Here is a 57671-nt window from a genome sequence, read left to right as displayed (position 1 = left end):
GTAAGGATCCTAAAATCGTTATTGAAGAAAAAGGATTAATTCAAAATAGCAATGAAGATGAAATTCTTAAAGTAGTAAAGAACATATTAGACAATAATGAGAAATCCATAGAAGATTATAAAAATGGAAGAAAAAGAGTTCTTGGATTTATTGTAGGGCTTGTTATGAAAGAAACCAAGGGAAAGGCAAATCCTCAGATTGTAAATAAGCTTGTTAATGAAGAAATAAAAAACTATTAAAATTTAATCATTAAATAATAATATATACAATAATGCTATTCATTTTAAACAGATGTTGACTAAATTTTATTTATTAAATGAATAATTTTAATTGCAGCTAATATATTATATTAATTAGGCTGAATAAAAAATAATTGTAATAACTAAATACAGAAGAACACTGATAATCCATTATATATCTTGGAGTTATTGGTGTTCTTTTGCTTTCTTATGATTAATAATATAAATGCTCTGTCCATACATTAAATATTGTTTATAACAGGCAACAAATGTTAATAATGATTAATAGCAGGGTATTTTCAAAGAAATAATTTATAAGTAGTAGTACAGTTTTTATTCTAATGTATCTATATAATTAGGATATTAAATAGAATTGAAAGCTTCTAATAAAGAGTTTTTACTGCTTAAACTTGATTAAAAGTATGTTTTAGTAAAGGTATGTGTGTATGAAAATTTTAAAGAGATATTTAAGTATAATTTTAATTATTATTTGCGTAATTCTAATTTTTTCTGGATGCGTAGAAAAAAAAGACGATATAAGTACAATTAGTCAAAAGAATAGATATCTAATGTATGATATAGGAAATTTACCAGATGATTTAAGTAAAACTGATGTGAATTCCTCTAGAGTAAGAGAACTGGAAAGAATATTATTTCAGGGGCTGGTTTATGACAAAGAAGATAATAATGGTAATAGCAGTGTGGGCTATGCATTGGCTCAAAATTGCGACATTTCAAAGGATGGATTAGTATATACTTTTACATTAAAGGATAATATAAAATGGAGTGATGGAAGTGATATTACAGCTCAGGACTTCGTAGATTTTTTTAGGGGTATATTATCTCAAGATTATAATAGTGTGTATAGATATGAATTAAAATGTATTTACGGTGTATCTGACTTTGTATCTGGTAATAAAGATTTTTCAACTGTGGCTATTACAGCGCCTAAACAAAATGTGGTTCAGATAAGATTAAATTATCCCAGTCCATATTTTTTAGAACTATTAGCTCAACCAATGTATGGTCTTAGAAAAATTGATAGTAATATTGCCAATTGGAAAAAGGATTATGAAAATATAAATTATTCAGGTGCATTTTCCATTAAAGAGGTAGATAGTAGTGGAAATATACTTTTAAGCAAAAACAAAAACTATGTGTTTAAAGATTCAGTTAAAAGTAATGAAATTATGTTAGCTACAAATAAAAATGGAAGTGCTTATTCTTTAGCTGATTTTGAAACCTATAACAATGTTGATATTTTTTTAAATCCACCTTCAACGGAGATAGATAGATTAAAAAGTAAAGGTGAGGCTAGTATTTTTCCTGATCTTTCAGTTAAAGGGCTATTCTTTAATTTTAATAGTAAAAATATGGCCTCAAATTATAATTTCAGAGAAGGTGTAAGCTTAGCCATTGATAGGAATGAGCTAAAGAATAATGTGGTTGGTGATTGTGGAGAAGCTATATCTTCATATTTCCCAAAAGGAATGAATTTATCACAAGTAAAGAATAAAGGTATTATCAGTAATTCACAGAATGAAGCTTTAAAATATCTTAATAACAGTAATTATAATAAAGAAGATATAATAAAATTTATATATGTAGATAATGAAGATAATAAAAAAATCTGTGAAGATATTGTTAAAATGATAAATAATACTCTTGCAAAAAATAATAATTCCAATAACAAAGCAGCCGTAGTTAATAATATAAAATTTGATCTTCAGGGATACAGCAGTGAAGAAATTGGTAAAGTTATTAAAAGCAATAATTATGATATGTATTTGGGTGAATACAATATAAATTATAATAGCCCCATGTCATTTTTAGAAATTTGGAGATCTAATTCTCCTTACAATAAATACGGTTTTAAAGATCTTACCTATGATGATCTTATGTATACTGGAGATGTTACTAAAGATCAAAATAAAAAGAATGATATATACAATAAATGTATTGATGAATTAATAAAGAATATACCTGTAATCCCTTTGTATTCAAAGAATACTGTAGTGTGCTCAAAGAGTTCTATAGAAGGATTAAAACTAAATAAATTTGGAAATTTATTAATAGAAAATTTACAGGAGAAATAATATAAATCCAGTGAGATACTCTCAACTAATAGAAGTGAGAGTTTCCTGGATTTACAATTGTATCTAAAATAATAATTATTATATAAGGTTAATTAATATAAATGATATCCAACCATTTGTACTAATATGCATAATGTGACATATACTTCTGAGCTAAGAATTATAATCGTTAGTATTATGTGCTTTTTTATCAGTATCTTTGTGCCTTTTATGCTTATCACTCTTGTTATTTTTAGAGTTATTATTCTTAACGACGTTGGAATTATTTTTGGTAACATTATTGTATTTTTGGTAATCGCAATCTTCAAATACTAATTGGGAGTTATCTTTATAGGATTTTCCTTTTTCTAATCTATTTAAAGCCATTTTGTAATCAGGTTTAAATAGATATATGAACAAAAAAAATAAAAACATATTTTGACTGCTGTAAAAGCTATTTTTTGATTTAATAAAGCTATTTTTCTTTTTATTATAGGTTACAGATTTTAAGAATACAGGGGCTGTTTTTGAGGCTTCGGGAGTTGGCATAGAAGGCATTTTAAAATTTTGTTCATCTAGCAGGTCATCAGAATGGAGAGAAAAATTTTTATACCTTTCTGGATTTCCGAGGCTTGGAACCTCAGGCCAACTGTTAATAATTCCTGATTCAATAATTTGATGCTTAAATATGTTAGAAATCATTGATGCATCTTCATCCTCTTCAGGAGATAATAAAGTGCTTACAACATACAATAATATTTCTTCAGAACTATAGTCTATTTCTTTTTTATCAGTATCCTTTACGAACATTTGATTTTCAGGATTATATGTTTTTTTTATTTTGTCTAAAATTTTCATTGAATCCTCTTTATAATTTAAAAGTCCTGTATGCTTATATATAAGGGCTGAATTTATGAATAATAAACATTGAAGGCTTATATCAATAGCTTTTATATCCTCAGGGTTAGGTTCTAAATTTTCTGACAGATAGTCATACAAATCTAAAAGAAGAGAAAGTGACTTCTTATCTTTAGAATGATCATAGAATACATTTAAAGCTAAACAAACCTTTGAAATTTCATCTGAGGATAGATCGTATATGCTTTCCTTGTAGTCTTTAAGCATTTTCAATATGTCAAAGGAGAAGTTCTTAAATTGAAGAGCATCTTTGACATTACAAAGCTGAGAACAACTATAAAAAGCAGCCATAAGTAATGCTTGATCAGAAAATTTAAAATTGCTAGATTTTTCTTCAAATCTCACTTCTGGTTCTGAAGAGTCAGATATATCTTTTTTGTCTATAAAAACACCTTCGAAGTTTCGGAGATTAGCAGCATAGAACTCAAGCTGTTTTTTTGCAAGGTCATTGTAAACGTAGCTTAAATTTGATTTATCGGAATGAATAGTTTCTAAAATTTTGTAATATCTAGATAATTCTAGTAGTGATAATGTCATAAAAGCATTACTTGATATTGGTATTTCTTTCTTAAATTTTTCTTCTGCCCATTTGAATTTATTATCTGAATTTTCAAGTTCACAATCTCCTTTTTTGTATATGCATAAAAGTGGAGAAAATGAATTAAATGTGCTAATATCATTATTAGGAATAATTTTGTGTCTGAAATCTTTAGTATAGGCTGAAACACCAAATTTGGAATACAATACAATGATTTTTTCACTTTCTTTTGCAAGGTGAAATAATTGATTTTTTATATTTTCTTTATTTAAACAATTGATCTTTAAAAAAGGTCCTATATATCTCAAAATAAACACCGCCTAAAAGTAATCCTATATAGCATAATATGAAATAATAGCTATAATTGTGTATATAATTACTTTAGAAAGGAAGATTTTTATGAAGGTTGGTAAACTTGATTCTTATGAATTACAGAAAATAATTGATAGTAACAGAGGAATAAAAAGGGAGGATGTAAGAATTAGGGGAGGGATTGGAGAAGATTGCAGTGTTATAGAATTCGGTGACTTTGAATGTGTAGTGTCTACAGATCCTATAACGGGTTCGGAAAATGGAATAGGAAAACTTGCAGTGCATATTAATTGTAATGATATTGCATCCTGTGGAGTTGAACCTTTGGGGATACTTGTAACTATAATGGCTCCTGAAACTTCAACACTTACAGACATAAAGATGGTTATGGAGGAGATAAGTGAAGAATGTAAAAAGTTAAATCTGGAGATATTGGGTGGACATACAGAGGTAACCAGCGCAGTAAATAGAATGATAGTCTCCTGTACTGCCATCGGAAAGGGTAAAAAAAATTCTGCAGTATCAACAGCCAATGCACAGCCCGGAGACTATATAATAGTTACTAAAAAGCTTGGAATGGAGGGCACTTTCATTGCAATAAATGACAAATTTGAAAGAGTCAATAAATTACTTACAGAAGAAGAGATAGAAGAAGCTAAGGGATATATAGAAAATATAAGTGTGGTAAAGGAAGGTAGAATTTGCGGCCAGGCCGGAGTCAACAGTATGCATGATATAACAGAAGGAGGAGTTCTAGGTGCATTGTGGGAAGTATCTAGTGCCAGTAGATGCGGTTTTAAGGTGAACTATGATTCCATGCCAATAAGTAAGGTTACCAGAAAGATATGCGATGAATTTGGTGTGGATCCACTAAGATTCATATCCTCAGGCAGTATGCTTATAACTTGCAGTAATGGACAGAAATTAGTAGATTTGTTAAATAAAAGCAATATAGAAGCTGTGATAATAGGAAGTATTACTAAAGAGAAAACTATTATTATAAGAAATGGCAGAGAAGAAGATGTGACACCACCGGATAGTGATGAATTATTTAAAATTATAAATTAGAAAATCACAATCAATAATGATAGAAATGTAAATTAGCTATTAATTTTTTGGAGGATTTTATGCGTTTTGACGGAAGAAAATTTGATCAGATGAGGTCTGTTAATGTAATAAGAAACTATACTAAATACGCTGAAGGTTCGGTTTATATTGAGGTTGGTGACACCAGAGTTATATGCAATGTATCTATTGAGGATAAAGTACCAATATTTATAAGAGGCAAAGGAGAAGGATGGATTACCTGTGAATATAATATGCTGCCTAGAGCAACTCAAACTCGTAAAATTAGAGATATAACAAGGGGAAAAATAGATGGAAGAACTATGGAGATACAGAGACTCATAGGAAGAGTGCTAAGGTCAGTAGTCGATCTCAAGGCCCTTGGAGAAAAGACACTTTGGGTTGATTGCGATGTAATTCAGGCAGATGGTGGGACACGTACTACTGCTATTACTGGCGCATTTATAGCTATAGTAGATGCTGTAAACAAATTACATAGGAAAAAGAATTTTAAGGTATATCCAATTAGAAAATATTTAAGTGCCATAAGTGTAGGTATAGTAAATAATGAAAAACTTTTAGATCTGTGTTATGCAGAAGATTCTAATGCACAGGTGGATATGAATATTGTAATGACAGATGATGGAGAATTTGTAGAGATACAAGGTACTGGAGAGGAAAAGCCCTTTTCAAGAAAAGATTTAAATCAACTAATGGATTTGGGGCAAAATGGTATAAAGAAGATGATTGAAATTGAAAAACGTAGTCTTAAAATGGATGCACTTTGGATTGGAACAGGAGATAGGAAATGAATAAGCTTATAGTGGCAAGTAATAATCAAGGAAAGATTAGGGAAATAAAAGAAATTCTCAAAGACTTTCAACTACATGTATTCTCTTTAAGAGAATTAAATATTGATATAGATGTATTAGAAGATGGAAATACCTTCATGGATAACGCTTATAAGAAAGCCAAAGAGGTATATGATGTTACAGAAGGTTATATGGTGTTAGCGGACGATTCAGGGCTTATGGTTGATGCTTTGAATGGAGCACCAGGAGTTCTTTCAGCAAGATTTTCAGGAGAGCACGGAAATGATGAAAAAAATAATAAAAAATTGCTTAATATGCTAAAAGAAAAAAATAAAAACCAAAGGGAAGCTAAATTTGTCTGTGCTTTAGTGCTTATCATAGATAATCACAGAGAAATTAGAGTACAGGAAGAAATAAAAGGCTTTATAACTGAACAGAAGAGGGGAAAAGATGGATTTGGATACGATCCTCTGTTTTATGTACCACAATTGGAAAAGACCTTTGCAGAAATGACTAATAAGGAAAAAAATAGTATAAGCCATAGGGGAAAGGCATTAAATAATCTGAAAAAGAAATTGAAGGAAGAGTTAGGCATGTGAAAATAAATAGTAAGTCAAAGATGGGACGAATATTTTGAATCCAACAAGGAAGCGGTGACCAAGATAGCTTTGGCTATCTGAGGGTTCTGCTGACGCAGTAGGATTCAAAATAGGCTAGCATACTGACTAGTTATTTATTTGAATATGCCTTATAGGGAGGAAAACTTATATGCTAATAGGAGTACTAAGTGATACACATAAATTAAAGGGATATATAAAAAATGCCTGTGAACATGTAAAAGAATGTGATTTAATAATACATTTAGGAGATAATGTAGAGGATATAGAAGAAATAAAACAATATTATAATGGACATATTATAAATGTGAGCGGCAATTGTGACTATACGAAAAATATACCTAGTGAAAGATTAGAAATACTAGATGGCAAGAAATTTTTTATAACTCATGGACATAATTACAATGTAAAAAGCAGCCTTATAAATCTTAAATATAAAGCAATGGAAACAGGGGCAGATGTGGTATTATTTGGTCATACACATATAGCAGCAGTAATAAAAGAGGATGGAATATTATTTATTAATCCAGGTAGTGTTTCTATGCCGCGAAATGGAAAAAATAGCATAGCTATCATAGAAATTATTAATGGAAATATAGAGGCTAATATAAAAACTATATAAAAATATAATAAAAAAATCCAAAAAACTATTGACGAACAAAGGAACTTAGTGTAGAATAATTTTTGTCGTCAAACGGTGGCGGCAAGCAAAACGAAAATGAATTAAATTATCGGGGTGTGGCGCAGATGGGAGCGCGCGTGGTTTGGGACCATGAGGTCGCAGGTTCAATCCCTGTCACCCCGACCACCAAGCGGGTGTAACTCAATGGTAGAGTGCCAGCCTTCCAAGCTGGTTACGAGGGTTCGATTCCCTTCACCCGCTCCAATAAAATGCGTCTTTAGCTCAGCTGGATAGAGCAACGCCCTTCTAAGGCGTGGGCCGGGGGTTCGAATCCCTTAAGACGCACCATTAAAAACAAAATGCGCTTTTAGCTCAGTTGGTAGAGCACCTGACTCTTAATCAGGGTGCCCAGGGTTCGAGTCCCTGAAGGCGCACCATTATGGTGAATATAGTTCAGTTGGTAGAGCGCCAGTTTGTGGTACTGGTTGTCAAGGGTTCGAGTCCCTTTATTCACCCCACTATTTTGGGATGTCGTCAAGCGGTAAGACACAGCACTTTGACTGCTGCATTCGTAGGTTCGAATCCTGCCATCCCAGCCAAATTACATATGGTTTACTAGCTCAGTTGGTAGAGCACATGACTTTTAATCATGTTGTCCGGGGTTCGATTCCCCGGTAAGCCACCAATGATGCAGGTGTGGCGGAATTGGCAGACGCACTAGACTTAGGATCTAGCGCCTACGGCATGGGGGTTCGACTCCCTTCACCTGCACCAATACTTTTGTTGACATTTTCTTATTGATTTATATGTATAAATAAAAAATATCTTAACTACATAATTTTTAGCAGTAAAAATATATAATTTTAATTTTTTATTTGAAAGTTTAGATTGTTAATGAATTTTTAAGCGGGAGTGGCTCAGTGGTAGAGCGTCACCTTGCCAAGGTGAACGTCGCGAGTTCGAATCTCGTCTTCCGCTCCAATATATGCGGGTGTAACTCAATGGTAGAGTGCCAGCCTTCCAAGCTGGTTACGAGGGTTCGATTCCCTTCACCCGCTCCAATAAAATGCGTCTTTAGCTCAGCTGGATAGAGCAACGCCCTTCTAAGGCGTGGGCCAGGGGTTCGAATCCCTTAAGACGCACCATTATGGTGAATATAGTTCAGTTGGTAGAGCGCCAGTTTGTGGTACTGGTTGTCAAGGGTTCGAGTCCCTTTATTCACCCCACTATTTTGGGATGTCGTCAAGCGGTAAGACACAGCACTTTGACTGCTGCATTCGTAGGTTCGAATCCTGCCATCCCAGCCAAATTACATATGGTTTACTAGCTCAGTTGGTAGAGCACATGACTTTTAATCATGTTGTCCGGGGTTCGATTCCCCGGTAAGCCACCAATGATGCAGGTGTGGCGGAATTGGCAGACGCACTAGACTTAGGATCTAGCGCCTATGGCATGGGGGTTCGACTCCCTTCACCTGCACCAATATTAAAATTGATATTATTGTGGATGTCTTTATATAAATTAGCATTGAAGCTTAAGCGGGAGTGGCTCAGTGGTAGAGCGTCACCTTGCCAAGGTGAACGTCGCGAGTTCGAATCTCGTCTTCCGCTCCATAAAATATTAGTTATTCAAATATGTAAGTGGGTTGTAATTAAGATTATAGATTTAGTATCATTAAAGAATATGCGTTTTTAGCTCAGTTGGTAGAGCACCTGACTCTTAATCAGGGTGCCCAGGGTTCGAGTCCCTGAAGACGCACCATTTTATATCGGGGTGTGGCGCAGATGGGAGCGCGCGTGGTTTGGGACCATGAGGTCGCAGGTTCAATCCCTGTCACCCCGACCACACTAAGCGGGTGTAACTCAATGGTAGAGTGTCAGCCTTCCAAGCTGATTACGAGGGTTCGATTCCCTTCACCCGCTCCAATAAATAATTAATAAGTATAGATTACAAGCTCTGACTTTTAACTTTGGCTTTTAAGTTTGAGTTTATTTTTATTTATGTTTATGCATCCATAGCTCAGTTGGATAGAGTTGCAGACTTCGAATCTGAAGGTCGAGGGTTCGACTCCCCCTGGGTGCACCAAAGTCTTGATACAAGTCGGTTTACGAATGATGTAAACTGGCTTGTATTTTTATTTTTCCATAAAAGTTATAGAAACATTTAGTTTCTTTTAGAAGAGTGGTTTATAAATTTAGTAAGATCAATAGTTATAGCGAATTTTAGAAATATATAATTTAATAGTAAAATTTTTATTGTTATAATTTAACAATCAATTAATTATGTGGTATTATCTTATATATAATTAAGACAGACTAATAATATAGTCCGTCTTAACTGTTATTCTTTTATAACTTCTTTATTAACCGAGAGATATGTGTAATATTTCATAAATTGTACCTAAATCATGAAGTTGGTAAGGTGTTTCTTTAAAAAAATATATTTTACTAAAGCCCCATTTGTCTGGATTATAGATACAAGTTTCTCCAAGAATTTCATAGTTAGTTTCTAAATCTAATTGTTGTTCCTTAAAAGTAGTTAAACTAGCACTTTCAGGTATTGTGCCTGTTATTTCAAGAGCGTGTGTACTATCAGCGAAATTTGACTTTGTTTTCGTGTATAATGGAATCCCAATATTAATCTGCTGCCAACCAAAAGAATTAAGAATGTTATCATAATACCCGTCAAAGAGAAACTTATTCATGCCAACATTAGTATTCCAAATATAAAAAGGAGAATATGAATTATATAAATTTTTATTCTTATCTTTTTCAGTAATTAGATAAGCTTTAAATTGTAAATCTAGAAATCCATCTGTCTTAAAACCATTATCTCTTACCCTTTTTCTAATGATGTTCATATCGTAATCGCTAGGTAGTGTAACTTTATATTGCATACCAATCATAATTATCCCTCATTTCTATTTTATAAGTTTAATTTACTCCTAAGTTAGAGTTAAGTAAAATAATTATTAGTATGTGTGTTGTAAATTTTTTTATAGTATTATTTTTTAGTATATTGGCATACTATTTTTGAGGTGAATAATATTGTTTCAACCTAAAAGAGTTATATTTGAAAAAGTAGCATTAGAATATAAAACAGGAAGAGATATGTTAGAGTATTTTAAAGATAAAGATATACAATTAATATATTCTAAAAGTGGAAGAGTGACACAAATACCAGGAGATACGGCTTCTAAGATGTATTTTGAGGGTAAGAATACTTTGGTAGTAGGGGTAAGAAAATCTTATAAATTTCAATCATGTAAACCATCAGCCCATTATCAATTGCCATTAGTAAGTGGATGCATGGGGATGTGTGAGTACTGTTATCTCAATACGCAAATGGGCAAAAAGCCATATATTAAAGTCTATGTAAATATAGATGAAATATTGAATAATGCAGATAAATATATTGAAGATAGATTACCAGACACTACAATATTTGAAGGAGCAGCGACTTCTGATCCAATTCCTGTTGAACCTTATACCGGAAATCTGGGAAAATCTATATCTCATTTTGGGAAAAGTAATAATGGATATTTCAGATTTGTAACTAAATTTACAGATGTAGATGATATTCTTAATTTAAATCATAATGGGAGAACAACCATAAGATTTAGTGTAAATACAAATAAAATTATAAAACAATTTGAGCATGGGACTCCTAAAGTTGAGGATAGAATTAAAGCAGCAATGAAAGTTTTAAATGCTGGATATAATTTAGGATTTATAATTGCACCTGTGTTTTTGTATCCTAATTGGGAAGATGAATATAAAGTTATCATAGATAAAATTGGAAATAGCTTTATTAATTCAAATATCTCTTTTGAAATAATATCCCATAGGTTTACTAAAAGGGCAAAGGAGAATATTTTAACGGTATATCCCAAAACAATATTGCCTATGGAAGAGGAAATAAGAAAATTTAAATATGGTCAATTTGGATATGGAAAATATCTGTATAAAGATGAAGAAATAAATTATATGAAAAGATTTTTTAAAGAAAATATAGAGAAATATTTCCATGAGTCAAGTATAAATTATATTATATAAGAGCCTTACCACTGGAAAATTAAGTGGAAGAACAATAACCAGTGGTACTATTTCAGGAAGCATTATAACAAGTACAAATTCAATTTCTAGTTTAACAATAAGTGGTGCTTCTATAATAGGAAAAGTTAATAGTGTACAAGGGCTAGTTACAGGCGATCATTCAATAGGATTTCAAGACTATGCTAATACTAGAGCAGCAGCGGCAGGAATGTTTTTATCTTATGGAAGTGATGTAACTAAAGTTAGCATAACACATTTATGCATGGATACTGCAAGGGGTGCTTTTGCTTGAATCACACAAACTTCACATATAAATATGTACAAGCATTAAAAAGGTACACTTATAGATACTGTGTACCTTTTTAGTTTGCTAATCTTAAAAAGCTATATAAAGAGATTTAGTGATAATTATATTCTTCACAGATATTTTTAATTTATGCAATATTGAAGAAATAGTTTTACCAGAATTACGCCCAAATTTATCTACGTGGGTTAGCGAAACTTGGTTCTGTAGGATTAGGTGCATCAAAATATTTACCTGGTGTTGATAGGTCAAAATATAATTTAGAGTCTTCTGTTACACCAAAATCCTTATTTGATCCTGTATCTTTAACCTTGTTTAAGGCTTCTCTAAATAGTGCATTATGCGCTTCTTCACGATTTAATAGAAAATCTATGGTATTTCTTACTTCTTTATCATTTATCTGACGATATAAATATTCATATACAACTTTGGCTCTTTGCTCTGAAGCTATATTTGAAAGTATGTCTGCTACAAGATCACCAGTAACTGTTACATAATCAGCAGTCCATGGAGCTCCTGAAGAATTGATTAAAACTGGAGATAATCCAGTAAGTGTATGAGTTTCAATTTCTCCGCTCCCTACAGCTTCATGATTAACCTCATGTCCATTTAATAAATTTATAGTTTCTGCAACTATTTCCATGTGGCTAAGTTCTTCTGTACCTATATCAAGAAACAAGTCTTTTATTGTTGGATCTTTTATTCTAAAACTTTGAGAAATATATTGCATTGCGGCTTTTAGTTCACCATTTCCACCACCCAGCTGTTCCTGCATAAGTACAGCGTATTGAGGATTAGGGCTTGCAACTTTTACCTGTAAATTATTTAGTAATTGCTTTTCATGTCTGAACAAATATAACACCTCCATAATTAAATACGAATTTATTATTTACATAAATCTTAAATTTATTCTTTAAATTTAACTAAGAATAATATATAAACAGTGATGATATTCAATGATTTTTCATTGCAGTTAGATTGTTGACAGATATTTGGAATATATTAGACAATAAAAAAGCAGGTGCAAAGATATTTTATAGTTACAATATCCGTAGCAGTAACTTGGTTTTTTATAATACTTATAAATTCAACAAATATAGTTTATTTCACATCAATTTTATTTTCTGATGCATTTAAAGATACAATGATTATAAATTATGGATAGATTTCATGTTAAAGTTTATTAACCTATACTTAAAGCAATGGACATATTATTGAAAAGTAACTGTAACAAAAGCTATGTACTATATAAATATAAGAATTACTCCTTTTAAACTTATATAATATATGGAAAAGCACTGGTAGAAATACTGGTGCTTTTGTTGTGTTCAATAAGATATGGATAGAATACTAGATTAAATTTTATTTAGTTAATAAGCAAAGCTGCTAAGTTCAGCATATATTATTAATATAGCTTGTACAAAATTATATTGAGGAGGAATGATTATTTTGGTAATGAAAGGGATAGACATTTATAGCGGCACTATAATTACGGATTGGAGTGCTGTTAAGGATAGTGGGGTTGAAGCCGTTTATATAAAGGCTACTGAAGGTTTGACTTATGTAAATCCTTTAATGGACATCCAGTACAAAAATGCTAAAGATCAAGGCTTAAAGATTGGATTTTATCATTTTGCAGCTAAAAATAATCCAGTAGGTGAGTATAGACATTTTATGGATACTATAGGTAAGTATGATCAGGATTTAAAACCAGTACTGGATTATGAAGTTTCTAATCCAGACATGAGCTTTTTATCGCAATTCATGGCTCAAAATTCTGCTTTATTGTTATATGCTGCTCACAACGTGGCTGATAAGTCTGGTCTTCCTAAAAATAAGATATGGATAGCAGAACCCAATACTAGACCTACAGATACTAATGGCTATGCTGGTATTCAATATAGTTGGACTGGAAAGATAAATGGAATACAGGGTAATGTGGATATGGATATCTTTAGCACAGATATGCTATTTGATATTGGCAGTGCAGGTTCAACAATAAATCCAAAACAACCGCAGGAAACAGGAGATCCAACGATAAGGATAATTCAATTACAACTTAATACACTGCTTAAAAAAGGATTAGCAGTAGATGGCATAAAAGGTTCACTAACAACAGCAGCTATAAAAGAATTTCAAAGAATTATGGGACTTTCACAAGATGGAATTTGGGGACCTAAGACAGTAGCGGCAGTGGAAGAAATTTATTCGAGACCTGTGGATGGAGTGATATATCCCCATTATGAATATGCAACTAGATATATTCAAATGCGTGTAGGTGCTAAGGGAGATGGCATATTTGGAAATGAAACAAAAGTGCAAGTGCAAAATTGGCAGGCAAAACATGGTTTAGTGGCAGATGGAATCGTTGGATTAATAACCTGGAGTAAATTTCTTGATGAAAATGTATAGCATAAATAGTCGTTTTACTAAATAAATAGTATAGTGAGAAGTTTATTTTTTAGAATTATAAAAATATATTTGGGGGAATGAAAATTGAAGGAAATAATATTAAGTCAAATTTTAATACCAATTCTAGGTGCAATTATAAGTACATTTATAGGTATAATAACTTATTACGCTAAGCAGCTCTATAATAATCATAAAGACTTTTTACAATTACAGAAACAGCAATTGATACAGAAGATAGGTATAGATAAATATAATTCTGATGTAGCAATGATTAAAAATGCAGTTAAAGCAGTAGAACAGTTGGGCAAAGAAAATGACTGGTCGGGTACTTTTAAGCATAGTAAGGTATTAGAGCTTATTGGAGACAAGACTGGACTTACAGATGAGGAGATTTACAATATAATTAAAGGTACTGTTTTGGAAGTCAATAGCTTAAAAAATTCTTCAGGAGCTATTTCAACAGAAAAATAACTTACCTCCCTTAGGGGAGGATTTTTGGTAGAAGTATTGAAGTAAGTTCTTAATTCAGGTGGGGATTCTTTTATCCCATCTGAATTTTAGAACTGCGAATGTATGGCTTATTTGGCGTTGAACTCCCACTTGAAGAAAAGCAGAGAACCAAAATCTTGGATTTTGTGTGAATCGCTTTCGCTGTGTGCAAGCAGAGAACCAAAATCTTGGATTTTGTGTGAATCATTTTCACAGAATGCAAGTAGAGAACCTAAATTTTAATTTGGTGTGGATCACTTTCACAGAGTGCGTGGGAGACTTACGCCAAGTTAGTCAGGGTAAAATTTAAATCACAGAAATTTAATGCAGAAATAAATTAAAAAATTATCAAAAAATCTATTGAAAAATATAAATTATGTATTATAATAGAATTATAGAAAATAAATATTAAATAATAATTAATATTTATTAGCAATTAAAATTAATTCTTTTGATATATAATTTATTTTTAGGAGGTAGGTATTATGGATAATAAAAATGTTAATAAGGATGTTGAATTAAATAAGAATCTTTTGGATGATGAAAAGATTTATGCAGTTGAAGATGAGGAAATTGTAATGAATTGTGAAGGTCAGCCATGTAATTTTACTTACTTTAAAGAATAAAGATCACAAAATTAGTTAATATATATTTACAAAAATATATTGTAAGAGTAACATTAAAGGGTACCATAGCATATTTGGTACCCCTTTTTAGACGGCACTGGTAGAAATACTGGTGCTTTTATTAATAAAAAATTTATATTCAAGATACTGATCATCTATAATATCATAATGAGAAATTAACATTAAAATGAGATTATATTATGGTAAGGATCCCATTTAAATATAAAATTGATTTAGCACCAGTAGAAATACTGGTGTCCTTTTAATATCAATGAATCTTATTTATTGGGGATTTGTACTCCAACTAAATTTAGATAAATTATCAAGGAATATGTTAATGTTATGAGATAAATAATTTTATTTAACTAAATCATTACATAGAATAAAAGCAATCTTAATATTCAGCTTATATAATAAAAATTGTTAGGTTTTCTTCCAACTATATAATTTTTGTTAAGCACTAGTGAAATTATAACTAGTGTATTTTTTTGTTTTTTGAGATAAGTTAATAATATTTTACAGCAATTAAAATAAGTCTTAACAATAAGATGATATTATAAATTTGTGGAAATGAACTCCCTTTCTTAAACAATAAACTTATTCCTGTTGGCACCAGTACTCTCACTGGTGTTTTTTTATATCTGAAATTAGGGTTATATAAAGTGATATATTTATTGATTTATAGAAATATATCACTTTATATATAATAATTTATAGAAAAGAATAGTAAAAATAAAAGAGAATATATTTATTAAATTTGAGGGGATTTTATGAGGAGAAATAAATTTTATCAATTTAGCTTCAACAGATTTAGGATTAATAAATTTAAGATAATAGCATTAATGCTGGGGGTTATTATAATGGCAAGTATAATTATGTTTTTTCCACATTTTTTTAGAAATACCTATATAGTAACTATTTCCAGTAAGCAGGTAAAAAGAAAAGATAATAAAAATGTGTATTTAATTTACACGCAAACGGAAAATGGAGATGCAAGGGTATTTGAGGATACTGATAGTTTACTGGAATTTAAATTTAATTCCGAAGATATATATGGCGCATTGAGAATTAATAGAAGCTATGAGGTTAAAGCTTATGGTTTTAGGATACCATTAACATCAGCTTATGAAAATATTGTAAAAGTTAAAGGAATAAGATAAGCTATTGCTTATAAGAAAAGTCCTCTACATTATCAATTAGACATATTTATAATGTAGAGGATATTTATTATATTATCTATACTTATTACAATAATATTAAGTAATGAATTTTTTCTTTAAATTATTATCTAAATATTAAAATCTTCTAGAATACCTAATTTTTGAAGAAGTCTAAGATTAGTTTCACAACTCAATTGAATAGCTATTTCAACAGCTTTATCTAATTGCCCTTCTAAAACATATGAATTTTCTAAGAGAACTTCATTAGTAGTTTCATGAATTAGTTTAGCTATCGCAGCTTTATCCACAATATCACCTCCTTGACTTTATTAAAATAATTCTACAAAATAGTATAAAAAACCTTTGTAAAATCATGTAAAAGTTATGAATAAATCTGAAATACATAAAATAAAAATAGTTTGTAAATTATCAAAAAGCAGTAATAATTTAAGAAATGAAGGATATTAGCTTTTCCTGTAGAAATATTAAGAAAGAAGGAAGGTAATATTTTGGAATTTGATGATTTAATAAAAAATATATATGACAAAGATGACTCTAAATTTGAAAAATGGTATGAGCACAGGAAAATCATAAGGGATACCATTGATAAAAGAGTAACAGAGTTAAATTTAGATAATAATAAAAGTGTTGCAATATGGGGAGCAGGGAAGTGTTATGACATTGACTTAACTTATTTAAGTGATAAGTTTAATAAAGTCATACTTTTGGATATAAATGAGGATTGCATGAAAGATGCTTTGAAGCTTCACAATGTCAGTAACAGAAAAAATATTGAAATTAAAAAAGTTGATTTTATGGGTAATACAGATAAAATATACAGGGAATTTTTTGAACTCGTTGAAAAAAGGCACAGTTTAGAGGAACTGAGAACATATTTGGAAAATTTGAAAGATAGCATCATAAAAAATAATAATATAAATTTAGATTTAGGTAAATTTAATATTACTCTCTGCTTAGGTGTTCATAGTCAAATATTAGTAGCTATAAACATAATATTAATATACGCACAAAATTTTTATGATAAAAATGATATTGAAGATTTAATCAATATATTTAAAATATGCAAAAAAGAAGCTGAAAAAAATTTTAACCAATCTATAATTAATCACTCTACTGATTTGTTATTTATAGGATTTGATTTGATGGAATTGTCGTTAAAAAACGGTACTGAAAAATTCTACGGAGAAATTGAAGATGCACTATTAAGAAATGATATTGAAGGGGTAATCAAAATAGCAATGCAATGTCCGGTATCAGGAGCTGCACAGGCAGCGGAGGATATGTGGAATCGTATAATAAATAAAAAATTAAAATTTGATGGAATTGATTGCTGGTTTTGGAATTATGATATTACAAAAAGTTATGTTTTTATTTTGGAAACACTGGTAAAGAAGTGATATAATAATTACACTATATATAATATAATAGAAGTATGTTCTTGAAGTATTAAAGGTTTAGGAGTTGATACTTTGTCAGAAAAAACCATTGTTAGAGAGGAAAATAAAACAAAGATAAAGAAACCTAAGTTGTATAAGGTCATTATGCACAATGATGATTATACAACTATGGAATTCGTAATTAGGGTACTTACTGAGGTGTTTAAAAAAGGGGTTATTGAGGCTACAAAGATCATGTATGATGTGCATAAAAAAGGTATTGGGGTTGCTGGCATATATACTTATGATATAGCAAAAACTAAGCTTAATCAGGCAATGGATATGGCTGAAAAAAGTGGTTTCCCCTTTAAATTAAGTATGGAAGAGGAATAGTGTATGAGAATAGATGATTTGTTAAATGAAATTATTACGGCTGCTTATAATGAAGCTAGAGATAAAAAACATGAATATTTAACTCCAGAACATATTCTTTATGCTTCGTTATTTTTTGATGAGGGAAAAAAATTAATAAAAAGCTGTGGTGGAGATATAGAATTACTTAAAGATGATTTAAATACGTACTTTAATGACAATATACCAGTGGTAGAAAATAGTCAACCTATACAAACAGAGGGAATGCAAAATGTACTGAATACAGCAGCCCAGCATATATTATCTTCAGGAAAAGACAATATAAAACTTGAACATGTTATTGTAGCTATATATGATGAAGAAGAAGGTTTTGGAAGCTATTTTTTAAAGAAACAAGGGATAAAAAGATTAGATATTTTAAATTATATTACACATGGTATTTCTAAGGTAGAAGATGAGGAGGATTATGAACTTATCAGTGAAGGCGAGAAAAAAGATGGATACGATGAAAATGGTGAAGTGGACGGAGCAGATAAAAAAGAGAATTTTATAAGTAAGTTTACTATTGACTTAACTGAAAAAGCCAGAATGGGTAACATTGATCCTCTTATAGGAAGAGAAGATATTTTAGAAAAAAGTATCCAGATTTTATGCAGAAGGTTTAAAAATAATCCTGTACATGTTGGTGAGCCTGGTGTGGGTAAAACAGCCATAACAGAAGGATTAGCAAATTTAATTGCTGAAAATAAAGTGCCAAAGGCACTGAGAGGAAGCAGCATATATTATCTTGATATGGGAAGTTTACTGGCAGGAACAAGGTATAGAGGAGATTTTGAAGAGAGAATAAAAAAGGTTTTAAATAAGCTTAAAAAGCAGGGGAATACCATTGTCTATATTGATGAAATACATACTGTAATAGGCGCTGGGTCTGTTTCTGGTGGATCCATGGATGCTTCAAATATATTAAAGCCTTTTTTATTAGATGGAAAAATTAAATTTATAGGGGCAACCACTTATGATGAGTATAAGAAGGTTTTTGAAAAAGACAGAGCATTGTCCAGGCGTTTTCAAAAGATAGAGGTGTTAGAACCTTCAGTGGAGGAAACCTATAATATTTTACTTGGGCTTAAAGAAAACTATGAAAATTTTCATGAAGTTAAATATACAGATAAAGCGTTAAGAGCAGCAGCAGAATTATCTGCAAAATATATTAACGATAGATTTCTTCCAGATAAAGCTATTGATGTAATTGATGAAACAGGAGCCTATGTTAAAATACATAAGGCTGATGAAGATAATATCAGTACAATTGATGAAGAAGATATTCAAAAAATTGTTGCCTCAATGGCAAAGATTCCAGAACAAAATGTTTCAACCAGTGAAATTGATAAATTGAAGAAGCTTGAAGCAAATTTAAAGAAAGAAATATATTCTCAGGATAAGGCTGTAGAAACAGTTGTAAGAGCCATAAAACGTTCAAGAGCAGGTTTCAATGAAGATAATAAAACTGTTGCGAATCTTCTCTTCGTAGGGCCCACTGGAGTTGGAAAAACAGAAATTTCAAAGAAATTAGCTGAAATATTAGATATTCCACTTATAAGATTTGATATGAGTGAATATCAGGAAAAGCATTCAGTAGCTAAACTTATAGGAGCACCACCGGGATATGTGGGTTATGAAGAAGGTGGCCTTTTAACAGATACAGTTAGGAAAACTCCACATTGTGTACTGCTGCTGGATGAGATAGAAAAAGTTCATCCGGATATTTTAAATGTACTTCTTCAGCTAATGGATTATGCAACACTTACAGATAATACAGGCAAGAAAGCAGATTTCAGAAATGTTATTTTAATAATGACCTCCAATGCAGGAGCATCAAAAGTTGGAAAATCTATAATTGGATTTGGTGAGAGAAAGCTTCAGGGAGAGGAAATTAAAAAGGAAGTTGAAAGAGTATTCTCTCCAGAGTTTAGAAATAGACTTGACGATATTGTTGTATTCAATAATATAGATAAGGATATGGCACTGCTTATTGCAAAGAAAGCCTTAAAAGAATTCCAAGAAAAACTTTTAGAAAAAAATATAAGCTTACAGGTTACAGAAAATTGTTACCAGTGGGTTGCGGAAAAGGGATATTCTTCAGTGTATGGTGCTAGAGAAATTCTCAGAGTAGTGCAGCATGAAATTAAACCATATTTTGTAGATGCAGTTCTCTTTGGTGATTTGGCTAAAGGAGGGACTACAATAATTGATGTTAAAGATGGAGAAATAATAATTAACAGTGATTTTTCTAAAGAGCATTAAGCTGGTATCGAGCTACATTTATCAATGAATCTTACTCAGTGGGAGTTTGTATTCCCACTGAGTTTAGATGAATTATCCAGGGACGTGCCAGTGTTATCTCCACCTTTAGAAGGGGAGTGTTACAGTGGCTAGTCATCGGATAAAAACAAATTTTTACGCAGTGACATCTATTATCAATAGGAACTTAATGAATAGATTTGTAGTTATATTAATAAAATATTAAAATTTAAGTTAAGAAATGATAACAAAATGGAAAAGAAAATTTAATATTGATTTGATATTATAAAAATATGAAAATTATCCCTTACAAACTTAGTATGTAGTATTGATTTAGGTACCTGAAAATAAATAAACTAGCATACTGACTGGTTATTTATTTTCCACGCCTGAGCACTGATAGAAATGTCAGTGCTCTTTTTTTAGTCTATTATTCTTAAATCTACATTAATGATATTTTAAGTTAAATTTCACTTCGATAAACATAATAATTTCCAAATAAAATCTGAAGTTTAAATTATATAAAGGAGTAAAATAATTTTCTTTAATAAATTTTAAGGTGATAGGTATAAATATAGGACTAACTTGTAAATAATGTAAAATAAGTGGACAATTTATTTTTGGGATTAGCTGTTGTAAAAGCTAGTATAGAACAGCGTCAATTTTCTTTTCACATAACTAGTTATCAATGAATCTTACTCAGTGGGAGTTTGTATTCCCACTGAGTTTAGATGAATTATCCAGGGACGTGCCGGTGTTATCTCCACCTTTAGAAAAGCAGAGAACCAAAATCTTAGATTTTGTGTGAATCGCTTTCGCTGTGTGCGGTGGAGTGTTACAGCGGCTAGTCATCGGATAAATAAAACTGTCCATTAAATAACATTAATTACAAGGAGAGATTGAATGATGGAAATGCCAATACTGATAAAAAACTCTAAAGTAGATTATAAAGAGGCAAATATGGATGATCTAATAAGGAACGTGCGTAAACATTGTAATAATCTTGACAAATTGTCAAAAGAAGAATTTACATTAAATGAGCAAGTATTATCTTCACAGACGTTATATTTAATCCAAGATTGTATACAGATATTAAAATATTTAAAAGATAATGAATACAATATAGATATAGATTTTCAAGTTCACAATTATGAACTTAAGGACTATAAAAAAGCAGGCAAGATAGCTTTAAGTTGGATTGAAGATGGGGAAGCTTAAAAGATAGAATAAGAATTAAATTGGGTATGCATTTAGGCATATTCATATATCTTTGGAAAAGATGGCATTATAGTGGCTTAATATAATATAAAGATAATCTAAGTTTGGGAATTATCTTGAAAATAGCACCTAGGCTTAGATTATAAATTGTTAAGTACTTTTTCTAATTACTAAATCAGGGCGAATCATTATACTTGAGGACACATTTTTATTTTCCATAACATCATTAAGTAATTTAACGCTTAGTGAACTGGTGATTTCTACTTTGTTATCTACAGATGTTAATTCTGGATAGCAGCATTCAGTAAAGATAGAATTGTTAAAACCTGTTACAGCAACATCTTTAGGCACATCAAGGCCCAATTCTCTAAGCTTTTTAATAGCACCTACGGCAGTGATATCTTCGCCAAATATTATAGCGGAAAATTTTTTGTTGACTTTCATAAATTTTTCCACTGCTTCATAACCGCCTTCTAGTCCCTTTTCTACCGTCATTATAGAATTATCATCTATAGTTAAGCCGTGTTTATTCATTCCAATTATAAAGCCATCTTTTTTTTGATTTGCACTATAAGTGTCTAAATCTTTTACATATACAATATCTGAATGGCCTCTTTCAACTAGATGGTCCACACAAAGGGTTATGCCAAAAGAATCATCTACTAATATTGAATAGGTATTTTCTATATTTAAGAAAGCATTTATGGATACTATAGGAATATTTTTAGCATAGGTAGATATTGCAGATTTTATATCATCATCATTAAATACTGATCCCATTAGGATAATACCGTCAATATTTCTTTCTGACAGCATTTTAATGTAGTTTATGCTTTCTGTAGTTTTACCACTTGTATTGCAAAGAATAACACTATAGCCTAATTTATTAAATTCTCTTTCAATTATATAAGCAGTATTAGCATGGTGAACATCTGTAATATCTATAGTCAATACCCCTATAGATTTCATAGATTTTGAAACTAAACCTCTAGCTATGGCATTAGGGGTATAATTATATTTCTTTAATATATATTCAACTTTATCTTTAGTTTTTTTACTGATATTTTCTTTATTATTTAAGACTCTGGATACAGTAGTTATGGAAACACCAGCTTCTTTGGCAATATCATAAATATTCATAGTTGTTCCTCCGTAGAAATAGATATATAAACAAAATTGTTCATTTATGTTATATTTATTGAAAGCGCTTATAATTTTTACACATTAGTAGTAAATAATAATTGTAATTAACAAAAATAGGTAGCTGATTATAGCTATCAAGAGTAATCGTTTAATGCAATAAATTTAATTTCTAAAATTTTTTATTAATAAGATAAGCTTATTATATTTATTAATTTATATAATGTCAAATTTAACAGTAAACAGCGTGAACTATTGATAGCAATAAGATAAGAAAGATTATTTAATGCAGAATATTTACGTGAAATTCTTTTAAAAAATATTTTTATATAAAGGATTTTAAATATTGTAAAAAAATATATTAAAATAACTATTGAAATCTTTTACAAAGTATAATATAATGAAATTGTTGAAAATGAAAGCCCTTTCATAAGAACTTATAAATATCTATGTAGGGGGTACATACAACAAATATTTTCAATTATATAAATAAAAATTTTGGGGGTGCAAATTATGATATTTGGTGACATAAATAATCTTAATGATATGGAGAGGATTCTTCCTAAGCCTATAGTGAAAACGATTAATTATTTAAAAAGTAATGATTTCATTAATATGAAAGCAGGAGTTTATGAAATTGATGGAAAAGATATATATGCTCAAGTGATAGATGCTGCAACAAAGGAAAAAAGTAATGCAAGGCCTGAAGTGCACAAAAAATATATTGATGTGCAATTTTCAGTAGAAGGTAAAGAAAAAATAGGTTTTGCTAGAGATACTGGTAAAAATAAAGTATCAGAAGATTTATTAGAAGAAAAAGATATTAAGTTTTATGAAAATGCTGAAAATGAAGTGGATTTAATAATGAAGCCGGGAAATTTTGCTGTACTTTTTCCAAATGATGTTCATAGACCTGCTTGCTCTGTTGGAGAACCATGTAATATAAGAAAAGTAATTGTAAAGGTAAACTCAGAAATACTTTAAAAGGAGAATTCTTTTAATGAAAACTATACGTTGGGGAATGATTGGCTGTGGTGATGTAGCAGAAGTTAAAAGTGGACCTGGCTTTTATAAATGTGAAAATTCAACTTTACAAGGGGTAACCAGTAGAAGAATAGAAAGAGCTAAAAATTATGCTAAAAGACATAATGTACCCAAGGTATATAATCAAGTAGATGAATTAATAAATGATCCTGATATAGATGCTGTATATATTGCTACACCTCCAAGTTCTCATAAAGAATATGCTTTAAAATGTGCTAGGGCAGGTAAAATAGTTTATATTGAAAAACCTATGGCTGAAACTTATAAGGATTGCCTTGAAATAATAGAAGAATGTAAAAAAACGAATACACTTACATTTATTGCATATTATAGAAGAGCCATGGAAAGGTTTAAAAATATCAAGAAAATTGTAGAGGATAAAGTTATTGGAGATGTGAGGCTTGTAAATGTAACTTTATATAAAAAAGCTGCTAAGGAAGATTATGACAAAAACAATTTGCCTTGGAGATTAATACCTGAAATTGCTGGTGGCGGCAAGTTTTTGGATATGGGAGTTCATGAGATTGATATTTTGGATTTTATATTTGGGCCTTTCTTAGAAATTGAAGGAAAAGCATCAAATCAAGCAGGATTGTATGAAGTTGAAGATATAGTTACAGCTAATTGGAAGTTTCAAAATGATATACATGGCACTGGAATTTGGTGTTTTACAAGTTTCGAAAACTATGATAAAGTTGAAATAATTGGTGATAAAGGAAAAATATATTTTCAGTTCTTTAGTCAAAATCCTATATACGTAACAACAGAAGAAGGTGTAGCTCAATATCAGTATAAAGATCCAGAGCATGTTCAACAACCTTTTATTCAAAGTATTGTAAATGAATTAATAGGAAACGGAAAATGTCCAGGAGATTTAGAAAGTGCCGCAAGAACAAGCAAGGTGGCAGATGAAATATTGAAGAACTATAGAATTGAAAAAGGCTTTAATAAATTTATATAAATTGTAAGTTTGTATTACTTATTTGATTATATCAAAATATGAGAAAGTTTTATTATAAAGAATTTGTAAAAGAGAGAGGGGAAAATAATTATGCAAATGACTTTTAGATGGTATGGTGATGATGATAAAGTTACATTAGACCAGATAAAGCAAATACCGGGAGTTACAGGAATAGTATCTGCTATATATGATGTTCCAGTAGGCGAAGTTTGGCCAATAGAAAAGATAATAGCTTTAAAAGAGAAAATAGAATCTAAGGGATTAAGTTTTGACACTATAGAAAGTGTACCAGTCCATGAAGATATAAAAAGAGGATTGCCTACTAGAGACAAACTTATATCAAACTATTGTGAAACATTAAAAAATCTATCAAAAGTAGGAATAAAAGTAGTCTGTTATAATTTTATGCCAGTATTTGACTGGACTAGATCAGATTTAGATTTTGAATTAGAAGATGGTTCAACAGCTCTTGTATACAGACAGAAAACTGTAGAGAAAATGGACCCATCTACAGGAGAGTTATCACTTCCAGGATGGGATTCAAGCTATACAAAGGAAGAACTTAAGGACTTATTAAATGAATACAAAAAAATTACTGAAGAAGATTTGTGGAATAATCTAGAATATTTCCTTAAAAAAATTATTCCAGTTGCAGAATTGGCAGATATAAAAATGGCAATACATCCGGATGATCCACCTTGGTCAATATTTGGACTTCCAAGAATAATAACTAGCAAGAAAAATTTGGATAGACTTATAAATTTGGTGGATAGTCCTAGCAATGGAATAACTCTCTGCTCAGGTTCTTTGGGACCTAATCCAAATAATGATATACCAGATATGATTCGTTATTTTGGAGGTAAAGGCAGAATACACTTTGCACATACAAGAAATATTAAAATTACTGGTGATAGAGATTTTGAAGAAGCACCTCATAGAAGTGTAGATGGTTCTCTGGATATGGTTGAAATTATGACAGCTTATCATGATATAGGCTTTGATGGACCAATGAGACCGGATCATGGAAGAATGATTTGGGGTGAAACAGGAAGACCGGGATATGGTCTTTATGACAGAGCTTTAGGTGCAACTTATCTAAATGGAATATGGGAAGCTTTAGATAAGAGATATAAATAGATTTCTAAGAGGAAAAGGGGAGTTAAATTATGAATTTGCCATTTAAAATTGATTTGAAGGATAAGGTTATAGTTGTTACTGGTGCAGGTGGAGTTATTTGCGGTACTTTTGCCAAAGCATTGGCTCAGTGTGGTGGAAAAATAGCAGTATTGGACAGAAATGAAGAAAGAGCAAATGCTGTTGCAGGGGAAATAAATGCTAACGGTGGAATTGCAATTAGCGTTCCCACAGATGTACTTGATATTGAAAGTCTTAAAAAAGCTAAGAGCATAGTTAACGAAAAACTAGGAGCTTGTGATATTTTGCTGAATGGTGCAGGTGGAAATAATCCAAAGGGAACTACATCTAAAGAATATCTTTTTAAAGAGGATATAGAAAACAAAAAAGAAGATGAAATAACTTTCTTTGATTTAGATCAAAAGGGAATTGAATTTGTTTTTAACTTAAACTTCTTAGGAACTCTTCTTCCAACTCAGGTATTTGCAAAGGATATGATAGATAAAAAAGATGCAGCAATAGTTAATATATCTTCTATGAATGCTTTTACTCCGCTTACAAAGATTCCAGCTTATAGTGGTGCTAAGGCTGCAGTTTCAAACTTTACTCAGTGGCTTGCAGTACATTTCTCAAAGGTTGGAATAAGAGTAAATGCCATAGCTCCAGGTTTTCTTGTAACTAATCAAAATAAGGCATTGCTTTTAAATGAAGATGGAAGTTATACTGAAAGATCTAAAAAAATATTGAGTGCAACACCAATGGATAGATTTGGTGAATGTGAAGAATTACTGGGTACATTATTTTGGCTTATAGATAATAAAGCTTCAAGCTTTGTAAATGGTGTAGTTGTTCCTGTAGACGGAGGTTTTTCAGCCTACTCTGGAGTTTAAATTGTATTATACTATATGAAGCATAAAGTTGTTGATACTATTAAAAATATTTATTACTATCTTAGATATGGTAAATAAATAACTAGTCAGTATGTATACTAGTATATTTCGATGGTATTTATTTACACATGCGTTAAATTAATCTATTCTGTTGAATGTTTTACTTCCATTTAGATGGGTATAGATACCAATCTAAATGAAAGTTTTACTCCTGTATAAATCATGTCACAAATAATAGTTAGGTATATTGTTAATTCTATCAATAGTGAACTAAAGATTAAAATCAAGTAAATTTAGAGATATTTATATAGATTTACTAATCTTACTTCTCGCTATGTCAATTTCAGTTAAATTTTTAACTAGATTATATGTATATTTTTAAAATCAGATAATATGAATTAGATAATATGAGTATGTATATGGATAATTATAATCAGTTTTGTGAAAATTTAAATTTCTCAAAATTGAGAAAAGTTATCTATATAAGGCATGCATATATTATAGATTTGACTGTTAAGTAAACGCTTTCAAAATAAATATAAATTATATGAGGAGTGTATAAATATGAGTGAAACTACGGGTTCAGCAATAAAAATTCCAAATAAACGTTGGATACACATAATTCCACCAATTCTTTTAGTTTATATAGTTGCTTTTATGGATCGTACCAATATAGGTTTTGCCATGGCAGGGGGAATGAGTAAGGACCTTGGAATGACTGCCAGTGTTACAGGTATTGCAGCAGGTATATTCTTTATAGGTTATCTGTTTCTTCAGGTTCCGGGAGGACAGATTGCAGAGAAGGGAAGTGCTAAAAAATTTATAGCAGGTACTATAGTTGTATGGGGTGTTCTTGCCATTACCTCTGGATTTGCAAGAAGTACAGCTCAATTGCTTGTTCTAAGATTTTTGCTTGGTGTTGCTGAGGGTGGAGTCATGCCGGCAGTACTTACAATAGTTCGTCATTGGTTTCCAAGTGAAGAACGTGGTAGAGCAACAGCCTTTGTTATAATGAATAATCCAATTGCTTCCATTATAACTGGACCACTTTCCGGACTTATTTTAACTAGATTTACCTGGCACTATGTATTCATAATAGAGGGAATAATATCACTTGCATTAATTCTAGTTTGGTTACCATTAATCAGCGATAGACCAGAAACTGCTAAATGGATCAGTAAAGAAGAGAGAGATTATATTGTTGAAAGGTTGGAAGCAGAACAAAAATGCATGGATGCAACTAATCAGAAGAAGACATCTTTAAAGGAAATTTTGAAAAATAAAACTTTGTGGAAATTGGTGCTTATATTTTTCTTTGTTCAGACTGGTGTATATGGATATACATTGTGGCTGCCAACAATCCTTAAAAATTTGACTAAAACAGGAATGGGTCAGGTTGGACTTCTGTCTATTTTCCCTTATATAGCAACTATAATTGGACTGTTTATTTTTCCAACTCTTTCAGATAAGACAATGAAAAGAAAAAAATATATTGTAATTACAATTGTAGGGTTTGCAATATGTTTATATTTATCAGTTGGTTTTCAGCATTCTATATTGTTATCCTTTATAATGCTCGTAGGCTGCGGATTATTTTTACAAGCCTCTTCTGCCGTATTTATGACAATTCCGCCAGCAGTATTTAGTTCAGAAGTAGCAGGTGGAGCTACTGGAATTATAAATGCATTAGGTAATCTTGGTGGATTTATAGGACCTTTTCTGGTTGGATTGTTAATGCAAGTATTTAGTTATAGCATGAGTATATATAGCTTAGTTCTGTCCTTAGTATTTGCAATTATAATTACGTTTACTCTTCCAAAAGAGAAAAACGATTGTGCACATCAGACAGTGCCAATAAAACCAGAAGGTGTTGTTAGGTCTTAAAAACGTGCGAATTACAAAAAAATAGTCTTATGTAAAGAATAATCATGAATAAGTTATGAGAAGAAAAATATACAGATAATAAATATTAGTGAAAATGAATTGGGCATTGAAATATTATTCTAAATATAATATAATTAAAATAATCCAAGTTGAAAGCCCTTTCATTAAGCTTTTTTAAGATTTATTTAAAATTTAGTTTAGTGAGGTGTAATTATGATCTTTGGAAATATAGACAATATTGATGATTTGGAGAAGGTCTGTCCAAAACCAATAATGAAAGCGATTAACTATTTAAAAGATAATGATTTTGTTAATATGGAAACTGGAGTATATGAGATTATGGGGAAGGATATATATGCTCAAGTAGTAGATAGAACTACAAAAGAAAAATCTGAGGCAAAGGCAGAGGTCCACAGAAAGTGTGTTGAAATTCAATATTCTGTGGGTGGAAATGAAATAATAGGCTTTGCAAGGGATACTGGCGATAATGTTGTTGAAGAAGAGCTATTAAAAGAAAAAGATGTTATGTTCTATAAAGATGTAGAACATGAAACCGATTTGATAATGCAGCCGGGTAGCTTTGCCATATTCTTTCCGGAAGATGTTCACAGACCTTGGTGTGCCTATAATGAACCTTGTGAGGTTAGAAAGATAAATGTAAAGATCAATATTGCATTGATTTAAGCATATAAAAATAGATCTATTTAGTATCTATGAAGTGACAATGTATGATACTAAATAGACCTATATACTGCTGGCTATTTATTTAAAGATGAGATATATTATATAAATTTATATGAAGGGAAGATATTATTATGAGAGTTAGTTTTGAAGAAATGAAAAGTGAATTTAAAAGAATATTGATAAAAAAAGGGTTTAGTGAAGAGAGAGCAGAGGCATCAGCACAATTATTTACTGAAACTAGTTGCGATGGAGTTTATTCCCATGGATATGTTAGATTTCCAAGAGTAATAGAATATATAGATAAAGGATTTATAGATGTAAATGCTGTTCCTACTAAAATAGAAGGAATGGGAGCTTTTGAAAAATGGGATGGAAATCTAGGCATGGGAAATTTAAATGCTAAGTTTTGCATGGATAGGACTATAGAACTGGCAAAAAAAAATACAATAGGTTGTATTGCATTAAGAAACACTAATCATTGGATGAGAGGCGGCAGTTATGGCTGGCAGGCAGCTGATGCAGGATGTATTGGTATTTGCTGGACGAACACTTTTACAAATATGCCGGCTTGGGGAGCAAAGGATAGTAGAATAGGTAACAATCCACTTATATTATCTGTACCAAGAGAAGGTGGGCATCATGTAGTGGTAGATTTAGCCATGGCTCAATTTTCCTATGGCAAAATTGAAGTAACTAAATTAAATAAGGAGCAATTACCAATACCTGGAGGCTATGATACAAAGGGAAATATAACTACAGATCCAGAAGAAATTGAAAAAACTGGTAGAGTTTTGCCTATAGGTTATTGGAAAGGATCCGGCTTGTCAATATTATTAGATCTTATAGCTACAGTATTATCAGGTGGTAATTCAGTTTTCAAAATAGGAAAAATAGATGGAGCATCAGAATATCAATTATCACAGATATTTATAGCTATTGATGCTGAAAGGGTAGCGGGAAATGAATTCCTTAAATCAGCAGTAAATGAAGTATTAGAGGATATAAAGGCTTCAGAAAGAGTTGATGACAATAAGGAGATATTCTATCCTGGAGAAAGAACTTTGCACACTAGAGAGAAAAATTTTGATCAGGGAATACCAGTAGATGAAGCTGTTTGGGGAAAAATAAAGAATATGTAAATAAGCATTATTAATAATTTTATGGAATATTTAACAGGTTAGATGTAAATGCGGAATATTACTTTTTATTATTAACCAAGGAAAGGAGAATATTAAAATTCTTCTTTTCTTGGTTTTAGTTATTAGAAAAATTTACATAAAACTTATAATTATTTTATGGATTTTATGATAGGATAAATTATGTACATAGTATATCTAAAACTAAGGATATCTAGAAAGAATTAGAAAAATTTTTATGGAATATATGTGCTATATTTCAACGAAGAAAGGATGGGGTAATTATGAATTACTTTAATTTAGATGGTAAAAAAGCTATTGTTACAGGAGGAAGCAGCGGACTTGGCAGAGGAATGGCTGAAGGCCTTGCAGAGGCTGGAGCAGAAGTGATTATTGTAGGTGTGTCAGATAAAGCTTATGGAACTGCAGATGAATTAAATAAATTAGGATATAAGGTACATGCAATAAAAGGAGATATTGGGAAAAGAGAAAATTTAAAAGAATTATTCAATAGCTGTTTAGATAAATTAGGTGGAGATTTAGATATAATAGTAAACAATGCAGGCATTCAAAGAAGAAATAAATGTGAAGAATTTCCTTTAGAGGATTGGGATGAAGTTATTAGTGTAAACCTTACAGCTACTTTTCAGCTATGTCAGATGGCTGGTATAAAAATGCTTGAAAAAGGCAGTGGGAAAATTATAAATGTTGCGTCTATGTTAAGCTTTTTTGGTGGATATACAGTACCGGCCTATGCTGCCAGTAAAGGTGGAGTAGCTCAGCTTACAAAAGCCCTTGCCAATGAGTGGGCAAGTAAGGGAATTAATATTAATGCTATAGCACCTGGATATATGGATACTTCTATGAATACAAAGCTGATAAATGATGAAGTGAGAAATAGTGAAATACTTTCAAGAATACCAGCTGCAAGATGGGGAACGCCAGAAGACTTAAAGGGTATAACTATATTTTTGGCATCTTCGGCCTCTGATTATTTAAATGGTACGGTTATCCCTGTTGATGGAGGATATTTAGGAAGATAGAGTATAACTTTTACATGGGACAATTGTGTATTAATATATTTATATAGTAATTTTAGAATTGAAAAATATATAACAGGACTTAATTTCTGTAGGTAAATAATTAATCAAAAAATATTGGAATCATTTTTTAAATGATTAGTGATATGTATGGAAATAAACAGAAAGTAAAAGATAGGATTTATACTGACTAGTTACTGAATAGAGGTGATATAATGAATGTGATTGTAGATAGATTTGAAGGTAAATATGCTGTATGTGAAAAAGAGGATAAAACTATGATTAACATTGAAAAATTAAAATTACCTAAGGAAGTAAAAGAGGGAGACGTACTTACAATAGAATCAGTAGGTATTTCTATAAATCTAAAGGAAACTATAGATAGAAAAGCTAGAATTAAAGAATTAATGAAAGATATCTGGAATTGATATTGGAAATTATTTTTAAAATATTTTATTATTATTACAAAATATTTAGGTATTTTTGAATTGGTATTTATTTTAATAGCTAATTTTTATTAAAATAATTTTTGTAAAAAGATTTACATAGATCTATTCAAAAAATATTATTGACAAAGAATGTTTTTTGATTTATTATATAGTAAATTCAATAAAATCTTATCCAGAGTGGTAGAGGGACTGGCCCGTTGAAACCCGACAACCAGCATTGTTTTTAATGTGTATGGTGTTAATTCCAGCAGATTGTTTCTGAAAGATAAGGAAAACTATTTTAGTTTGTGTAGTTGTTTTTCTTATTATGGAAAGACAACTTTTATTTATTTACAGGATAGATTGATGCAATAAATTAATAAGAATTGCAAATGGATGCGTAATAGAGATTATATTATCTATAATAACCTATTAAACAAATATGACAAGTAAGTGCGTTAAAATGAAAAGTATTAATATCTTTCTATAGGGGGTGAGCATTTGCCTATAAATATACCTGATAATCTTCCGGCTGCCAAAGTTCTAAATGATGAAAACATATTTGCAATGGATGAAAAACGTGCAAATAAACAGGATATAAGACCACTTAGCATAGTAATATTAAATTTAATGCCAATGAAAATTACAACTGAAACTCAAATATTGAGGCTTCTAAGTAATTCGCCTTTACAAGTGGATATAACTTTAATATATCCTAAGACTCATTCTTTTAAAAATACTTCAGAAGAATATTTGTTCAAATACTATGAAACTTTTGATGATATAAAAAATAAGAAATTTGATGGCATGATAATTACAGGAGCTCCTATTGAACAGATTGATTTTAAAGATGTGGATTATTGGAATGAATTAGTTGAAATTATGGAGTGGAGTTTGCATAATGTATACTCAACACTTCATATATGTTGGGGAGCTCAGGCTGGTTTATATTATCATTATAATATTCCCAAATACCATCTTTCAAAAAAATTGTTTGGAGTTTTTCTGCACAAAACCACTGAAAAAAATGTAAATCTGTTAAGAGGGTTTGATGATGTGTTTTACGTTCCACATTCAAGACACACAGAAGTGAGAAGAAAAGATATTGAAAAAGATCCAAGACTGAAAATTTTATCTGAATCTGAGGATGCAGGTATATATATAGTAACAGCAAAACATGGGCGTCAAATTTTTGTTATGGGGCACTCTGAATATGATCCTTTAACTTTAAAGGCCGAATATGATAGAGATATTTCAAATAATGAAAATATTGAAATTCCTAAGAATTATTTTAAAGATAATGATCCTAAAAAAGATCCAGTAGTAAAATGGAGAAGTCATTCTAATCTATTATTTTTAAATTGGCTGAATTATTATGTATATCAGGAAACACCCTATAATTTAGATGAAATTCTATAATAAATAATAATTGTATATTTTGATTTTATTAAGATATGCAAAAATATAATATAAAAGGAGATATTAGAAATGAGTGAAGAGAGAAAGTATAGTTTTGAAACATTACAGGTGCATGCAGGTCAGGAGGTAGATCCAACAACAGGATCAAGAGCAGTTCCAATTTATCAAACAACATCTTATGTGTTTAAAAATGCAGATCATGCAGCAAATTTATTCCAATTAAAAGAACCTGGAAATGTTTATTCAAGAATTATGAATCCTACTACTGATGTATTTGAAAAAAGAGTAGCAGAACTTGAAGGTGGAGTAGCAGGACTTGCAACTTCATCAGGACTTGCAGCAATAACTTATGCAATACTTAATGTAGCTAATTCAGGTGATGAAATAGTATCTGTAAGTACATTATACGGTGGTACTTATGAATTATTTGCAGTAACTTTGAAAAAACTTGGAATAAAAGTAACATTTGTTGATCCAGATGATCCTGAAAATATTAGAAGAGCTATAACTGATAAGACAAAGGCAGTATATGCTGAAACTTTAGGAAATCCAAGAATTAATGTGTTGGATATAGAAGCAGTAGCAAATATTGCACATGAAAATAAGATTCCTTTAATCATAGACAATACTTTCGCAACTCCATATCTTGTAAGACCAATAGAATATGGTGCTGATGTAGTTGTACATTCTGCAACAAAATTTATCGGAGGGCATGGTACTACTATTGGTGGAATTATAGTTGATGGTGGTAAATTTGATTGGAGAGCAAGCGGTAAATTCCCTGACTTTACAACACCTGATGAAAGTTACAATGGTCTTGTATATGCAGATTTAGGAGCACCTGCTTTTGCTTTAAAAGCTAGAGTTCAGCTTCTAAGAAATACTGGTGCGACTCTTTCTCCTCAAAGTGCATTTTTATTCTTACAAGGTCTAGAATCATTATCTTTAAGAGTAGAAAGACATGTATCAAATACTAGAAAGATAGTAGAATTCTTAAAAAATCATCCAAAGGTTGAATGGGTAAACTATCCTGAATTACCAGATAGTCCATATAATGCATTGGCTAAAAAATACTTACCAAAAGGTGCAGGTTCAATATTTACTTTTGGAATAAAAGGCGGACTTGAAGCTGGAAAGAGATTTATAAATAGTGTTAAATTATTCTCATTACTTGCAAATGTAGCAGATGCAAAATCTCTTGTAATTCACCCTTCAAGTACAACACATGCTGAACTTAATGAAGAAGAGCAAAGAGCTGCTGGAGTTACTCCAGACCTTATAAGACTTTCAATTGGTGTTGAAGGTGTAGATGATTTAATATATGATTTAAATCAGGCTCTTGAACAGGCTTAATTCATAAGCTTTAGAGTTTTAAGATAAAAAGGGATTGTCTCAAAATGTATTAATATGCATTAGAGACAGTCCCCTTTTGTTTTTTACAGAATATGAAATATTATAGCTATAATTAAAATAAAAGCTAAAGATCTATGGATAGTTAACCATTTACCTCGTGGTCTTTTGATTGATTTACCATATATGCCTAAAATAACTACTGCGGCCATAATTATTGCCGCAATTATGCCTGTTATTTTAATTCTATGGGAATTATAGGCAATAAAGAAATGTAATAACATAAGGATAAAAGTGATAATACCGGCTGTTTTGTGATTTTTAACTATGAATTTCATTATTTTTTTATAATAAGTAACAAAGTGATTTTTGTCTTTGGGCAATTTAAGAATATAATTTTTGTTGATAAGCTTTACAAAAAAATTAAGTAAAGCAAATATAAAACCTATAGCTGTTAATATACCTAAAGGACCAATGAAATGTCTTAAATTCATATTTTACACCTCCTTTACTTGTATTATATTACAAATATGAAGTATGTAAAATAAGGCACGTAGAATTTATCTACGTGCCTAAAACTTATTTGATAAGATTTAGAACTATTTTATATTGTTTTCATAGTCCTGAATTATCTTTTTAACCATTTGGCCACCAACAGAACCATTTTGTCTTGAAGTAAGATCTCCATTATAACCATTAGTTAAAGGAGTACCAACTTCTTGAGCTGCCTCTAATTTGAATTTGTTTAAAGCTTCTCTTGCTTCTGGTACTAAAATTCTATTACTTCTACTTGCCATGTGTTCCATCTCCTTTTTAATTGTTTATTTATGTTACACTAGTATATTGTGTAATTTAAACAATCATATTCTAGGGAATTCACGGTGCTATAGGAAATATATCCAAGCTATAAATAAATTTAGGCATCTTAAAATAAATAAGAAGTCAAAGATGCGACGAATTTTTTCAAGATGCCTTATATTAAGTTACAATTATAGGTGACAATTTAATTAATAATAACAATTCTTAAAATTATATTGATTATTTTTAAATATAATGTTAATGTAACAAGTATGATTTTTTATTAGGCACGTGAAAATAAATAGTAAGTTAAAATAGATTACTATACTTACTAGTTATTTATTTGAATGTCTTAAATTATTTCAATATAGGTACGAGCTCTATGAGAGTTTAAAAAAGTATTTTAAACAGTTAAAACTAAGAAAGGAGATATATAATGAAAAGTCTAAGTAAATTTTTAGAATACTACAAACCCTATAGAACTTTATTTTTTGCAGATATGTTTTGTGCGTTGCTTTTATCTGCCATAGATCTTGTTTTCCCTATTATAGTGAGATTTTTGCTCAATGATGTGTATATATTAAAGGATGGGAATAAGATAGTAAAATATGTTTTAATAGTGGGATTAGCTTTGCTTATAATGTATGTAATAAGGTATTTTTGTCAATATTTCATAACATCCTGGGGACATATTATGGGTGCAAAAATGGAAGCTAATATGAGAAGAGATCTTTTTAACCAGTTTCAAAAACTGCCATTTTCATATTATGATAATAATAATACAGGAACACTTATGTCAAGAATAATAACAGATCTTTTTGATATATCTGAACTTGCCCATCATGGGCCAGAGGATTTATTTATTTCTATTTTAAAAATAGTAGGATCTTTTGTTATACTCTCAAGTATTAATGTTCCAATAACACTTGCACTTTTATTTATTACATTATTAATGGTGTATTTTTCTATTTTCTATAATAATAGAATGAAAGATGTATTTATGAGAAATAGAAAGGAAATTGCAGATGTGAATGCAGTCGTACAGGATACTCTTGCTGGTATAAGAGTGGTAAAATCCTTTGGCAATGAAAAAGTTGAAGCAAAAAAATTTAAAAAGGGAAATAAACAATTCTTAAAAACTAAAGAAGAAAGCTATTTCCTAATGGGTAAATATTATAGTGGAAATGGATTCTTTCAGGGGATATTGTATCTTACTGCCATACTTTTTGGTGGAATATTAATAAGTAAATCACTATTAAATATATCAGATTTAGTAGTTTATATTCTATACATAAATATATTTTTAAATCCTGTTGATAAATTAGTAAATTTCACTGAGCAGTTCCAACGAGGTATTACTGGTTTTGAGAGATTTCTACAAATTATTAATACAAAGCCAACTATTATAGATAGAGAAGATGCAGTGGAACTTATTAATCCAAAGGGTAATATTAAATTTAATCATGTTTCTTTTGGATACCAGGATAAAAATATTATACTAAAAGATATAAGTATAGATATAACAGCCGGGAAAAACATAGCTCTTGTGGGGCCTTCAGGAGGAGGAAAAACTACTTTCTGTAATCTCATACCAAGATTTTATGAAGCAACGGAAGGAAACATTACTATAGATGGAATGGATATAAAAGATATAAAATTAAATTCTTTAAGGAATTCCATAGGCTTAGTTCAACAGGATGTATATATGTTTGGGGGAACCATAAAAGAAAATATAGCTTATGGTAAACAAGACGCGGCAGATGAAGAAATAATAGAAGCTGCCAGAAGGGCTAATATACATGAATTTATTGAAGGCTTAGAGGATGGATATGATACCTATGTAGGAGAAAGAGGAGTTAAGCTTTCGGGTGGACAAAAGCAGAGACTATCTATAGCTAGGGTTTTTCTTAAGAATCCTCCAATACTTATTCTTGATGAAGCTACTTCTGCTCTTGATAATGAAAGCGAAAGATTTATACAGGAATCCTTAGAAGAGCTTTCAAAAAATAGAACAACTATTGTAATTGCTCATAGGTTAAGCACTATAAGAAATGCAGATGAAATAATGGTTCTTACTGATGAAGGAATACAGGAGAAGGGAAATCATAAGGAATTAATTGATAAAAATGGAATATATGCAGCTCTTTACAATATGCAGTTTGATATTATAACATAAGATAGCATATATTTTTTATTAATTATATTTTTTGTGACATAATTACAATAGTATTAGGCATCTGAAAATAAATAAGAAGTCAAAGATGCGACGAATATTTTGAATCCAACAAGGAAACAGGTTCTGATGATAGTTGGACTATCAGAGGGTTCTGTTGACGCAGTAGGATTTAAAATAGGCTAGCATACTGACTTAGTTATTTTTTGAAGATGCCTTAATAGATAAAGAAAGGATTAGAACATATGGAACTTTTAAAGAAAAGAATACTTCAAGATGGAATTGTAATTGAAAATAGAATTTTAAAGGTGGACAGCTTCTTAAATCATCAAATGGATGTAAATCTATTTGATGAAATGGGAAAGGAATTTAGAAACAGATTTAAACACAAGAATATAACAAAAATACTTACAGTGGAAGCATCTGGTATTGGTATTGCATGTATAGCAGCACAACATTTTGATAATATTCCGGTGATATTTGCAAAGAAATACAATGCAACGAATCTTGATAAGGATACCTACGAGGCAGAGGTATATTCTTTCACTAAAGAAAAAACCTATAAAATAAGAGTTTCCAAGAAGTATATAAACAGTGAGGATAGGATACTAATAATTGATGATTTTCTTGCTAGCGGAAGTGCGGCTTTGGGTTTGATTGATATAGTCAGACAATCTGGAGCAGAGGCTTCTGGTGTAGGAATTGTAATTGAAAAGTATTTTCAAGGTGGAAGAAAGATGATAGAGGAATGTGGAGTAGAACTTCAATCCTTGGCTATAATAAATAGTATGGAAAACAATACAGTAAACTTTAGATAATAAAAAAGCACTATGAAATTCAGGTAGTTTTACCAATTGAATTTCATAGTGTTTTGTTAGTTATATTAAGTAAATAACAGTAATATATTTTTCGGTTATAAATCTTTATTTCTTTTCAGATAACTCATTGTTGAAAGTTTTTTTTCTTGTTATTATTTTATAAAGTATAAATGCAATTACAAGTATAACCATTGCTACATCTGCATAATGGTAATAAGAACGTATAGTCTCCCAATTTTCACCCATTATAAAACCTAAATAAACTAAAAATGCACTCCATATTGCAGAACCAACTATAGTATATAATACAAATTTTGAAAAATTCATTTTAGCTATTCCCGCAGGTAATGATATGAATGTTCTAATAATTGGGAGAAGTCTCGAAAAGAATATTATTTTATCTCCATATTTATTGAACATTGTATCACTTTTTTCAATTTTTTCCTTTGATAAATGGAGCTTATCTGCATATTTTTCTACAAGAGGCCTCCCTCCACGTGAACCTATTAAATATGCTATGATAGATCCAACAGTCCCACCTAAAGTGCCGGAGATTATCACAAGTATTAAATTTAGATGACCTTTAAAACTCAAATAACCACCAAAGGGTAAAATAATTTCACTGGGGATAGGGATGCAGGCACTTTCAAATAACATTCCTAAAAATGTACCTAAATAGCCGAGCTTATCCAGGATAACAATTATGATATTTATGATATGTTCTACCAAACTTAACACAATCCTTTCTTAGACATCTGAAATAAATAATAAGTCAAAGAGGCTATCATACTGACTGGTTATTTTTTGAAGATGTCTTATGTAAAAATAATTTATACATTATCTATTTTAATGGTTTAAATAAAAATTTTCTACAATAATTTAAATAAAGTACGAATTATAAGAAGATTGAAAACTAAAATTGGGAAAATCTTGATAGTTAGTTCGTACTTTATCACTATCAAGAATTAATATTACAAGAATACAACTTCCATTGACATTGAATATACTCTATGATAGTATATTAAGGAAATATGTCAGCCTTTAAATTCAGTCCTGTGAGACTGGGAAGGTAAAAATAATAGGGATTCCTATGCCTTCTTTTGTGGAGGCATTTTTTAATGTGTAAAAATAATATATAATATTTAGTAAATATGAAAGTGAAAAATTGATTTAATCAATTTTATACCTTTAAATTTAGTACAGAGAGACTAATAAGGAGGATGATTATGTTAAAGGGAAGAAGTCTTATAGATCCTATGGATTTTACTACAGAAGAGCTTGAGGAAATATTTTCTCTAGCGGATAATATAATAGAAAACCCAAAAGAATATCTTCATGCAGCAGATGGTAAGATTTTAGCTACACTTTTTTATGAACCAAGTACAAGAACAAGATTTAGTTTTGAGGCTGCAATGCTGAGGCTTGGTGGGCAGGTAGTTGGATTTTCAGAGCCAAATTCCAGTTCAGTATCAAAGGGAGAAACTGTAGCTGATACCATTAGAATAGTATCTTGCTATGCTGATATAGCTGCCATGAGGCATTCTAAAGAAGGAGCACCTAAAATAGCCTCTATGTATTCAGAAATTCCTGTTATAAATGCAGGCGATGGAGGACATCAACATCCAACTCAAACGCTGACAGATCTTCTTACCATAAGAAAGATGAAGGGAAGCCTTTCAAACTTTACAATTGGTATATGTGGTGATTTAAAATTTGGAAGAACAGTTCATTCTCTTATAAAAGCTATATCCAGATATAAAAATAATAAACTTGTATTAATTTCCCCTAAAGAGCTAAGAATACCAGAATACATAAAAAAAGAAATACTTGAAAAAAACAATATAGAATATGTAGAAGCTGAAAATTTAGAGGATGTAATAGATAGGTTAGACATACTTTATATGACAAGGGTTCAGAGAGAAAGATTTTTCAATGAAGAAGACTATATAAGATTAAAAGATAGTTATATACTAAATGAAGAAAAATTGAATAATGCAAAAGAAGACATGATAATATTGCATCCTCTTCCTAGAGTTAATGAAATAGATTACGAAGTAGATGAAGACAAAAGAGCCTGCTATTTTATTCAGGCAAAATTTGGCATGTATGTGAGAATGGCATTGATTGCTAAACTTTTGGGGGTGTGCTAATTGATTACTATAAATAGTATAATAAATGGCATAGTTATAGATCACATAAAGGCAGGCCATGGAATAAAGATTTATAATTATTTAAATCTTCAAGATGCAGACTTTCCTACAGCTTTAATAATGAATGTGAATAGTACAAAGGATGAAAAAAAGGATATAATTAAAATTGAAAATGTAATAGATCTGGATTTTAAAATGCTTGGACTTTTGGACCCTAATATTACAGTTAATATAATAGAAAATGAAAAAATTAAAGAGAAGAAAAAACTAAGCCTACCGGAAAGAGTTGAAAATGTAATTAAGTGTAAGAATCCAAGATGCATAACCTCTATTGAAAAATATGTACCGCACATATTTCATCTTGTTGATAAGGAAAAAGGTGAATATAGGTGTGAATATTGTGATGAAATAGTAACAGTATAGAGTATATAAAATAAAAATTTTTATAAAATATGGTTAAATGTTTAATAAAGCTTTCCTTTAAAAATAACTTATTATTTCATAGGAAGAGGAGCGAAAAGATTATGGAACTTTTGATAAAGAACGGAAGAATTATAGATTGTGCTTCTAATTTTGTTGGTGACGTATATATTAAAGATGGAATCATAAAGGAAATAGGAGATAGTTTAGATAAGAATTGTGAAACTATTGATGCAAAAGGTTATGTGGTTATGCCTGCTTTTATAGATTTGCATAGTCATTTTAGGGACCCAGGTTTACAATATAAAGAGGATATAGAAACAGGCAGTAGGGCAGCAGTTAGAGGTGGATATACCACTGTGAACCTTATGGGAAATACTAAGCCTATATGCAGTGATATGGAAACTGTAAATTATGTTATTAATAAGGCAAGGGAAATTGGTCTTGTAGATGCATATCAAACTGTAAGCATAACTAAAGATCTTCAGGGAAAAGATATTAGCCATCTCAATGAAATTGATGCTTCTGTAAAATGCATATCTGATGATGGAAAAGGTGTGTATAGTGGAAAAATCATGCATGACGCCATGGTTATAGCTAAAGAAAGAGATTTCGTAGTAATGTCTCATGCAGAGGATGAGGAAATTACACCAATAAGTACCAGGCTTTCTGAAAACATCATGACCGAAAGAGACATCACTTTAGCCAAATTTACAGGTTGTCATTTACATCTATCACACGTAAGTACAAAGGAAGCTATGAAGGCTATTATTGATGCAAAGAGAGATGGCTTTAATATAACTTGTGAAGTCACACCACATCATATAGCTCTCACAGGAGAAGATATATACAAGGTAAATCCTCCTATTAGGAAAGCTGAGGACGTAGAATATCTTATAAAGGCTATTGAAAAAGGTTATGTGGATGCCATAGGTACGGATCATGCTCCACATAGCAAAGAGGATAAGGAAAAGGGTGCCTGTGGAATATCTGGCATTGAAACTTCTTTTTCTGTATGCTATACAAAGCTTGTTAAAGAAGGTAATTTAACTATAAATAAACTTTCTAAAATAATGTCTAAAACTCCTGCAGAGATACTAAAGGTTAACAAGGGCAAAATATCAATAGGTTATACGGGTGATTTAGTAATTGTAGATTTAAATAGTAGATATACTGTCGATTCAGAGAATTTTCAGTCAAAGGGAAAGAATACGCCTTTTGATGGAAAAGAATTATATGGTTCAGTTGTAAGAACAATAAAGTCAGGTAAAACTGTCTTTCAGAGTGTGTAGGAGGATTATAAATTATGATTATAGATGAGCTTTACCAAAGAGTTGCAAAGAATGGTCATGTTTGTTTAGGTCTGGATACAGATATGGACTACATACCAAAGTGGTTTTTAGATAAATACAATGATATAGAAGATGCTCTATTTAATTTCAATAAGAAAATAATAGATGAAACTCTAGATGTAGTTGCTTGCTACAAGGTGCAAATCGCATATTATGAAGCTTACGGATTAAGTGGATTAAAAGCTTACAAGAAAACTTTGCAATATATAAAGAATGAAAAAGCTATATCTGTAGCAGATATAAAAAGAGGAGATATAGCAAAAACTGCTGAAATGTATGCAAAGGCTCACTTTGATGGAGATTTTGAAAGTGATTTTGTTACTCTAAATCCTTATATGGGTTTTGACAGTGTAGAACCATACCTTCCTTATATAGAAAATAAGGAAAAGGGAGCATTTATACTTTTAAGAACTTCTAATCCTGGCTCAAAGGATATACAATATATAGCTACAGATAAAGAGGAAAGAGTGTATAATGTAGTTGGTGAAAAGATAAATACCTTGGGAAAAGCTTATTTAGGTGAATGCGGATACAGTTCTATTGGTGCTGTGGTTGGCTGCACTACAGGTTTTGAAGGTAAAGAAATAAGAGATAAGTATAAGTCTACATTCTTTTTAATACCTGGCTATGGTGCTCAGGGAGGAACAGCAGAGGATGTAGCTAATTATTTATCAGAAGGCAACGGAGGAATAGTGAATTCCTCAAGGGGCATACTTCTTGCATATAAAAAAGTTGATAATGGACAGCATAGCTTTGAAAAATGTGCCAGAAATGCAGCTATAAATATGAGAGATGATATTATGTCATATTCAAAAAATAAATAAGTCAGTATGTTATTTATTTTCATATGACTTAAAGAACATAGGTTAGAAATATTAATTTTGGAGGAAACTCATGAGCGAAAAATATATGGTGAAAAGTGTATTCAGCAATGAAAAAATAGAAGAAGACATATATGAGATTACTATAGAGGGAAACTTTGAAGGTAAACCTGGACAGTTCTATCTCTTAAGAGCCTGGGATACAGAACCGGTATTATCTAGACCTATAAGTATATATGATAAAGATGCAGAAAAAATAAAATTTTTATACAGAGTCCTTGGAAGAGGTACAGAAATTTTAGCTAAATTAAAAAAAGGTGATGAAATAAAGCTTACAGGACCTTTGGGAAATGGATTTGATTTGGGAAAGCTGCAGGGAAAGGTTGCTTTAGTAGCAGGTGGTATAGGTATTGCACCTATGTTATACTTGTCTAAAGAATTAAAAGCTTCTTCTGTAGATTTATATGCAGGTTTTAGAAATAATAGCAAAACTGTGGATTATGTGGAAAAATATGTTAATAACTTTTACTTATCCACAGAAAATGGTGAAGCTGGACATAAAGGCTATGTAACTGATTTACTAAATGTTGAAAAATATGACGTAGTCGTTTGCTGTGGACCAGAAATAATGATGGCAAAAGTGATAAAAATGTGTAATGAGAAAGATATACCATTATATGTGTCCATGGAAAACAGAATGGCTTGTGGAATTGGTGCATGTCTTGTATGTACATGTAAAACTAAGGATGGAAGAAAGAGATCCTGTAAGGAAGGACCTGTATTTTTAGGAAAGGAGCTTGTAATAAATGACTAATGTTAGCATTTGTGGAGTGGATTTTAAAAATCCTGTAATAGCCGCTTCTGGAACCTTTGGTTTTGGAAATGAGTACATTAACTATTTTGATGTAGGCAAACTGGGCGGGATTTCTTCAAAGGGTTTAACTATTATGCCTAAGGAAGGCAATAATGGTATGAGGATTTATGAAGTAGCCAGCGGCATAATGAATAGTGTGGGTCTTCAGAATCCAGGGGTGGAACATTTCATAAAAGAAGAACTTCAAGAAATGAAAAAACTTAATACTGTAGTTATAGCTAATTTAGGTGGAGGAACTACAGAAGATTATGAAAAGGGTATAGAATTATTAAATAATACAGATGTAGACATTATAGAGTTAAATATTTCCTGTCCTAATGTTAAACATGGGGGAATGGCTTTTGGTATAAAATCTAATGTAGCTTTTGATGTGGTGAGCAGAGTAAAAAAATATTGTGATAAGCCACTAATGGTAAAATTATCTCCAAATGCTGAGGATATAGTAGATATGGCAGTTAAATGTACAGAGGCTGGAGCGGATTCCATCTCCTTAGTAAATACCTTTAAGGCCATGGCTATTGATATTAATAAGAGAAAGCCTATATTTGACAATGTAAGTGCAGGACTTTCAGGGCCATGTATAAAGCCTATAGCCCTTAGAATGGTTTATGAAGTGGCAAAAGCTGTAGATGTGCCTGTTGTTGGCATGGGTGGAATATCAAATGGGAAGGATGCTTTAGAATTTATTATGGCAGGAGCTACTGCAGTACAGGTTGGAACTGCTAATTTCATGAAGCCAGATATATGTCTGGATATAATAGATGACATTGAATCATTTATGAAAAAAGAAGGAATAAATAATTTATCAGAGATAACAGGTATAATTAAGTAAAAAGAAAAAGGAGAGTATACAATTATGGAAAACACAGAAAATAAAGTTATAGAAATTTTAAGAGAGTCAGAAGCACTTTTAGAGGGACATTTTTTATTATCCTCAGGAAGGCACAGTGAAAAGTACTGCCAATGTGCTAAGCTTTTACAACATCCTGATAAGGCAGAAAAGGTTATAAGCGTAATTGTAGATAAAATAAAGGATGTAGACTTTGATATAATTGTAGGACCTGCTATGGGGGGAGTATTAGTTTCCTATGAGCTAGCAAGACAAACAGGCAAGCCTGGAATCTTTGCAGAGAGAGTAGATGGAAAGATGACTATAAAGAGAGGCTTTGAAGTTAAAAAAGGTGATAAGGTAATAATCTCTGAAGATGTTGTTACTACAGGAAAATCTTCTTTTGAAGTAGTGGAAATCTTAAGAAAGCTTGGAGCAGAAGTAGTTGCATTATGCTGTATTGTGGATAGAAGAGCAAAAGATGTAAAGACTGAATTACCTATATATAGTGCTGTTAAGTTGGAAATTGAAAGCTATGAAAAGGAAAATTGCCCTCTTTGTGCAAAGGGAGTTCCATATGTAAAACCAGGAAGCAGAAATATAGTTTAATTAGTCTAAGATTAATTGGTAAAATTTTAATTAAATAAGGTTCAGTTGTACATAGAAATATTAACAAAATAATAGAAAAAGCTTAAAGTGGTAGATTTCGATCTGCCGCTATTTTTTTCTTGTAGAAAAGTTAGAAAAAAATAAATTAACTTGTATGATATTTGTGAATTTTACACAAACTTTCATATAGGAGGAATGCTTATGATAAAAAAAATGTCAAGGATTATATGTATATTTACAGTTGTAATGTTATTAATTTCAGGCTGTGGAAAAGGCAGTGAAAGTGCCCAGACCTTTAGTCCTGCTAGTCCTACGATAAAGAGTATAAATTCCATAAAGCCAGCAGTGGAGAGCAATACAAAAGTTAATTTTCCTAAAAACAACTACAAACTAGATGTAAAATTGGATACTGAACTTAAAACTTTAACGGGGGAAGAAAAACTAACCTATGTGAATAAGAGTAAAAGTCCTCTTAAAGAAGTATATTTTCATATTTATCCTAATGCATATAAAGAGAAGTCTACAACACCTGCGCAGTTTGGATTTAATGAAACCTTTCCAGAGGGATTTAGCGCTGGAAGCATAGATATACAGGATATATCAGTGAATGGGAAAAAATCTGATTTTGAAATAAGTGGAAGAGATAAAACAATTCTAAGAGTTCCCTTGGAGAAAGAGTTAAAGGCAGGAAATAAAGTTGACTTTGACTTAAAGTTTACAGTAAAAATTCCTAAAGGCAAGGATAGATTGAGCTATTATGGTACATCTTATAATTTTGGGAATTGGTATCCTATAGCAGCAGAATATGATGAAAAGGGCTGGCATTTGGATTCTTATTACAGTATGGGAGACCCTTTTTACAGTACAGTGTCTGACTACAAAGTAAATATAACAGTTCCGGAGGATTACATAGTGGCAGCTACTGGAGAATCCGGCAAGGAAAAAATCAAAAACAATTTAAAAACTTATTCTTTCAATGAAAATAATGTGAGAGATTTTGCTTTTACTACTAGTAATAAGTTTAAGTTTAAGCAGGAAAAGGTTGATGGAATAAATGTAAAATGTTACAGTCTTGGAACAGATAAAGAACTTTCTGATGAAATGAATTATGCTAAGAATGCTGTAGAAACTTTTAATAAATTCTTTGGCAAATATCCCTATAAAACTTATTCTGTAGCAGAAAGCAGTTTTTTAACTGGTATGGAATACCCTGGTATAGTGTTCATTTCTGATAATCCAGAATACAAGAAAAGTGGTTATTATGAAGTCATTGTAGTCCATGAAACTGCTCATCAGTGGTGGTATGGTGTCATAGGAGATGATGAGGTAAACGAAGCATGGCTGGATGAAAGTTTTGCCTGTTATTCAGAGGACATATACAACGAGAGTGTAAAAAATAACAGAGATGATTTTTTAAAATTAAAGGATTATTATTATACTTATGCTGCAGCTAATCCAAATCAAAAAGTCATGTTAAAACCAGTACAGGATTTCAAAGATGATATGGAATATTCTATTTTGGTATATTATAAAGGAGCTGTAATGCTGGATGATTTTAGAGAAAAAGTAGGAGACGAGGAATTCTTTAAAATAATTCAAACTTATTTTAACAGGTATAAATACAAAGTTACCAAAACAGGAGATTTTATAGCAGTAGCAAATGAAATTACAGGGAAGGATTGGAATGATTATTTTAATAAGTGGCTAAAAGGCGAATAGGTTCTGTAGAAAAGATATAATAATGTAAAAATGCTAGTATTATATACTAATCGATTATTTTTTTGCCGAAATTAAATTTTAAAAGAAATAATTGATATTTATACAATAATAGTGTATTATAATATATAGAAATTAAATACGACCTTTAAATTTGGTCCAGAGAGGCTGAAAAGGTAAGATTGTATATATTGTGTAAAAGCAGCATTATTTATGTGTAGCTTTGTTTTCGTATGCAAGAGCCTTCTGCCATAGTAGAAGGCTCTATTTTTGTGCAGAGACTAAAGATAAAGCTATAAAGCCTTAAATTTAAGTTGACAGGGAAAATAGACCTATGTTAATCTTTGAATAAATATAAAAAATGCTGTATAAATATTAATAGTTTAGGTTTTTAATATAAAGAAGAGGTGGATTTTATGAAAGGCATATTATATTTGGAAGACGGTACAATATATGAAGGGGATGGCTTTGGAAAAATTGGTACATCCGTTGGAGAATTAGTTTTTAATACTTGTATGACTGGATATCAAGAGGTGCTTACTGATCCCTCCTATGCAGGTCAAATAATAAATATGACATATCCTTTGATCGGAAATTATGGAACAAATAGTTTTGAAAATGAATCAGAAAAGGTGTATGCTAAAGGCTTTGTGGTAAAATCAGTAAGTAATAATCCATCAAATTATATGAATGAAGCAAGCTTAGATGAAATGCTTAAAAACATGAATGTGGTTGGTATTTATAATGTAGATACTAGGGCAATTACAAAAAAAATAAGAAATATAGGTGCTATGAAATGTGTGATTTCTAACGAAGAATTTTCTTTAGAAAGATTGAAAGAAATTATGGATAACACTGAGCTTAGTAAAAGCTGTGTAGAGGAAGTAAGCCCAAAAGAGATTAAACATATTCCTGGAAGTGGTTTTAAAGTGGCATTAATGGACTTTGGCGCTAAACAAAATATAATTGAAAATTTAAAACAGAGAAATTGTGATATAACAATATTTCCATACAATGCTACCTATAATGATATTATGGAGATAAAACCAGATGGTCTATTTTTGAGTAATGGTCCTGGAGACCCAAAGGCCATACCTGAAACTATTGAAACAGTAAAGAATTTAATGAAATCTTTACCTACCTTTGGTATATGTCTGGGACATCAGATATTGGCACTAGCTGTAGGTGGGGATACCTACAAATTAAAGTTTGGACATAGGGGCGGAAATCATGGAATCTATGATATTGAGAGAGACAAAGCATATATAACTTCTCAAAACCATGGATATGCAGTAGATGAAAAAAGCATAGAAAATAAAGGTATGATAGTTACGCATAGAAATCTTAATGATAATACAGTTGAAGGAATGAAACATAAATCTTTGCCAGTTTTTTCAGTGCAATTCCATCCAGAAGGGGCACCAGGTCCAATAGATACAGCTTATCTATTTGATAAATTCTTAACCATTATGGATGGGTCAATTAATGATGAAGCAATTTAATTAAACCAATTAAAAAAAATAACTGGCTATTATAATAATATGACCATGGGCCGTTATTTATTTCAAATACTTAATATTAACGATTTTGGAGGAAACAGATATGCCTTTAGATAAAACTATAAAAAAAGCTCTTATCATTGGATCAGGTCCAATAATTATAGGTCAAGCGGCTGAATTTGACTATTCAGGTACGGAAGCTATTAAAGCTATAAAAGAGGAAGGGATAGAAACTGTTCTTGTAAATAGTAATCCAGCTACTATAATGACAGATTATCATATAGCAGATAAAGTCTATATAGAACCATTGACTGTAAAAGCTTTAGAAAAAATAATAGCAGAAGAAAGACCGGATGGAATACTTGCAGGTTTTGGAGGTCAGACTGCTCTTAATCTTGCAATGAAATTAAAAGATGTGGGGATTCTTGAGAAGTACAATGTAAGGCTTCTAGGTGTAAATAGTGAAGCTATAAAGAAGGCTGAAGACAGAGAAGAATTCAAGAATCTTATGGAAGAGATAAATGAACCTATACCTAAGAGTATAATTGCAAACCATATTGAAGAATGTGTAGACTTTGTAAATAAGTATGGATTCCCGGTAATTATAAGACCAGCATACACTTTAGGTGGAACTGGTGGTGGAATAGCAGAAAATATGGAAGAACTTCTTGAGATAGCCAGCAGAGGAATTGAAATGAGTCCTATAGATCAAATTCTATTAGAGCAAAGTGTGGCTGGTTGGAAAGAAATTGAGTATGAAGTAATAAGAGATAAGAAAGATAATTGCATAATTATATGTAATATGGAAAATATAGATCCCGTAGGTGTTCATACAGGAGATAGTATAGTTGTGGCACCTTCACAGACTTTAAGAGATACTGAATATCAGATGCTTAGAAATGCTGCTATAAAAATTATACGAAATCTTAAGATAGAAGGTGGCTGCAATATACAGTATGCCTTAGATCCTAAAAGTAATAACTATATAGTAATAGAAGTAAATCCTAGAGTTAGCCGTTCCAGTGCTCTTGCATCTAAAGCAGCAGGTTATCCTATAGCTAAGATTGCAGCTAAGATTGCCATAGGATATAGTCTAGATGAACTTAAAAATTATGTTACTAAAAATTCTAGTGCTTGTTTTGAACCAGCTTTAGACTATTGTGTAGTTAAGATACCAAAATGGCCTTTTGATAAATTCGATACAGCTCTTAGAACATTGGGTACACAGATGAAGGCTACAGGGGAAGTAATGGCTATAGATAGAACTTTCCATAATGCTCTTTTAAAGGCAGTTACATCCCTTGAAGGAAAATTTAGTGCACTGAGAATTGAGGCTTTTGAAGCTCTAGATGTAGATGCTCTTGTTGATAAAATAAAGAAACAGGATGATGAGAGGATTTTTGCCATAGCAGAGATTATGAGAAAAGGAATTTCCATAGATGAAGTACACAATATAACGAAAATAGATAAATGGTTTTTAAATAGTATTAAGACAATAATAGATATGGAAAACAAACTTAAAGAAGATGCTGCAGAAGAAAACATAATTGAAGCTAAAAAGATGGGCTTTACTATAAAGGAAATAAACAGACTTACCAAAATAGGTGAAGATAGAGTAAGAGATATTTTGAAAGAAAATAATGTAAAAGCAGTATATAAAATGGTAGATACCTGCAGTGGTGAATTTGAAGCGGACACCCCTTATTATTATTCTTGCTATGAAGACGAAGATGAAGATGCTGTTTCAGATAATGAAAAGATAATAGTTTTAGGTTCCGGCCCTATAAGAATAGGTCAGGGTATTGAATTTGACTATTGCTGCGTTCATGGAGTTTGGGGTATTAAAGAGGCTGGATATAAATCAATAATTATAAATAATAATCCTGAAACTGTAAGCACAGATTTTGATACAGCAGATAAATTATATTTTGAATCTCTATATATAGACAATGTATTAGATATTATTGAGAAGGAAAAACCTTATGGTGTTATTGTACAATTTGGTGGTCAAACTGCCATAAATCTTGCAGAAATGCTTGATAAAAGAGGAATAAAGATTATTGGAACTTCCTTTAAATCTATAGACTTAGCTGAGGATAGAGAAAAGTTCAGTGAACTCCTAAACAGTATAAATATACCATTACCTAAGGGCGTATCTGTAATCAGCATGGAAGAGGCTTATAAAGCAGTTGATACCTTAGGATACCCTGTAATAGTGAGACCTTCCTATGTAATAGGTGGAAGAGCTATGCAGGTAGTGTATGATAAAAAGACTCTTGAAAGATATATGAAGGAAGCAGTTAATTTATCTACGGAACACCCTGTACTTATAGATAAATATATAAAGGGTACAGAAATAGAAGTGGATGCAATTTCAGATGGTGAAGATGTATTAATACCTGGTATTATGGAGCACGTTGAGAGAACCGGGGTACATTCAGGAGACAGTATAACAATGTATCCAACACGAACACTTTCAAAAGATGTTCTCAATACTCTAAAGGAATATACGGAGAGAATTGTAAGATCACTTGAAATCAAAGGACTTGTGAATATACAATATGTTTTTGATGGAGATAATGTATATGTAATAGAAGTAAATCCAAGAGCGTCCAGAACAGTGCCTATATTGAGTAAAGTTACTGGAATACCTATGGTAAAGCTTGCAGTAGAGATCATACTTGGAAAGAAACTAAAAGATCTTGGCTATGGAATTGGAATTAATGAGGAAAATAAATTATGTGCAGTAAAAATACCGGTATTTTCTAATGAAAAGCTGGTAGATGTGGATACTTATTTAGGACCTGAAATGAAATCTACTGGTGAGGTACTTGGTGTAGGTGATAATTTTGAAGATGCCATATATAAAGGATTCTGTGCTGCAAATTATGAAATTCCTAAGAGTGGCAATATATATGTATCTTTAAAAGATATAGATAAAGAAGAGGGGTTACAGGTAGTTAAAAAATATATTGAACTTGGCTTCAATATAATTGCCTCTGAGGGTACAGGAAAATTCTTGAAGGATAACGGTATAGAGTGTAATATAGAATCATTATCTGAAATAACTGATAATATGGTTGAGGACAAAATAGCATTTATAATTGATTCACCTACAAAGGGAAATAATATAGGTACCTTAGGCTTTAAGCTTAGAAGAAAAGCAGCAGAACATAGAATACCAGTATTTACTTGTATAGATACTGCAAATATATTTGTAACTGCTGTAAATTATGAGATATCAGGTAAAGAGGTTGAGTATTCACCTATGAATAAGTATTTTTTACAGTAGCACTTAAGTATATGGAAATAGATAACAAGTGAAGATTTTAAAATAATAGAATAGGTAAATGATTTGATTATTTTAAAAGATTTTAACTGGGAACTATATTAAAAATATAATAGAAACACTATCAAAATATGTTGTTCGGATAAAATCATTTTGATAGTGTTAATTTTTCATTGACTAGATTTTAGTGATTACTAATGCCTATATTTAGAGTTTGTTTTGAATAGACATTTGCATATTGTTAATTTTAAATATACAAAAAATTATTATTAAAATATTTAACAATGAGTTATAATAAATAATGAATGCTTATGTAAGGAGGTTTTTAAATTGGGAAAACCAAGTATTTTTAGTAATCGGTATAGAAGAGAAATGAGAAAGAGGAGAAACAGAACCATCACTATTATAATAGTGATTGCAGTTGTAGTTGTACTTGCAATAATATTGGTAAATGGCAGTGTAAATGATTGGGCTAAAAATAATTTCAATACGAAAAAAGTGTCTCAAGGGAATAATGATAAGAAGCAAAATACAGTTGGTAAACAAGATACAGCTGCAGCTGATGAAAAAGCAAAAGCTAAGCAAGAACAGCAAAAGCCAGTGGACAAAACATTTACAGTAGCTATGCCTGATGGAAAAGCTTTAAATATTATATATGATGACAGTTCAAGTACAAGAAAAATCACAAATATACAAAATCAGGATTCTGATATAGATTTTAATATTAATCCCACAGGTACATCAGCAGTTGCCTATGAAAAAAGCAAACAAAATGTGCTCCTTGTAAATGCAGATGGCACATCTTCAGATATTACAAATGCTTCATATACATCCAGTAATGGAACAGTTTTTAGTAAAGATAGTATATTGGCACAAAACAATAATTACATATGGCAGCAGTCACCTAAATTTATAGATGATGAAAATATAGCATATATAAGCCAATTACCGTGGTTTGATAATAGGCCTGCTAAATTTATATGGAAGTATAACATTAAAGATAAGACAAATGTAAATACAAATATGACAGGTACCAATATCCAAATAAATAATATAAATAATAAAGGACTTGAGATAGTAGTAGATAATGTCACTCAGTATCTCAAGGGAGATGGGTCTATAGCTAATTAATTGTGTTTTGGGAGAGGTTTTATGGAGATAGGATTATCATCGGCAGTATTTTATCCAAATGTTAAGACAGAGAATAGCATAAAGTTAATTTCAGATTTAGGTTTTCCATGTGCTGAAGTATTTTTAAATAGCCCTTTTGAATATGAAATTGATTATGTAAAAAAACTTGCAGATATAAAAGATAAATATAAATTAAAAATAAGCAGTGTGCATAGTTTTTCATCTTCCTTTGAGCCCTATCTTTTTGATGCCTACAAAAGAAGGAGAAGGGATATGTTGAAATTCTTTGAAATGGTATGTAGAGCAGGAAAACTTTTAGGAGCAAATTGTTATACTTTTCATGGAATGAGACTGGGACCCTCGGATTTTATAAGCAAGGAACTTATGCATGATGTGTATAATAATCTCACTTATATAGCAGGAGAAAATGAAATAAAACTGGCTCAGGAAAATGTGTCCTGGTGTATGTCAAGCAGTGCTGAATATTTAAGAGATTTAAAAGAAAATTGTAGATATCCTATATATTTTACTCTTGATATTAAGCAAGCCTACAGGGCAGGAGTAAATCCTATGGAGTATTTAGAAGTTATGGGTACAAAATTGATAAATTTTCATATTAATGATAGAGATGATAAAAATACATGTTTGCTTCCTGGAGATGGAACTGTAGATTTTCAAAGTATATTCAATAAAATTAAGTCATTAAATTATAGAGGTAATGCTATAATGGAAGTATATAGTAATAATTACGATTCCTATGAAGATATAAAAAATTCTAAAAAATATTTGGAAAAATTCATATAAGATTAGTTGGAGTAGAGATTTTCAATAAATCATATTTAGTGTTATGAATAGGTTTAAATAATAAATTAATGAAAGTTATAATTGTAAACTTATACTTCTTTGTTATATAATATATAAAAGATAGCTTATTATAAAAATGTAAATAAGAGATTAAGTTTGTATTATAACTATTTTTTAATATCATTTGTAAATGTATAATAATATGTTATAATATTTAAGTTGAAATAAGAAGCTTGCATTTTAATTAGGAGGAATTTACGTATGAACGCAAAAATGGAAAAAGTAGAAAATAATGTAGTTAAATTTGAAATAACAGTTGAAGCAGAAAAATTTAATGAGGCAGTAGAAAAGGCATATAAAAAAAATAAAGCAAAATATAATATACCAGGATTTAGAAAGGGAAAGGCACCTTTAACTATAATTAAGCAATATTATGGTGAGGGAGTGTTTTATGAAGATGCAGTAAATTTTTGCTGTGACGATACATACCCATTGGCTTTAGAAGAAAACAACATAAAACCTGTAGATTACCCACAAATTGATATAGTGGAAATTGGGTCAGGAAAAGATTTTGTATATACAGCTAAAGTAACTGTTACTCCAGAGGTTGAGCTTGGAGAGTACGAAGGTGTAGAAGTTAAAAAGGTAGAATATCCTGTAACTGATGAGGATGTAGATAATGAATTAAAATCTACTCAAGAAAAAAATGCTAGAATAGAAACAAAAGAAGAAGATGGAATTGTAGAAAAGGGAAATATAGCAGTTATTGATTTTAAAGGATTTGTGGATGGAGTAGCTTTTGAAGGTGGAGAAGGTACTGATTATTCTTTAGAAATAGGCAGCGGTGCTTTTATAGATAATTTTGAAGATCAACTTGTTGGATTAAAAAAAGGAGAAACTAAAGAGGTAGAAGTTACTTTCCCTGAAGAATATGGTAAGGAAGAGTTAAATGGTAAGAAAGCTACTTTCACTGTAACTATAAAAGAAATAAAGATTAAAGAATTACCTGAAATAGATGATGAATTTGTAAAAGAAGTATCAGAATTTGATACATTAGATGAATTTAAAAAGGATATAAGAACAAAAATGGAAGAAAGCAATAATGCTAGAGCAAAGGCAGAATATGAAGACCATGTTGTAGATGCAGTATGTGATAATGCAAAGGTTGATATTCCTGAGATTATGGTAAAGAATGAAACAGATCAAATGATTAAAGAATTGGAATCAAAATTGAAATATCAAGGATTAGATCTTGACTCTTATTACAAATTTACAAACAGCTCAGAAGAAAAAGTTAGAGATTATATGAAGGAAACAGCAGAAAAAAGAGTCAAAACAAGACTTGTTATTGAAAAGATAGCTACTGTTGTAGATGTTAAACCAACAGAGGAAGAATTACTAGAGAAGGCAACTGAAGCTGCTAAACAATATGGAACTAAAGATATAGAAAAAATGGCAAAACTACTTTTAGATGCACAAAAACCTATGTTAGAGCAGGATTTAACAAATGGTAAGGTAATAGATTTATTAGTAAATAGCAGTAAGGCAATAGACTAAAAAATTTTTAATTATATATTGATTATTTGCTGTGATATGTTAGCATAATATAAAAGGGGTTAATTGCCAGAATGGATTTCTGGCAATTAATTTTAATATTCATATAATGAGGAGGGAATTTTTATGGCTTTAGTACCAATGGTAGTAGAACAAACAAATAGAGGAGAAAGGTCTTATGATATATATTCTAGACTTTTAAAGGACAGAATTGTATTTTTAGGTGAAGAAGTAAATGATACAACTGCTAGTTTAGTTGTTGCTCAACTTTTATTTTTGGAAAGTGAAGATCCTGACAAAGATATATCACTGTACATAAATAGTCCGGGAGGTTCAATAACTGCTGGTATGGCTATTTATGATACAATGCAATATATAAAACCCGATGTATCAACAATTTGTGTTGGTATGGCAGCATCAATGGGAGCATTTTTGCTAACTGCTGGTGCAAAGGGAAAAAGATTTGCACTGCCAAATAGTGAAATAATGATTCATCAACCATTAGGTGGTTTCCAGGGGCAAGCAACAGATATAGGTATACACGCTAATAGAATATTAAGCATTAAAAAGAAATTAAATTCAATTTTAAGTGAGAGAACTGGTCAGCCTTTAGAAACTATAGAGAGAGATACTGAAAGAGATAATTTTTTGGAAGCTGTAGCTGCTAAAGAGTATGGATTAATAGATGAAGTTATTACAAAAAAGAAATAACCTTATAAAGGGGTGCTGATATGTCAAAATTTGAGGATAAGAAACAATTAAGATGTTCTTTTTGCGGCAAGAGTCAGGATCAGGTTAGAAGACTTATTGCTGGTCCTGGAGTATATATTTGTGACGAATGTATAGAGTTGTGTTCCGAAATAATAGCTGACGAATTTGAAGAAAATTCGTCAGTAGAAGTAGGAGCACTTCCAAAACCTATTGAAATAAAAAATTATTTAGATCAATATGTTATAGGGCAGGAAGAAGCTAAGAAAGCTTTAGCCGTAGCTGTATATAATCATTATAAGAGAATAAATTCGAATATAGGTAATGAAGATGTAGAACTACAAAAAAGTAATATTTTACTTTTAGGACCTACAGGTTCAGGTAAAACACTTTTAGCTCAAACTTTAGCTAAATTTTTAAATGTACCTTTTGCTATAGCTGACGCTACCACTTTAACGGAAGCCGGTTATGTGGGAGAGGATGTAGAAAATATACTATTAAAGCTTATACAAAATGCTGATTATGATGTTGAAAGAGCTGAAAAGGGCATTATATACATTGATGAGATAGATAAAATAGCAAGAAAGTCTGAAAATCCATCTATAACAAGAGATGTCTCTGGTGAAGGAGTTCAACAGGCACTTCTTAAAATACTAGAAGGTACTGTTGCCTCTGTACCACCACAAGGTGGAAGAAAACATCCTCATCAGGAATTTATACAAATAAACACTACTAATATTTTATTTATATGTGGTGGGGCATTTGATGGTTTAGATAAAATAATAGAACGTAGAACTAGAAAAAGTTCTATGGGATTTGGTGCAGATGTCCAATCAAAACAGGAGAAGGATATTGGTATTCTTTTGAAAGATATTATGCCAGGAGATTTATTAAAATTCGGTCTTATTCCTGAATTTGTTGGAAGATTGCCAATCCTTGTTACACTTGATGCACTTGATGAAAAGGCATTAATAGAAATATTAAGTAAGCCTAAGAATGCATTAGTAAAACAATATAAAAAGCTATTCCAAATGGATAGTGTAGACTTAGACTTCAAAACGGAAGCTCTTAGTGCTATAGCTAAGGAAGCTATCAGTAGAAATACTGGTGCAAGAGGCTTAAGGGCTATAATAGAAGATATGATGAAAAATATAATGTTTGATATACCATCAAGACAGGATATCAAAAAAGTATCTGTAACAGAAGATACCTTAAAAACAAAATCACCACAATTAGAATTAAAAGATGCCAGTGAAATACCTGCACCTCAGCCTACAGTGAAGAAAACTGAGGATATAAAAAAGAAAAAAGGGCCAGAAACAGCCTAGCTATTTAAAGAAGAGTAATTAAATATTACTCTTCTTTTTTAGTGGAATATATTGCTATGAAAGTGAACATACTAAAAATATTATTATTTTTAGAAAGGAGATATTTAGGCATATTCAAATAAATAACTAGTCAGTATGCTAGCCTATTTTGAATCC

General features: G+C 30.8%; 51 protein-coding genes, 20 tRNA genes and 1 riboswitch (1 of these 72 running past the window's edge). Of the genes, 63 read left to right on the top strand and 8 right to left on the bottom strand.

The window, feature by feature from the left end; genetic code table 11:
• Together gatB and ABF633_RS09655 are read left to right on the top strand one after the other, a co-directional pair.
• Positions 1-239: the 3' portion of an Asp-tRNA(Asn)/Glu-tRNA(Gln) amidotransferase subunit GatB gene (gatB, locus tag ABF633_RS09660; protein ID WP_415523478.1), read on the top strand. 1192 nt of this gene lie to the left of the window's left edge; the window shows 239 of its 1431 coding nt (coding positions 1193-1431); the start codon falls outside the window, past its left edge; its stop codon occupies positions 237-239.
• 446 nt (positions 240-685) lie between these two features.
• Positions 686-2335: a peptide ABC transporter substrate-binding protein gene (locus ABF633_RS09655; protein WP_415523476.1), complete on the top strand. Its 1650-nt coding sequence runs from the start codon at positions 686-688 to the stop codon at positions 2333-2335.
• A 153-nt stretch (positions 2336-2488) separates the two neighbouring features.
• Here ABF633_RS09655 and ABF633_RS09650 read toward each other — a convergent pair whose 3' ends face one another.
• Positions 2489-4087: a hypothetical protein gene (locus ABF633_RS09650; RefSeq protein WP_415523475.1), complete on the bottom strand. Its 1599-nt coding sequence runs from the start codon at positions 4085-4087 to the stop codon at positions 2489-2491.
• An 82-nt stretch (positions 4088-4169) separates the two neighbouring features.
• Between ABF633_RS09650 and ABF633_RS09645 the strand changes: the two genes are divergently transcribed.
• From ABF633_RS09645 to ABF633_RS09530, 24 genes are all read left to right on the top strand, one after another.
• Complete coding sequence (locus ABF633_RS09645; RefSeq protein ID WP_415523474.1) at positions 4170-5150, top strand: AIR synthase family protein; 981 nt, start codon at positions 4170-4172, stop codon at positions 5148-5150.
• Between the two features lie 59 nt (positions 5151-5209).
• Positions 5210-5959 carry a ribonuclease PH gene (gene rph / locus ABF633_RS09640; protein ID WP_415523473.1) on the top strand — a complete coding sequence of 250 codons (750 nt, stop codon included), beginning with the start codon at positions 5210-5212 and terminating at the stop codon, positions 5957-5959.
• On the top strand, positions 5956-6558 hold the full coding sequence (locus ABF633_RS09635; RefSeq protein ID WP_415523472.1) for an XTP/dITP diphosphatase: 603 nt from the start codon (positions 5956-5958) through the stop codon (positions 6556-6558). The genes rph and ABF633_RS09635 overlap by 4 nt, the downstream gene beginning before the upstream one ends.
• A gap of 169 nt (positions 6559-6727) precedes the next feature.
• Positions 6728-7198 (top strand): metallophosphoesterase, encoded by a 471-nt coding sequence (locus tag ABF633_RS09630; RefSeq protein ID WP_415523471.1) that lies wholly within the window; start codon positions 6728-6730, stop codon positions 7196-7198.
• A 110-nt stretch (positions 7199-7308) separates the two neighbouring features.
• Positions 7309-7384, top strand: a tRNA-Pro gene (locus ABF633_RS09625).
• Between the two features lie 4 nt (positions 7385-7388).
• A tRNA-Gly gene (locus ABF633_RS09620) sits at positions 7389-7462 on the top strand.
• 7 nt (positions 7463-7469) lie between these two features.
• Positions 7470-7546: transfer RNA gene (locus ABF633_RS09615), tRNA-Arg, on the top strand.
• 13 nt (positions 7547-7559) lie between these two features.
• Positions 7560-7635 (top strand) — tRNA-Lys (locus tag ABF633_RS09610).
• Between the two features lie 5 nt (positions 7636-7640).
• Positions 7641-7716, top strand: a tRNA-His gene (locus ABF633_RS09605).
• 6 nt (positions 7717-7722) lie between these two features.
• Positions 7723-7797: transfer RNA gene (locus ABF633_RS09600), tRNA-Gln, on the top strand.
• A gap of 10 nt (positions 7798-7807) precedes the next feature.
• A tRNA-Lys gene (locus tag ABF633_RS09595) sits at positions 7808-7883 on the top strand.
• 5 nt (positions 7884-7888) lie between these two features.
• Positions 7889-7972: transfer RNA gene (locus ABF633_RS09590), tRNA-Leu, on the top strand.
• Positions 7973-8104: 132 nt separating this feature from the next.
• A tRNA-Gly gene (locus ABF633_RS09585) sits at positions 8105-8179 on the top strand.
• Between the two features lie 6 nt (positions 8180-8185).
• Positions 8186-8259: transfer RNA gene (locus ABF633_RS09580), tRNA-Gly, on the top strand.
• Between the two features lie 7 nt (positions 8260-8266).
• Positions 8267-8343: transfer RNA gene (locus ABF633_RS09575), tRNA-Arg, on the top strand.
• 5 nt (positions 8344-8348) lie between these two features.
• Positions 8349-8424: transfer RNA gene (locus tag ABF633_RS09570), tRNA-His, on the top strand.
• Positions 8425-8430: 6 nt separating this feature from the next.
• A tRNA-Gln gene (locus ABF633_RS09565) sits at positions 8431-8505 on the top strand.
• 10 nt (positions 8506-8515) lie between these two features.
• Positions 8516-8591 (top strand) — tRNA-Lys (locus ABF633_RS09560).
• Between the two features lie 5 nt (positions 8592-8596).
• Positions 8597-8680: transfer RNA gene (locus tag ABF633_RS09555), tRNA-Leu, on the top strand.
• Positions 8681-8736: 56 nt separating this feature from the next.
• Positions 8737-8811: transfer RNA gene (locus ABF633_RS09550), tRNA-Gly, on the top strand.
• 72 nt (positions 8812-8883) lie between these two features.
• Positions 8884-8959: transfer RNA gene (locus ABF633_RS09545), tRNA-Lys, on the top strand.
• 8 nt (positions 8960-8967) lie between these two features.
• Positions 8968-9043, top strand: a tRNA-Pro gene (locus tag ABF633_RS09540).
• Positions 9044-9049: 6 nt separating this feature from the next.
• Positions 9050-9123: transfer RNA gene (locus ABF633_RS09535), tRNA-Gly, on the top strand.
• Between the two features lie 83 nt (positions 9124-9206).
• A tRNA-Arg gene (locus ABF633_RS09530) sits at positions 9207-9283 on the top strand.
• A 277-nt stretch (positions 9284-9560) separates the two neighbouring features.
• On the opposite strand, the gene ABF633_RS09525 is transcribed toward ABF633_RS09530, so the two are convergent.
• Positions 9561-10103 (bottom strand): DUF4865 family protein, encoded by a 543-nt coding sequence (locus ABF633_RS09525; RefSeq protein WP_415523470.1) that lies wholly within the window; start codon positions 10101-10103, stop codon positions 9561-9563.
• A 142-nt stretch (positions 10104-10245) separates the two neighbouring features.
• On the opposite strand from ABF633_RS09525, the gene splB reads away from it, so the two are divergent.
• Positions 10246-11253, top strand: a complete 1008-nt coding sequence (splB, locus tag ABF633_RS09520; RefSeq protein ID WP_415523469.1) for a spore photoproduct lyase — start codon at positions 10246-10248, stop codon at positions 11251-11253.
• 479 nt (positions 11254-11732) lie between these two features.
• Here the strand turns inward: splB and ABF633_RS09515 are convergent, their stop codons facing one another.
• Positions 11733-12410 (bottom strand): manganese catalase family protein, encoded by a 678-nt coding sequence (locus ABF633_RS09515; RefSeq protein WP_415523468.1) that lies wholly within the window; start codon positions 12408-12410, stop codon positions 11733-11735.
• A gap of 602 nt (positions 12411-13012) precedes the next feature.
• Here ABF633_RS09515 and ABF633_RS09510 point away from each other — a divergent pair.
• The 4 genes from ABF633_RS09510 (at position 13013) to ABF633_RS09495 (ending at position 16244) form a co-directional block, all read left to right on the top strand.
• The gene (locus ABF633_RS09510) at positions 13013-13969 is read left to right on the top strand and encodes a GH25 family lysozyme (RefSeq protein ID WP_415523488.1); all 957 of its coding nucleotides are present in this window, start codon (positions 13013-13015) and stop codon (positions 13967-13969) included.
• A gap of 84 nt (positions 13970-14053) precedes the next feature.
• The gene (locus ABF633_RS09505; protein WP_415523467.1) at positions 14054-14440 is read left to right on the top strand and encodes a hypothetical protein; all 387 of its coding nucleotides are present in this window, start codon (positions 14054-14056) and stop codon (positions 14438-14440) included.
• 503 nt (positions 14441-14943) lie between these two features.
• A complete protein-coding gene (locus tag ABF633_RS09500; RefSeq protein WP_415523466.1) occupies positions 14944-15084 on the top strand; it encodes a hypothetical protein in 141 nt (46 codons plus the stop codon).
• Positions 15085-15944: 860 nt separating this feature from the next.
• Complete coding sequence (locus ABF633_RS09495; RefSeq protein ID WP_415523465.1) at positions 15945-16244, top strand: DUF1523 family protein; 300 nt, start codon at positions 15945-15947, stop codon at positions 16242-16244.
• Between the two features lie 128 nt (positions 16245-16372).
• Here the strand turns inward: ABF633_RS09495 and ABF633_RS09490 are convergent, their stop codons facing one another.
• Entirely contained in the window at positions 16373-16552 is a 180-nt protein-coding gene (locus tag ABF633_RS09490; RefSeq protein ID WP_415523464.1) for a hypothetical protein, read from the bottom strand.
• Positions 16553-16753: 201 nt separating this feature from the next.
• Between ABF633_RS09490 and ABF633_RS09485 the strand changes: the two genes are divergently transcribed.
• From ABF633_RS09485 to ABF633_RS09470, 4 genes are all read left to right on the top strand, one after another.
• Entirely contained in the window at positions 16754-17662 is a 909-nt protein-coding gene (locus ABF633_RS09485) for a hypothetical protein (RefSeq protein WP_415523463.1), read from the top strand.
• Positions 17663-17734: 72 nt separating this feature from the next.
• A complete protein-coding gene (locus ABF633_RS09480) occupies positions 17735-18034 on the top strand; it encodes an ATP-dependent Clp protease adaptor ClpS (RefSeq protein WP_415523462.1) in 300 nt (99 codons plus the stop codon).
• A gap of 3 nt (positions 18035-18037) precedes the next feature.
• Positions 18038-20317, top strand: coding sequence for an ATP-dependent Clp protease ATP-binding subunit ClpA (clpA, locus tag ABF633_RS09475; RefSeq protein WP_415523460.1), 2280 nt, complete (start codon positions 18038-18040; stop codon positions 20315-20317).
• Positions 20318-21217: 900 nt separating this feature from the next.
• The gene (locus ABF633_RS09470) at positions 21218-21532 is read left to right on the top strand and encodes a hypothetical protein (RefSeq protein ID WP_415523459.1); all 315 of its coding nucleotides are present in this window, start codon (positions 21218-21220) and stop codon (positions 21530-21532) included.
• Positions 21533-21682: 150 nt separating this feature from the next.
• Here ABF633_RS09470 and ABF633_RS09465 read toward each other — a convergent pair whose 3' ends face one another.
• Positions 21683-22672: a LacI family DNA-binding transcriptional regulator gene (locus ABF633_RS09465; protein ID WP_415523458.1), complete on the bottom strand. Its 990-nt coding sequence runs from the start codon at positions 22670-22672 to the stop codon at positions 21683-21685.
• A gap of 513 nt (positions 22673-23185) precedes the next feature.
• On the opposite strand from ABF633_RS09465, the gene ABF633_RS09460 reads away from it, so the two are divergent.
• From ABF633_RS09460 to ABF633_RS09410, 11 genes are all read left to right on the top strand, one after another.
• Positions 23186-23656: a YhcH/YjgK/YiaL family protein gene (locus ABF633_RS09460; RefSeq protein WP_415523457.1), complete on the top strand. Its 471-nt coding sequence runs from the start codon at positions 23186-23188 to the stop codon at positions 23654-23656.
• A gap of 16 nt (positions 23657-23672) precedes the next feature.
• A complete protein-coding gene (locus ABF633_RS09455; protein ID WP_415523456.1) occupies positions 23673-24677 on the top strand; it encodes a Gfo/Idh/MocA family protein in 1005 nt (334 codons plus the stop codon).
• 90 nt (positions 24678-24767) lie between these two features.
• Entirely contained in the window at positions 24768-25814 is a 1047-nt protein-coding gene (uxuA, locus tag ABF633_RS09450; RefSeq protein WP_415523455.1) for a mannonate dehydratase, read from the top strand.
• Positions 25815-25843: 29 nt separating this feature from the next.
• Positions 25844-26701: an SDR family oxidoreductase gene (locus tag ABF633_RS09445; RefSeq protein ID WP_415523454.1), complete on the top strand. Its 858-nt coding sequence runs from the start codon at positions 25844-25846 to the stop codon at positions 26699-26701.
• A gap of 564 nt (positions 26702-27265) precedes the next feature.
• On the top strand, positions 27266-28585 hold the full coding sequence (locus tag ABF633_RS09440) for an MFS transporter (protein WP_415523453.1): 1320 nt from the start codon (positions 27266-27268) through the stop codon (positions 28583-28585).
• A gap of 213 nt (positions 28586-28798) precedes the next feature.
• A complete protein-coding gene (locus tag ABF633_RS09435; RefSeq protein ID WP_415523452.1) occupies positions 28799-29269 on the top strand; it encodes a YhcH/YjgK/YiaL family protein in 471 nt (156 codons plus the stop codon).
• A gap of 131 nt (positions 29270-29400) precedes the next feature.
• A complete protein-coding gene (yiaK, locus tag ABF633_RS09430) occupies positions 29401-30408 on the top strand; it encodes a 3-dehydro-L-gulonate 2-dehydrogenase (RefSeq protein WP_415523451.1) in 1008 nt (335 codons plus the stop codon).
• Between the two features lie 281 nt (positions 30409-30689).
• Positions 30690-31448 (top strand): SDR family NAD(P)-dependent oxidoreductase, encoded by a 759-nt coding sequence (locus ABF633_RS09425; protein WP_415523450.1) that lies wholly within the window; start codon positions 30690-30692, stop codon positions 31446-31448.
• A gap of 212 nt (positions 31449-31660) precedes the next feature.
• Positions 31661-31873, top strand: a complete 213-nt coding sequence (locus ABF633_RS09420; RefSeq protein ID WP_415523449.1) for a DUF3006 domain-containing protein — start codon at positions 31661-31663, stop codon at positions 31871-31873.
• Between the two features lie 186 nt (positions 31874-32059).
• Positions 32060-32166: riboswitch (SAM riboswitch) on the top strand.
• Positions 32167-32374: 208 nt separating this feature from the next.
• Positions 32375-33292: a homoserine O-acetyltransferase MetA gene (metA, locus tag ABF633_RS09415; protein ID WP_415523448.1), complete on the top strand. Its 918-nt coding sequence runs from the start codon at positions 32375-32377 to the stop codon at positions 33290-33292.
• A 69-nt stretch (positions 33293-33361) separates the two neighbouring features.
• Positions 33362-34645 carry a homocysteine synthase gene (locus ABF633_RS09410; RefSeq protein ID WP_415523447.1) on the top strand — a complete coding sequence of 428 codons (1284 nt, stop codon included), beginning with the start codon at positions 33362-33364 and terminating at the stop codon, positions 34643-34645.
• Positions 34646-34728: 83 nt separating this feature from the next.
• Here ABF633_RS09410 and ABF633_RS09405 read toward each other — a convergent pair whose 3' ends face one another.
• Positions 34729-35136: a hypothetical protein gene (locus ABF633_RS09405; RefSeq protein ID WP_415523446.1), complete on the bottom strand. Its 408-nt coding sequence runs from the start codon at positions 35134-35136 to the stop codon at positions 34729-34731.
• Between the two features lie 105 nt (positions 35137-35241).
• Positions 35242-35439: an alpha/beta-type small acid-soluble spore protein gene (locus tag ABF633_RS09400; protein WP_015614864.1), complete on the bottom strand. Its 198-nt coding sequence runs from the start codon at positions 35437-35439 to the stop codon at positions 35242-35244.
• A 437-nt stretch (positions 35440-35876) separates the two neighbouring features.
• Here ABF633_RS09400 and ABF633_RS09395 point away from each other — a divergent pair, with 437 nt between their 5' ends.
• Both ABF633_RS09395 and ABF633_RS09390 read left to right on the top strand, forming a co-directional pair.
• Positions 35877-37616: an ABC transporter ATP-binding protein gene (locus ABF633_RS09395; protein ID WP_415523445.1), complete on the top strand. Its 1740-nt coding sequence runs from the start codon at positions 35877-35879 to the stop codon at positions 37614-37616.
• Positions 37617-37858: 242 nt separating this feature from the next.
• Positions 37859-38431: a xanthine phosphoribosyltransferase gene (locus tag ABF633_RS09390; RefSeq protein ID WP_415523444.1), complete on the top strand. Its 573-nt coding sequence runs from the start codon at positions 37859-37861 to the stop codon at positions 38429-38431.
• 105 nt (positions 38432-38536) lie between these two features.
• Here the strand turns inward: ABF633_RS09390 and ABF633_RS09385 are convergent, their stop codons facing one another.
• Positions 38537-39160: a DedA family protein gene (locus ABF633_RS09385; RefSeq protein WP_415523443.1), complete on the bottom strand. Its 624-nt coding sequence runs from the start codon at positions 39158-39160 to the stop codon at positions 38537-38539.
• Between the two features lie 497 nt (positions 39161-39657).
• On the opposite strand from ABF633_RS09385, the gene pyrB reads away from it, so the two are divergent.
• From pyrB to clpX, 15 genes are all read left to right on the top strand, one after another.
• The gene (pyrB, locus tag ABF633_RS09380) at positions 39658-40581 is read left to right on the top strand and encodes an aspartate carbamoyltransferase (protein WP_415523442.1); all 924 of its coding nucleotides are present in this window, start codon (positions 39658-39660) and stop codon (positions 40579-40581) included.
• Entirely contained in the window at positions 40582-41004 is a 423-nt protein-coding gene (locus ABF633_RS09375) for an aspartate carbamoyltransferase regulatory subunit (RefSeq protein WP_015614869.1), read from the top strand.
• Between the two features lie 101 nt (positions 41005-41105).
• The gene (locus ABF633_RS09370) at positions 41106-42293 is read left to right on the top strand and encodes a dihydroorotase (RefSeq protein ID WP_415523440.1); all 1188 of its coding nucleotides are present in this window, start codon (positions 41106-41108) and stop codon (positions 42291-42293) included.
• Positions 42294-42307: 14 nt separating this feature from the next.
• Entirely contained in the window at positions 42308-43177 is an 870-nt protein-coding gene (pyrF, locus tag ABF633_RS09365; RefSeq protein ID WP_415523439.1) for an orotidine-5'-phosphate decarboxylase, read from the top strand.
• A gap of 70 nt (positions 43178-43247) precedes the next feature.
• On the top strand, positions 43248-43988 hold the full coding sequence (locus tag ABF633_RS09360) for a dihydroorotate dehydrogenase electron transfer subunit (RefSeq protein WP_415523438.1): 741 nt from the start codon (positions 43248-43250) through the stop codon (positions 43986-43988).
• The gene (locus ABF633_RS09355) at positions 43981-44880 is read left to right on the top strand and encodes a dihydroorotate dehydrogenase (RefSeq protein ID WP_415523437.1); all 900 of its coding nucleotides are present in this window, start codon (positions 43981-43983) and stop codon (positions 44878-44880) included. Before ABF633_RS09360 ends, ABF633_RS09355 begins: the two co-directional genes overlap by 8 nt.
• A gap of 24 nt (positions 44881-44904) precedes the next feature.
• Complete coding sequence (gene pyrE / locus ABF633_RS09350; RefSeq protein WP_415523435.1) at positions 44905-45486, top strand: orotate phosphoribosyltransferase; 582 nt, start codon at positions 44905-44907, stop codon at positions 45484-45486.
• Positions 45487-45687: 201 nt separating this feature from the next.
• Positions 45688-47205 carry a M1 family metallopeptidase gene (locus tag ABF633_RS09345; protein ID WP_415523434.1) on the top strand — a complete coding sequence of 506 codons (1518 nt, stop codon included), beginning with the start codon at positions 45688-45690 and terminating at the stop codon, positions 47203-47205.
• Positions 47206-47618: 413 nt separating this feature from the next.
• Positions 47619-48704, top strand: coding sequence for a glutamine-hydrolyzing carbamoyl-phosphate synthase small subunit (gene carA, locus ABF633_RS09340; protein ID WP_415523433.1), 1086 nt, complete (start codon positions 47619-47621; stop codon positions 48702-48704).
• A 100-nt stretch (positions 48705-48804) separates the two neighbouring features.
• Entirely contained in the window at positions 48805-51993 is a 3189-nt protein-coding gene (gene carB, locus ABF633_RS09335) for a carbamoyl-phosphate synthase (glutamine-hydrolyzing) large subunit (protein WP_415523432.1), read from the top strand.
• A gap of 327 nt (positions 51994-52320) precedes the next feature.
• Entirely contained in the window at positions 52321-53121 is an 801-nt protein-coding gene (locus ABF633_RS09330) for a hypothetical protein (protein ID WP_415523431.1), read from the top strand.
• A 21-nt stretch (positions 53122-53142) separates the two neighbouring features.
• Entirely contained in the window at positions 53143-53925 is a 783-nt protein-coding gene (locus tag ABF633_RS09325) for a sugar phosphate isomerase/epimerase family protein (protein ID WP_415523430.1), read from the top strand.
• A gap of 261 nt (positions 53926-54186) precedes the next feature.
• A complete protein-coding gene (gene tig / locus ABF633_RS09320; protein ID WP_415523429.1) occupies positions 54187-55482 on the top strand; it encodes a trigger factor in 1296 nt (431 codons plus the stop codon).
• 123 nt (positions 55483-55605) lie between these two features.
• Complete coding sequence (gene clpP, locus ABF633_RS09315; RefSeq protein ID WP_415523428.1) at positions 55606-56190, top strand: ATP-dependent Clp endopeptidase proteolytic subunit ClpP; 585 nt, start codon at positions 55606-55608, stop codon at positions 56188-56190.
• Between the two features lie 20 nt (positions 56191-56210).
• Entirely contained in the window at positions 56211-57515 is a 1305-nt protein-coding gene (gene clpX, locus ABF633_RS09310) for an ATP-dependent Clp protease ATP-binding subunit ClpX (protein WP_415523427.1), read from the top strand.
• Positions 57516-57671: the final 156 nt, after the last annotated feature.

The organism is Clostridium sp. (assembly GCF_047718555.1).
Taxonomy (GTDB): domain Bacteria; phylum Bacillota; class Clostridia; order Clostridiales; family Clostridiaceae; genus Clostridium_I.
This window is presented reverse-complemented; position numbering and strand designations above follow the sequence as displayed.

Coding starts and splice junctions, on each gene's coding strand:
- ABF633_RS09655 (WP_415523476.1), top strand. CDS start 686: ATGAAAATTTTAAAGAGATATTTAAGTATAATTTTAATTATTATTTGC.
- ABF633_RS09645 (WP_415523474.1), top strand. CDS start 4,170: ATGAAGGTTGGTAAACTTGATTCTTATGAATTACAGAAAATAATTGAT.
- rph (WP_415523473.1), top strand. CDS start 5,210: ATGCGTTTTGACGGAAGAAAATTTGATCAGATGAGGTCTGTTAATGTA.
- ABF633_RS09635 (WP_415523472.1), top strand. CDS start 5,956: ATGAATAAGCTTATAGTGGCAAGTAATAATCAAGGAAAGATTAGGGAA.
- ABF633_RS09630 (WP_415523471.1), top strand. CDS start 6,728: ATGCTAATAGGAGTACTAAGTGATACACATAAATTAAAGGGATATATA.
- ABF633_RS09525 (WP_415523470.1), bottom strand. CDS start 10,103: ATGATTGGTATGCAATATAAAGTTACACTACCTAGCGATTACGATATG.
- ABF633_RS09510 (WP_415523488.1), top strand. CDS start 13,013: ATGAAAGGGATAGACATTTATAGCGGCACTATAATTACGGATTGGAGT.
- ABF633_RS09500 (WP_415523466.1), top strand. CDS start 14,944: ATGGATAATAAAAATGTTAATAAGGATGTTGAATTAAATAAGAATCTT.
- ABF633_RS09495 (WP_415523465.1), top strand. CDS start 15,945: ATGGCAAGTATAATTATGTTTTTTCCACATTTTTTTAGAAATACCTAT.
- clpA (WP_415523460.1), top strand. CDS start 18,038: ATGAGAATAGATGATTTGTTAAATGAAATTATTACGGCTGCTTATAAT.
- ABF633_RS09470 (WP_415523459.1), top strand. CDS start 21,218: ATGATGGAAATGCCAATACTGATAAAAAACTCTAAAGTAGATTATAAA.
- ABF633_RS09465 (WP_415523458.1), bottom strand. CDS start 22,672: ATGAATATTTATGATATTGCCAAAGAAGCTGGTGTTTCCATAACTACT.
- ABF633_RS09460 (WP_415523457.1), top strand. CDS start 23,186: ATGATATTTGGTGACATAAATAATCTTAATGATATGGAGAGGATTCTT.
- ABF633_RS09455 (WP_415523456.1), top strand. CDS start 23,673: ATGAAAACTATACGTTGGGGAATGATTGGCTGTGGTGATGTAGCAGAA.
- uxuA (WP_415523455.1), top strand. CDS start 24,768: ATGCAAATGACTTTTAGATGGTATGGTGATGATGATAAAGTTACATTA.
- ABF633_RS09445 (WP_415523454.1), top strand. CDS start 25,844: ATGAATTTGCCATTTAAAATTGATTTGAAGGATAAGGTTATAGTTGTT.
- ABF633_RS09440 (WP_415523453.1), top strand. CDS start 27,266: ATGAGTGAAACTACGGGTTCAGCAATAAAAATTCCAAATAAACGTTGG.
- ABF633_RS09435 (WP_415523452.1), top strand. CDS start 28,799: ATGATCTTTGGAAATATAGACAATATTGATGATTTGGAGAAGGTCTGT.
- yiaK (WP_415523451.1), top strand. CDS start 29,401: ATGAGAGTTAGTTTTGAAGAAATGAAAAGTGAATTTAAAAGAATATTG.
- ABF633_RS09425 (WP_415523450.1), top strand. CDS start 30,690: ATGAATTACTTTAATTTAGATGGTAAAAAAGCTATTGTTACAGGAGGA.
- ABF633_RS09420 (WP_415523449.1), top strand. CDS start 31,661: ATGAATGTGATTGTAGATAGATTTGAAGGTAAATATGCTGTATGTGAA.
- ABF633_RS09410 (WP_415523447.1), top strand. CDS start 33,362: ATGAGTGAAGAGAGAAAGTATAGTTTTGAAACATTACAGGTGCATGCA.
- ABF633_RS09405 (WP_415523446.1), bottom strand. CDS start 35,136: ATGAATTTAAGACATTTCATTGGTCCTTTAGGTATATTAACAGCTATA.
- ABF633_RS09400 (WP_015614864.1), bottom strand. CDS start 35,439: ATGGCAAGTAGAAGTAATAGAATTTTAGTACCAGAAGCAAGAGAAGCT.
- ABF633_RS09395 (WP_415523445.1), top strand. CDS start 35,877: ATGAAAAGTCTAAGTAAATTTTTAGAATACTACAAACCCTATAGAACT.
- ABF633_RS09390 (WP_415523444.1), top strand. CDS start 37,859: ATGGAACTTTTAAAGAAAAGAATACTTCAAGATGGAATTGTAATTGAA.
- pyrB (WP_415523442.1), top strand. CDS start 39,658: ATGTTAAAGGGAAGAAGTCTTATAGATCCTATGGATTTTACTACAGAA.
- ABF633_RS09370 (WP_415523440.1), top strand. CDS start 41,106: ATGGAACTTTTGATAAAGAACGGAAGAATTATAGATTGTGCTTCTAAT.
- pyrF (WP_415523439.1), top strand. CDS start 42,308: ATGATTATAGATGAGCTTTACCAAAGAGTTGCAAAGAATGGTCATGTT.
- ABF633_RS09360 (WP_415523438.1), top strand. CDS start 43,248: ATGAGCGAAAAATATATGGTGAAAAGTGTATTCAGCAATGAAAAAATA.
- ABF633_RS09355 (WP_415523437.1), top strand. CDS start 43,981: ATGACTAATGTTAGCATTTGTGGAGTGGATTTTAAAAATCCTGTAATA.
- pyrE (WP_415523435.1), top strand. CDS start 44,905: ATGGAAAACACAGAAAATAAAGTTATAGAAATTTTAAGAGAGTCAGAA.
- ABF633_RS09345 (WP_415523434.1), top strand. CDS start 45,688: ATGATAAAAAAAATGTCAAGGATTATATGTATATTTACAGTTGTAATG.
- carA (WP_415523433.1), top strand. CDS start 47,619: ATGAAAGGCATATTATATTTGGAAGACGGTACAATATATGAAGGGGAT.
- carB (WP_415523432.1), top strand. CDS start 48,805: ATGCCTTTAGATAAAACTATAAAAAAAGCTCTTATCATTGGATCAGGT.
- ABF633_RS09325 (WP_415523430.1), top strand. CDS start 53,143: ATGGAGATAGGATTATCATCGGCAGTATTTTATCCAAATGTTAAGACA.
- tig (WP_415523429.1), top strand. CDS start 54,187: ATGAACGCAAAAATGGAAAAAGTAGAAAATAATGTAGTTAAATTTGAA.
- clpP (WP_415523428.1), top strand. CDS start 55,606: ATGGCTTTAGTACCAATGGTAGTAGAACAAACAAATAGAGGAGAAAGG.
- clpX (WP_415523427.1), top strand. CDS start 56,211: ATGTCAAAATTTGAGGATAAGAAACAATTAAGATGTTCTTTTTGCGGC.